Genomic DNA, 57450 nt, shown 5'->3' on the forward strand with positions numbered 1-57450 from the left:
CGATTTCACCCCCGCCGCCGGTGGCGATGTAATTGACCTTGTTGACCGGGACATCCAGTTTGCCAGCCAGCTCGGCGATACCGATGTGGTCGATCGACCCCTTGGAACCACCGCCAAAGGTGACGCCGGTGGGCTTTTCCTTGAAGTCCTTGATCAGGTCATCGAGGGTCTTGTATGGCGAATCCTTGCGCACGGCAATCACGTTGTACTCGGTGAACAGCCGGGCAATGGGCGTCACATCCTTCAGGCTGATCTGCGGTTTGTTCTGTTCGATCCCCGCGACCATGATCGCGCCGACCACCAGCAATGCGTTCGGGTCACCCTTGGTGCTGTTGGCAAATTGCGCCAGCCCCAGGGTCCCGCCCGCCCCGCCCTTGTTCTCGAAGGTCGCGGACTTGGCCGTATTGGCCTCGACCATGGCCTTGCCCAGCACCCGGGCGGTCTGGTCGTAACCACCGCCCACCGAACCCGGGGCCATGAATTTCACGGTATCCAACGCGAAGGCTGGTGCGACAAGCACGGCAGCGGTCAAACCGGCGGCCATGCAGCGACTGAAACGACGGATCAAGGCGGACATGGGATCTCCTGATTGCATTGTTTTTATCGGTGCCGCTTGCCCATCGAGGTGTGCGATGGACCGGGGCCTGCAAACAAGCTTAGGCCATGGATTCATGGGTTGACTTGTTTTGCTGAAACCACCCGCCAAAGGCGCCGCCCCCCCCTTGTAGGAGCCCCCTGTGGGAGCGAGCTTGCTCGCGATGACGGAGTGTCAGTCGACATTTTCGGTGTCTGACACACCGCCATCGCGAGCAAGCTCGCCCCCACAGGTTCTCGGTGTTCCATTGCGACAAAACAATGCTCCAGGGTACGTGTCATGGCCTAACCTCATTGGCTAAGTGACCAACAATCCGTCGAGCTCGCCGATGCGCAATGTCTTGAAGTCAATGATTTACGTCGCCTTCGCGGTTCTGGTGGCAAGCCCGGGATGGCTGTTGGCGGGGGATATGGCCGACGCTCCTGCTCTTGCCCCCGCCCCTGCCCCCGCAGCCCCGATCATCAGCATCTCCGACAGCGAATTGCTGGGGGTGCAAAACCAGCTCAACAGCCTCAAGCAGCAGGTTTCCCAGGCCAGCAATTACACCCAGCTGGAAAGCTCACAGGACCAGGTGCAAGTACTGATTCAGGAGATTGAACGCCTGTCCACATCACTGCTGCCTGGCCAGGCGCAATTGCAGGCGCAACTGAACGTGCTGGGCCCCGTGCCGCTTGACGAGAACGCACAGGTGACAACTGCAATTACCACCCAACGAGACGCCCTCGGTGAGCAAAAAAACAAGATCGACAGCCAACTCAAAACCCTGGCCGCGCTTAAAATAAGTGCCGCCGAGCTGATCACCCAGATTGCCAGCATTCGGCGCAGCTTGCTGGAAGCGGAAGTGACCCAGCAGACCAGCAGTATCCTGAGCCCGAGATTCTGGTCGCCATTGTTCGCTCTTCCGATCGAGGACCGCCAACGTTTCAGCGTCCTCATCGAGCAACTCGAGGCCACGCACCGGGCCGCCTGGCAACCCGGACAACGCGGGATCACGGCCATCCTGTTGATCCTGGCCCTGCTCATATGGACCGTGGGTCGAGACCTCGCCGGCCGGGTTCTGGCGTGGCTGTGCTTTCATCGAATGCCTGCAGGCCGACTGCGGCGCAGCTCCCTTGCGCTGGCGTCGGTGATGGCGACGGTGCTGACCGCTGGCATCGCCCTGCAACTGCTGCATTTTGCCGGGACCCGGCAACTGCCCTACCCCCCCCTGCTGGCCGACCTGGCGCAATATCTGGAAAAGCTGGCCTATACCTGCGTACTGATCACCGGATTGAGCCGCGCACTGTTGTCCACCAAACATCCTTCCTGGCGCCTGCCCGATATTGCCGATCCGGTGGCGCTGGCGATGGAGCCCTATCCGAGGTTGCTGGCCAGCCTGCTGCTGGTGCTGGTAACCCTGGTGCAGATGAGCAATGTCACCGGCATGAGCGCCGAAGTGGTGTTGTTCGGTCGGGGCATCGTGGCATTGGTCGCGGCACTGGTGATCGGTGCGCTGCTGTTGCGCGTCAGCAAGACGCGCAGAGACCTGATCGTTGCCGGAGAAGCCCCCGAAGGCGTCACCACCTTCGCCGGTCTGATTTACACCTTCACGGGCGCTGCCGTGGTGGTGTCCCTGTTCGCCCTGTTGATCGGCTACGTGACGATGGCCCGGTTCATCACCTATGAAATGGTCTGGATATTCATCATCTGCGCCGGTTTCTACCTGCTCACACAGGTCTATCAGGACACCTGCGACTACGTTTTTTCGCCCCGGCAACCCACCGGCAAGACCATCAAACAGCTGCTGGGCATCGGCAATCCGCGCCTGGAACAGATCTGCACCGTGTTATCCGGAGCCGGCCGCGCCATCCTGATACTGATTGGCCTCATTGCGCTGTTTGTCGGCGGGATCGGTACGACACTCGGGCAACTGTTCACCGGCACTGTGGCCGTACTTGGCGGTGAAGGGCTGCGCAAGCTGAACATCGTCCCGGACAATTTGATGCATGCCCTCCTGACACTGATGATCGGTGTCTACCTGATTCGCACCCTGCGCCGCTGGCTGGATCGCGAATTCCTGCCGAAAACCGAGATGGACCCGGGCATGTGCGCCTCGCTCAGCACCCTGTTTGCCAACATCGGCTACGTGTCCGTCGTCCTGCTCACGCTGGCGTCGCTGGGGATCAAGTGGACCAACCTGGCCTGGATTGTCAGTGCTTTGTCGGTGGGTATCGGCTTTGGCCTTCAGGAGATCGTGAAGAACTTCATCTCCGGCCTGATCCTGCTGACCGAGCGCCCGGTGAAAGTCGGCGACCTGATCAGCATCAGCGGCGTCGAAGGCGACATCCGCCGGATCAACGTACGGGCCACGGAAATACAACTGGCCGACCGCTCGATCATGATCGTGCCCAACTCCCACCTGATTTCGCAGAACCTGCGCAACGTCACCCTCGGCGGCAGCGCCCAGGGCGTGGTGATACTCGAGCTGATGTTCCCGTTGGATATCGATCCGGAGCTGGTGCAAAACCTGCTGATGGACACCTACACCGAGCATGAATCCATTCTGGATAAACCAGCGCCGTTTTTACGCTTCAGTCAGCTGAAACCCGAAGGAATCACATTGACCATCACCGGCTATGTCGGCAGCCCACGCACGGTCGGCGCGATCAAGAGCCAGCTGCTGTTTGAAATTCTCAAGCGGTTGGGGGCCGCCGGGATTGAACTGGCGAAACCGCCTGCAGCGTGATGTGGGGGCGAGCCTGCTCGCGATGGTCGCCAACGATAACGCGAACTAACTGACAGACCGCATTATCTTGACGTTTTTCGCGAGCAAGCTCGCTCCTACAGGTTGATCAATGTGCGATACACACCGACTTGAGCTCGGTGTAAGCCTCGATCACCGCACGACCGAACTCACGGCCCATGCCCGATTGCTTGACGCCACCGAACGGCATCGCCGGGTCGAGCAGCACGTGGGCGTTGACCCAGACCGTACCGGCTTCGATGCGAGGCACCAGGTTCATCGCTTTGCCCAGGTCATTGGTCCACAGGCTGGCCGCCAGGCCGTAGCGGTTGTCGTTGGCCAGTTCGATCACGGCGTCTTCGTCGTCGAACGGCATCACGCCCAGTACCGGGCCGAACACTTCTTCGCGGGCCACGGCCATGCTGTGGTCGATGTCCGCCAGAATGGTTGGCTGCACGAAGAAACCATCACCCTCCAGCAACTCACCGCCAGTCACCACCCGCGCACCTTGCTGGCGGGCCAGTTCGATGTGCTTGAGCACGCTTTGTTGTTGCTTGCGCGATACCAGCGGGTTGATTGCCGCGTCGCAATTCATGCCGGCGCCAATCGGCATCGAAGAGACGGCGGCAGCCAGGGCTTCGACGAATTGGTCGTGGATCGAACGGTGCACGTAGAAGCGCGAGGCCGCGGCGCAGACCTGGCCGTTGTTCAGCAAGCCGCCGAGGATCGCGCCTTGCACGGCTTTTTCGATGTCGGCATCGGCGAGCACGATCATCGGGTTCTTGCCGCCCAGTTCCAGGGAGAAGCGCGTCATGTTCTCCATGCACGCCACGCCGACACTCTTGCCCACGGCGGTGGAACCGGTGAACGACACTTTGCTCACCAAAGGATGCTGGGTCAGCACGCCGCCAACGGAGGCGCCGCCACCGGTAACCACGTTGAATACGCCAGCCGGGATGCCGGCTTCCAGCGCCAGTTCAGCCAGGCGCATGGCGGTCAGCGGGGTTTCCATGGCTGGCTTGATGATCACCGTGCAACCGGTGGCCAGGGCTGGCATCAGCTTCCAGGCGGCGATCAGCAGCGGGAAGTTCCACGGCACGATGCCGACCACCACGCCCACCGGCTCACGTTTGGTGAAGGCGGTGAACTTCGCACCGGGTGGCAACGGGATCGACACGTCGAAGGTCTGGCCTTCGATCTTGGTCGCCCAGCCGGACATGTAGCGCATGAACTCCACCGTGGCGTTGAGGTCCAGGGCGCGGGCCATGTTGATCGATTTGCCCTGGCTCAGGGTTTCCAACTGAGCCAGTTCTTCGGCGTGTTCTTCGACCAGGCGGGTGAAGTTCAGCAGGATGCGTTCACGGTCCGCCGGGCGCAGGCTCGACCACACGCCGGACTTGAACGCCTTGTGGGACGACTGCACGGCGCGCTCGACGAGTTCCAGCGGTGCATCCAGGGTTTCGCACAGGGTTTGCCCGGTGGCCGGATTGACCACGGCGATGCTGTCGCCCTCGGCAAGCACCCACTGGCCGTCAATGAAGCAGCCGTGACGACGTTCGAGGAATGCAGCAACCTGGGGCAGGATTTCAACGTTGCTCATAATTCACCTTTCATTCAGACGATGTGTTCAGGCGCAAATCCGGCCTGATCAGTGTTGTTCTTTGAGGAAGCACGCGACCGCCTGGCGGTCGTCGGCGGAAGCCAGGCCCATGTAGGGCATGTAGGTACCCGGCACGAAAGCCTGGGGCTGGGTGATCAATTGCGTGATGTTCTCGGCCTGCCAGTCGACGTCTTTGTCGCGCATGGCCTGGGAGTAGCTGAAGCCCGCCAGCGAGCCGGACTTGCGTCCATACACACCGAACAGGTTCGGCCCCATCATGCCGGTCGTGCCCTTGGTCACCGCGTGGCAGACGCTGCACTCAGTGGCAAACACTTCGGCACCACGGCGCGTGTCCGGGGCGCACTCGGCGGCGGACACCGCCTGAACCAGGGTGAAAGACAGCAAACCGATCACGGGCACACGCAGCGAAGTGAACATAGGAAAACGACCTTGAAAATCCACGCGCCCGCCAGCAGGCGAACGCCAACACTAAAAATGCCGAGGCAACGGTGCTTCGGCAGGTTGGTAGGGATTGTCGGTGGTCGCCGGCACGCAGGTTTTGCCCTGCGTGCCAGTTGTGTTGGCGGTTGTGCCAGATTGCGTATTAGAAACAGCACGTGCAGGTATGCGACATCAGGAGCTCGTTTTAGCTGAGCTGAGAAGGCGGTGACCTCGTTATTTTTTTTGAGTAGAAGGCGCCGTGAACACGGGTGCAACCGCCGCGCGGATAAAAGCTTCATCCAGAGTGCTTGCACCGTAAGAGTCCAAGAACTCTTTACCGGAGCTGAACGGTACAAACCGTCGCATGCTGATCATATAAAAGTTGTCACAGTTGCTCACAACCTCCTCGATGTTATGTGAAGACACTAGAATTGCCGTTCCCTCAGCAGCAGCTCCACGCAAACACTTCCAAATGTAGTGTCTGAACTCAGGATCAACTCCAGCGGTGGGTTCATCCAGTATCACCAGATCCGCCTCTACAGCCAGCAATGATAGAGTAAAGAACCAACGCTTTTCGCCATAGCTGCAAACAGAAGACTTTTTGCTCCAGATTTCCTTATATCGCTCAATTATTTCCGGGCTCCAGACAGCGAGCTTTTTCAAAGCATGCTCTTGCGACATTCGGATCGGAGAGCAAAGTAATGTAGTCATTTTAAAGATATCGAACATACGCAGCACGGGGGGCGTCATGATCGTCTGTGATAAATAAAGCTGCCTGACAAACCTATTGACAAGCTGCCCTTCTTTCGCCTTTTTCAAGCCGCATACAATATCGAAAAACGTAGTCTTTCCAGAGCCGTTTGGACCCAGCAGACCGGTAATAGAGCCTGGAATCACACTGATAGATGCGTCATTGAATATTGTTTTTTCAGAATACTCAAAACAAAGCGAACTAGCTTTTATAATACCCATCAATACCGACTCCACACTGGATTTATGCGCAAAAATCGCAAGGACAACAAAAATACAGTAATAAAAGAAAAGAAAACCCCCAATATCAAAACCGGGTGCCTTTCAACCCCCCCAATCATTATTTGATTTGCAATATACAAAGGATTCAACCTTTTGATAATATCCAATACAGGATGCAAATCGCGAACACTTAGAACACCCAACACAAGCATTCCAAATGACGTCACGGAGAAAATTGTATTGGCATTCTGAAAACTAACAGGCAACAAGCTCAACAGAACTCCAGGCACACAAAACAATACATAGCAGATATAAAACCGAGAAAAAACCAATAAAAACTCAGCCACATCAAAGCCTCCAAAAGAAAAACATGTCAACACATAGAAAGCGGCACAGTAAATCGAAGAAATAAGTGAGCAAGCAAAAAACTGCGCCAACATAAATATCAGCTTGGCTTCGGATGTATATACAAACGATCTAATGAATCCACTTTCCCTTCTACCTACGATGTAAAAGGAGAAGCCAAAAAAAGCGACACTTGAAGAAATATAAGCATGAAACCAAGAAGTGCTTTCTAAATAGCTCATACCCGAAGGAGAAAGCTCTCCTCTGGAGTATGCCAGCAAATAATAGGTCGCTACCGGCGAAACAATAATCCAAAAAAGCGCAACAGGTTCTTTTAGCTGTTCCTTCACAAACAACCACGTAAGCTCGAAAGATCTTGATATTGTAAAAGCTGTCATGAGTCACCCTTTCATGGAAATGGAACCATAATTTTCTTCCGTTCAGAAAATATCTGCCCCATAAATCTCTCAGAGTATTTATTGCGGAAATTTATCCCCCTAGAGTTATTCATATGCAAAAATAAATCGGGAGAAACAAACTTACAGAAAAAATACAAGCCGCTCTGCATCACAAGAGAATTAACGTAGAGATAACCATCAATCCGCTGAGACTTGAGCGCAGCCAAAAGTCCAGACAAGTTAAACTCAAGCGAAGACTCTGATGTGTCGGAACCACGGAAATTTACCGAAGTTATCTCCTTGTATGTTCCATAGGTGTTACAGCTTAAAAAATACTTCAAATATGAATCTTTAACCTCTTCGACGTCACCCTCAGTAGCTCGAAACAAATCAATGAATCTGTAGGTTTGCCACAGCTCATAGATTGATTTCTCAAGTGCGCTGCTTAGCGTTTCCGCATACGACATTCCGGCGCAATACCTAACGTGACGCTTATTATCCTTTTGACCGTAAACAGCCAACAAACATACACCTGGGTAATCATAATCTGTTATATCGATAACCGTAATCTCACCTGACTTGCATAGTGCGTCGTATAACGTTTGAGCGCGACCTTCACTCAGGGCTATTTTGATGTCAGTTTCAAGAACCAGCTGAGTGCATTCCTTTGTGAGCCAAAATTTTGCTAGAAACTGCCTTTCCAAATATTCCTTTATCGACCCAAAAGCTGCATCCTCAAATCGGTAGTGAAAACTGCAACCGCATGTATCTCGCAGCGGATATATTGAATTTTCACTTTCAATTTTATTATAGTTAAGAGAAACACATGCGGTAGGTATGTGACAGCAAGAAAAATCCGATACACGCAACACCTCCGTCAAATTATATGAATGTTTGGCAAGCTGCGCGGATTTCAAATTACTCTCATTAGTTTGAGAAAAAGCATAAATAAACTTCCCAGCTTCAAATCTCGACAATGTATGAGTGATACCCCCTACTACGTCGGGCTTAACCTCCATATAGAAATGCCGTCTTTCAAAGTACTCACCTAGCGCCGCTTTTATAGAGGAGGAACCGTTCCCTATTCCAGATCCTCCGTTTAACCAAGGGTCTTCTACTTCAACAGAAGACGGAAGAGACAGTAAGCAGGCTGGCTGACAAATCAATGCACCAGGTAACGTTGAGTAGTGACTAGAATTATATAGAATCACATTGCTCACCAATGAAGTGCACACACATAGGAAAGAAAAGAGTTGGATTAAGACCTATTGCCTTACACAGCATCGTGTCTGTGTACGCGGACCACAACCTGCATCGCAATCCAAGCTTTTTGGCTTGCAATTCGATCAGCATGTAAATTGATCCAACCTCCATAAGCGCAAGTCTGTACCCTCGATATCTGTACTTAAATAGTGTTTTAGGTATGTAGACGGCATAAACTATCGCTATACGAGGTGTGCCAATACTGCCTGGAGATGACAAAATTGCCCTCTTAAAATCATCGATATTTTGTGTACCCTGCATTACTTCAAACCTCCTCGACCGCGGTAGTAAATGCAAGATCTTTTCAGAACATGGCCAACTTTCCTCATCATCCATCAGAGAACAAATAAACATCTCAACTGGATATAATGCACCACCGCTTGGATATCCACGCTTATAACTATTTTTTCTTGGGGAAAGCACAGGAGACATAAGCTTTTCTAGCTTCGAAAAAACTATATTTGTGCTGGAGAAGGTTTCACATGATTCATCACGACAAACATCCGAATCCAAATTCAATTCAGAGCGAACAGGGAATTCCAAATTTAGATCCGGGTAAAGCCGCAGTTCGTTCCCGGTTAACTGAGTAAGCTGCTCATTGCTGACATTATGAAGACGAGTTGCATGCTTGAATGCATCATGGATCGTATAATTCCCCTTTACGTGAAAGTCCAAGGTTTCCGCATGAACAGTTGAACTCATGAACTTCAGATAATAGTCATGGGGTATATACTTCATCCCTGCACCCTCAAACAGTCGCACATATACCAATGAGAGGCCGAGACATCCCTCACGAAGTTACCATTAAAATCAACATAGGAGTCTTGAAGTACATTATCCTGATAACGATATTCACTACCAGGTTTCGTTAGCAGCTTTATTTTCTTTGCAATCGCCCCAACAACCAATGATCGCTGCAGGATATTTAGCGAATCGGTAGGAACGGCTATATGCTTATTTTTGCAAAAATTAAGCAGCCTTGACCAAGTATTCCTGCCACTATGATATTCCTCATAGTTTATCAGCCTGTCTATGCTGCAAAAATGACATGGATTTCCGACTTTCGGCAAGTACGGCTGACTGATACAGAACGAATTACCCGAGCGATAACAAACACTGATCGCACTGTCCGGCGCAGCATTTACAACATCGAAGTATATTTTCTTTATAAAATCATAATCATAATTCATGCAAGCGATTACGATGTAGCATTTCTTACTTAAAACAATGTCCTTAAGCGAGTCTGAGATATCACTTATTTCTAACGGGGTATCGATCTCACTTCTTAACAATGCCTCTAGTTCGGTGGTTTTGTCCCAGTCATGGGCCACAATTGTTTTCTCAAAGTAAATCTCACCAGGGTCTTCTTTAATGGAGAGCGCTTTTTCTAAAAAATCATAGGCGGCTTCTGGATTTAATCCATGCTCCGACAATATCTCCAAAAACTCAGCCTTTGAAATATTCTTATAACTTTTTAACTTAGTCAGAGCCGCCACCAAAGATGGCGAACTGATCTTCGAAACACCTTTCCTTGAAACTACTAAATTATCAGAGTGAAAATTAAGTATTTCGTAGCTTTGTATATTTAACATCATCCAGTTCCTTTATATGGCTTTTCTGGCTAACACCAGAAAAGCCATACTTGATGAATTGTCAGTCGTTGTCGGACGATACCTGAGGAGTTACTGCGTTCCCTCCACTCCCACCGCCTCCGCCGCTCCCGCCACTACAACCGCCGCCACCCCCACATCCGCCGCTACCTCCACATCCGCCTTGACCGCCAGACCCTCCAGCCATGTGTGGGCATGAGCCGTATTCAAACTCATCGCCAAGATAAAGAACGTCTCCAAAGTTTTCGCTGTTCATCATTGTTTACTCGCTATTAGAGAAAATGCCACCAAAGTTAGTGACCCTTCTATATTTAGTAACTTTCAGAACTTGACGCAAGAGGCCATTTTTTTGTGCGTAGGAATTTTCACTCAACATCTAAGGAAAATTCGTGCGAGATTTCCGGATCGTTTTTCGTTCACTCTCCGTTTAAAAAATGGCATCGCACTGGCAGATATCTATAAGTACTTAAAAGCCAAAACCAAAGTTGACTCAAAACTGAAACAAGCCGAAAGACACTGAACTCAGAGATCTGTAGGACAGAGTAAGAAATGTCTTTCTTTTTCAAAGGATATTTTTTGAAGTTTGATTTTAAATTTTAAAAAATACGACGAACGGTAACCTTGATGATCGTATGCCGTTCTGTGGTGAGCTTCTAACTGGCGACGATGGTGTCCACTAGGTTGTTGGCTGTGGTGTTTGGGGATGCACTGCTCAGTCCGTGCAGTAGGAAAAGGAACGCACCCGCCTACAGAGCTTCAAGCGTTGCGGAGCTACCGTAGGCTCGAGCCGTGTTCGGACGATCATTTAGCTTATTTTTTGAAAGCAAGATCAAAAGATCGCAGCCTGCGGCAGCTCCTACCGGGAAATGGTCACGCTCAATTCATGTAGCGCTTGCGATACTCACCCGGCGAAACACCAAAGCGGGCCTTGAACGCCGTGGAAAAATAGCTCGAATCGTTAAAGCCCCATTCATAGCCCAGCGCACACAATTTGCCCTCACCCCGGGCATGGCGCAGTTGTTCGGCGCAAAGGTCCAGGCGGCGGTTTTTCATGTATTGCGCGACCACCAGGCCGTGTCGGGAAAACAGCCGGTACAGGCCGCGCACGGAGACGCCCACCTGGGTCGCCAGCCATTCGGGGCACAGCGCCTCGTCACCAATGTGTTCATCGATAACGCGCAAGGCCTTGCGGAAGGTGCGAGCCTGGGGTGAGTCGTCCAACTCGCTCGCCCCCAGCGCCGGGCGCAGCAGGCTGATCACCGCGTCCAGCGTCGCTTCGCTTTCCGCGTGATTGAGGCCTTGCTCCGTTGAACCGAGGATCAGGCGCTGGGCCAGCCCCGCCATCGGCGCCGAAGCCGGAATGCGCTGCGCGGGTTTGACCGTGGTGTAACGCAGGTGCTGTTCGACTCGCTCCCGGGGCAGTATCAATGACAACTGACGGGCGTTGTTGCGGTACACAAAGTTGCTCGGACGCCTGGAGTCGATCAGCGTGATATCCCCTGGCAACAGGGTGATGCAACTGCCCTGCTGCTCCATCACGGCTTCGCCGGCCAGCTGGAACGCCGCGTAGAAATGCGAGCCTTCGCCCTGATCGATCTCATGCTGGGTGCGGAACAGTCGGGCCTGGGCCACGTCGACAAAACTCATCTTGAACTCACCGCTGCGGTACTCATCGATAGAGCCCGCAAACTGCGCCCCCAACACATTGGCACCAAAGCGCCCGCAGACCTGATTGACCTTGTCGAGCCATTGATCAAAGCGCTCGACCTGTTGTGCATTGCTCATCGCAGCCTCATCCATCGCATTAGTCGCTGCGAGGCGCCCTGCACTTTTCGTTCCTGTCGCTCGCCACCGAGAAATACCGCGGTGGCCATGCCGATCCGTGCGCGATTACTGCGCAGCGCCTGGTCTCGTGCACCAGGAACCGGCGTCGTGGCAACGCGCCATGCAATCTGGCATGCACAACCAACTAATTGGCAAACAGGGAAAAGGGCAAACAATAGCCGCGCCTTAGTATCCGGACAGACCGCAAACCTGCGCTCAAGAACAAGAACGGATGCCACACCATGCTCAAGTCCCCCTTGCTTCGTCTCTCGACGCTCGCGCTGATGATCAGTGCCGGCAATGCCGGTGCCTATGAACTCTACGCCGATGACGACAGCCATCTGAACGCTACCCTCGAAGCCGTGTTCGGCATTTTCCACAGCCAGGAAAACTACGCCCTGTCCGGTCGCCTGAATGAAGGCAGCTCGTCGTGGCGCGAGGGCTACATCAAATACGGCTTGAGCTTCGATCAAGGCCTGGGCGGTGTGGGCACCGCGTACGGCGCGGCGAACATGCTCAGCTCCGGCACCTGGGGCGATGGCGATGCCGCCGGCTTCTCCGATGGTTCGGAACGCACCACCAAGTTCGAAGACGCCTACCTCGGCTGGCGCTCGGCCGATCTGTTCGGCGCGCTGGGTAGTGACGGCGTCGACCTGTCCTTCGGTCGTCAGAACATTGTGGTCGGTGACGGTTTCCTGATCGACGGCGACGCGCTGAACATGGGCAAAGGCCTGGCCGACGGCGAATTCAACCGGGGCGGTGCCTACTACCTGGCGGCACGCAAGGCCTTCGACGAAACCGCCGTATTGCGCCTGGGCGGCAAGGAAGGCTGGCGCAGCGACCTGATGTGGCTCAAATCCGACAACCGCGCCCAGGCCAAGACCGAAATGTACGTCGGCACCCTGGAGCACGTGGCCGAGGCCGGCACAGTCGGCCTGACCTTCATCAAGACCACCGATATCGATGAACAGTACGCCTCGCCGATCCAGCTCGAACGCGACGGCATGAAGACCTACAGCCTGCGTGCGGCGGGCAACGCCGGGGTGAAAGACCTGTTCCTGTCCGGTGAATACGCCAAGCAGGACAAACCCAACACCTCCAGCGAAGACGCCTGGTACCTGGAAGCCGGCTGGACCTTCTCCGACGCGGTCTGGACGCCTAGCGCCAGCTACCGCTACAGCCGCTTCTCGGAAGGCTACGACACCCTGTTCTACGGTTTCAGCCGTGGCTACGGCACCTGGTTCCAGGGTGAAGTGGCGGGCAACTACGCCGGGCCGTTCAACAGCAACTCGCGCATCCAGAACGTCACGCTGAAAGTCTCGCCACTGGAGAACCTCACCGTCGGCGCGATGTACTTCAACTTCGACACCATCGACCGCAACCTGGGCAACACCGATGGCCACGAAGTCGACCTGTACGCCGAATGGCACGTCAACGACCACCTGACCGTGATGCCACTGGTGGGCATCTACCAACCGGACAAGAGCGCCGAAGACGGTGGTACCCAACTGGGTAACAACGACAAGAACGTCTACGCCCAGGTGGTGTTCGCCACCGGCTTCTAATCTCGGTCGCGGGCAGTGGCCACGCCATTGCCCGCGTGGAAAAAGGTATTTCCAATGCACAGAACATTCCTGACGATCCAGAGCAAGATCGCCCTGCTCGCCGGTCTCTGTCTGCTGTTGGTCGTCGGCTTGTTGATGGGTTTGTCGCTCTATCAGACCCACAAGAGCAGCCGGCAAGTGACCGAGGCCAGCGGCGACATGCTCGCCAATGCGGCCAGGGAACACATGCAGGCCCTGGGCAAAGTACAGGCCATGCAAGTGCAACGCACCTTCATGCAGACCCACGAATATGGCCAGGGGTTATCGCGCTACTTGTTGTACCTGCGACAGTTGCAGCATCAGGGCAGCCTGACTCGCCCGCAACTGCGCCAGGAACTCAGCACCCAGCTTCACCAAGCCTTGATCGACAAGCCCGACCTGCTCGGGCTTTATGTCATTTTCGAACCCGGTGCACTCGATGGCGCCGACGCCGGTTTCGCCAACCAGGCGGAACTTGGCAGTAATGAAACCGGGCGCTTTGCGCTCTATTGGGTGCAGAGCAAACCCGGCGAACTGCAAGCGGTCATCGGCGACGAAGGCCTGCTTGCCAACACCGAGCCGGGGCCGAGCGGCGCACCGTACAACGCCTTCTACACCTGTGCCCGCGACACCGGCCAGGCCTGTGTGCTGGAACCCTACTTCGATGAAGCCTCCGGCAGCCGCAAACTGGTGACCAGCGTTGCCTTTCCGCTGCTGGAAAACGGCAAGGTCATTGCCGTGGTGGGACTGGATATCAACCTTGCCGCCTTGCAACACAACAGCGAAGCCAGCGCCCGTGAACTGTTCGATGGCAACGGCCAGATCAGCATCGTCAGCCCCCGTGGGGTGATTTCTGCCAACAGCCAGGACGTCGGTCGCCTCGGTCAGCCGATGGACAATGCCGAAGTGATGGACAGCCTGCGTCAGGGCCAGCCAAAAGTGTTTGTCGACGCCCGGCAAATCAAGGTGCTTGAACCGCTGGCGCCGATTGCCGGAGCCGCGCCATGGGGCGTGTTGGTCGGTGTGCCGCAGAACGTGTTGCTGGCACCGGTCACCACGCTGCAGAACGAACTCGATGCCCAGGGCGTGCAAAGCACCGCGCTGGAGCTGTTGCTCGGTGGCGGCTCGGCCCTGCTCGGCCTGTTGTTGATCTGGTACACCGCGCAACGCATCACCCGGCCACTGCAAGCGCTGACCCGGGTCATGGAAGACATCTCCCTGGGCGAAGGCGACCTGACCCGTCGCCTGCAAGTGCAATCGCGAGATGAAATCGGCCAACTGGCGACCGCCTTCAACCGCTTTATCGAGCGCATCCACCATTCGATCCGCGAGGTGTCATCGGCGGCGTTGGGGGTGAACGAAGGCGCTCGGCGGGTACTGGATGCTTCAAACTCGTCGATGAGCAATTTCGACGATCAATCCACCCGCACCAACAGCGTGGCGGCGGCAATCAACCAGCTCGGCGCCGCCGCACAGGAAATCGCCCATAACGCCTCCGATGCCTCGCAACAGGCTTCGTCTGCACGCCAGCAAGCCGAGGATGGGCGCCAGGTGGTGCAGCGCACGATCGAGGTGATGAACGAACTGTCCGGCAAGATCAGTGCATCGTGCGCCAACATCGAAGTGCTCAACGACAAGACCGTGAACATCGGGCAGATCCTCGAAGTGATCAAGGGCATCTCCCAACAAACCAACCTGCTGGCGCTCAACGCAGCGATTGAAGCGGCGCGGGCGGGTGAGGCGGGTCGTGGGTTTGCGGTGGTGGCGGACGAAGTGCGCAGCCTGGCCGGACGCACCCAGGCCTCGGCGCTGGAGATCCAGCAGATGATCGAAGAGCTGCAAGTGGGCGCGCGGGAATCGGTCACCACCATGACCGAGAGCCAGCGCCACAGCGAAGAAAGCGTCACCATCGCCAACCTCGCCGGCTCCCGCCTGGGCAGCGTGACCCAGCGCATCGGCGAGATCGACAACGTCAACCAGTCCGTCGCCGCCGCCACCGAAGAACAGACCGCGGTGGTCGAGGCCCTGAATGTCGACATCACCCAGATCAACACCCTGAACCGGCAAGGCGTGGAAAACTTGCAATCGACATTGCGGGCTTGTACCGAGCTGGAGCAGCAGGCCGGGCGGTTGAATCAGTTGGTGGGGAGTTTTCGGATCTGAGATTTGGGTTGCCTGATATGCCGCCATCGCGAGCAAGCTCGCTCCCACACTGGATTTTTGCCATACACAAACTTTGTGGTCACCCGAGATCCCTGTGGGAGCGAGCTTGCTCGCGATGAGGCCACCACATCCAACACCATCGTTGACTGACACTCCGCCATCGCGAGCAAGCTCGCTCCCACATTTGGATTTCTGCCGTGCACAAAATCCGTGTACACCGCAGATCCCTTGTGGGAGCGAGTTTGCTCGCGATGAGGCCACCACATCCAACACCATCGTTGACTGACACTCCGCCATCGCGAGCAAGCTCGCTCCCACATTTGGATTTCTGCCGTGCACAAAATCCGTGTACAGCCCAGATCCCCTGTGGGAGCGAGCTTGCTCGCGATGAGGCCATCACATCCAACACCACCGTTGACTGACACTCCACCATCGCGAGCAAGCTCGCTCCCACAGAGATCAAGGCAAGCCCGCACAAATCTGGCACCCACAACCAACCACATGGCATGCGCGCAAACATGTCGCCGCGCCCCCCGGGCGTAGTATCGAACCCGACCTCAGGGCACAACCCGCTCCTGGGCGCCCTGCAATGCAACGCTGAACCCCTCCATTTCTCACTAACAACAATAAATCGACCCTCGGGTCGCGGGAGATTTCTGTGCTCAAGAAAAGTGCGCTGGGCTGGCCAAAGATTGCCGGCCTCGGAATTGCGTTGGTGGTGGCCGGGCAGTTTTCCGGCTGGAACTTCGGGCTGGCGGCCGGTGGCTGGCTGAACATGCTGATCGCCACGTTGTTGATGGCCCTGCTCTGCGGTGGCCTGGCGTTATGCGTGGCGGAAATGTCCACCGCGCTGCCCAGTGCTGGCGGTGTATTCGTCTATGCGCAAAGTGCGTTCGGGCCGTTCGTGGGTTACCTCGTTGGCGTGGCCTGTGCCCTGGCTTTGACCATCGGCACCGGTGCAGCCGCGACCTTTATCTGCGCCTATACCGAATCAATTTTCGGCCTCGGTGGCTGGCCGGTGAAGATCGCCCTGTTCGCCGTGATCATCGGCATCCACATGCGCGGTGTCGGTGAGGCCATGGGCCTGACGTTCATTGCCGGCGTGATCGCCGTCGTCGCCCTGCTCACGTTTGGCGTGGCCATGGCGCCCCATGTCGAGTTGGCCAATTTGCTGAAGTTGCCCGCCAGCGTCGCAACACCGGTCAGCCTTGGCGGTATCTTCGCCTGCGTGCCATTCGCCATCTGGCTGTTCATCACCGTTGAGCAAACCGGCTCGGCCGCCGAGGAGGCGCACAATCCCGGTCGCACCATGCCCCGCGGCATTCTGGCGGCCATTGGCACGTTGCTGGTGACCGCGCTGGTGGTGCTGGTATGCGCACCGGGTGCCGGTGGTGTCGAGCTCGTCGGTTCGGCAGGTGATCCGCTGTATGCCGCGATGTCCAGCAACAGCGCCTTCGGTGAAGGTTCATGGCTGGCCAGGGTGATTGGCTGCGGCGCGGTGTTCGGCCTGATCGCGACCTTCTTCTCGCTGGTCTACGCCGCGTCCCGGCAACTGTTCGCCATGGCCCGCGACGGCTTGTTCCCGCATTGGCTGGGCAAGACCGGCAAGCGCGGCACGCCCTACCCGGCGCTGCTGCTGATCGGTGCCATCGGCCTGCCGCTGTCCGAAGTGGACCCGGCCACGGTGATGCTCGCGGTCGTGCTGCTGCTCAACGTTTGCTACCTGTTCATTTTCGGCGCGTACCTGCACATCAAACGCAACCAACCGGACCTGCCACGGCCGTTCACCCTGGTCGGCGGCAAACTGGTTGCCTGGCTCGGCCTGGCCCTGACGCTGGTGGTGATCGCCGCGTGCTTCCAGCTCGACATGCTGATGCTGTTCGCCCTGGCGGTGACCTTCACCCTGTGCATTTTCAATTACCTGTTGCGCAACCGTCGCGCCACCGTCATCGAGGTTCCAGACCATGCCTGAAGACACTCTTTTGCAACGCCGCCATCGCGTGCTCGGCAGCGCCTCGCCGCTGTTCTACGACAAGCCCTTGCACCTGGTGCGTGGCGAAGGCGTCTGGCTGTTCGACGTTGACGGTCGCCGCTACCTCGACGTCTACAACAACGTGCCCTGCGTCGGTCACTGTAACCCCCATGTGACCGAGGCCATGCACCGCCAGGCCACCACGCTGAACATCCACACCCGCTACCTGGATGAACAGGTGGTGTGCTACGCCGAGCGCCTGACCGCGACCTTCGCCGCGCCGCTGGACACCGTCATGTTCACCTGCACCGGCAGCGAGGCCAATGAACTGGCGCTGCGCCTGGCGCGCTTTGCCAGTGGCGGCACCGGCATCATCGTCAGCGACTACAACTACCACGGCAACTCGGCATCGCTGGCCGAAGTCACCACTGCCCTGCCCTCGCCGGAACCCTTCGCCGCCCATGCCCGGGCCGTGCCGATTCCGTGCCTGTACCACGCACCGGCCGGCACCACCGAAGCGCAACTGGCCGAGCAGTACGCGGCCAACATCGCGGCGGCGATTGCCTCGATGCAAGCCCAGGGCATTCGCCCCGCCGCGCTGCTGATCGACACCCTGTTCGCCAACGAAGGGCTGCCACGGGTACCGGCCAGCTTCGTCAACAAGGCGGCAGCGCTGATCCGTGCAGCAGGCGGATTGTTCATCGCCGATGAAGTGCAGTCCGGTTTCGGTCGTACCGGCGATCACCTGTGGGGCCATCAGGCCCACGGCGTGGTGCCGGATATCGTCACCCTTGGTAAACCGATGGGTAACGGCTATCCACTGGCCGGGTTGATCACCCACAAGGCGCTGGTCGAATCCTTCGGTCGCCACGCCATGTACTTCAACACCTTCGGCGGCTCGCCGGTCGCGGCAGCGGTTGGCATGGCGGTGCTGGATGTGATCGAAGAACAGCAACTGCTGCAAAACGCACAAAACGTCGGTGCCTATGTGCAACAACGCCTGCAGGTGTTGGCCGGCAAGCACTCGATCATCGGCGACGTGCGCGGCAAGGGTCTGTTCTTCGCCATGGAGCTGGTACGTGACCACGCCAGCAAGGAACCGGCTGGATTGGAGGCGCGCAAGGTGGTCAACGACATGCGCGAGAACGGCGTGCTGATCAGCAAGATCGGCGCTGGCGACAACATTCTCAAGCTACGGCCGCCGCTGGTATTCAGCCGCGACCACGCTGACTTGTTCGTCGACACACTGGACAGCGCCCTGAGCGCGATTTGAGGCCCTGCCATGACTGAATTCCACACCCTGCCCCATGACCAGCAAGTAACCCGTCTGCACGAACTGGCGCGCCATGCCCTGCAACAGTGGGAAGGCGAATTCGCCGACATTGAACTGGTGAAGTTTCGCGAGAACGCAGTGTTCTCGGCCCGCCGCCACGACGGTCAGCGCGTCGCCCTGCGCATCCATCGCAATGGTTATCACTGCGAGGCCGCACTGCGTTCCGAGCTGCAATGGATGGAAGCCCTGGCCAGCACAGGTATTACCGTGCCGCAGATTATCCGCGCACAGAATGAAAGCCATCTGATCGAAGTCACCCACCAGGCCATCGGCGAGGCGCGTCACATCGACATGCTCGCCTGGCTGCCCGGTGCCACCGCCGGTACTTCCGAGGCGGGTGTGCAGGCCGATACGGAGATCGATTTCCTGTTCAATGAGGCGGGGGCGATTGCCGCGCGTATCCACCTGCATTCGGCGGATTGGCAGCAACCGGACGAGTTTGTCCGGCATGCCTGGGATGAAGAAGGCCTGATCGGCGCCAATCCGTTCTGGGGGCGTTTCTGGGAGCTGGAGCAGCTCAGCGACGGGCAGCGGGATCTGCTGCAACAGGCCCGGCGCAGGGCGCGCAAGGACTTGCGTCAGTACGGGCGGCACCTGGGTAACTTCGGCATGATTCACGCGGATCTGGTGCCAGAGAACCTGCTGATCGAGGGCCCGCAACTGCGCCTGATCGACTTCGACGATGCCGGGTTCGGCTGGCACATGTTCGAGTTGGCCACTGCCTTGTACTTCTGCCTGGATGACCCGCGATTTGATCAGATCAAGACGGCGCTGCTCGACGGCTACAACGCGGTCAAGCCGCTGACCGAGGCGGATCGCAAGACACTGGCGTTGTTCCTGATGCTGCGTGGCACCACGTACCTGGGCTGGGTTCACACCCGCCAGGGCACGCCGACAGCGATTGAAATGGCGCCGATGCTGATTGAGCGGGCTTGCTTGTTGGCTCGGGAGTATTTGCAGGCCTGATACATCGAAATCGCGAGCAGGTCGGATCGCCGCACCGTCGCTCCCACACTGGATTCCAGTGAACTCAGAACTTGTGTTCGACGACGATCCACTGTGGGAGCGAGCTTGCTCGCGATGGGGTCATCACATCCAGCATCATTGCTGACAGATACTCCGCTATCGCGAGCAAGCTCGCTCCCACAGTGTTTAGTGGTTAACCGGGCCGATCGACCTGATCCAGCGCCCGATTCACCGCCAACTCCCCCAGCATGATGACTTGCGCGATGCCGAGCAGGGTGTTGCGGTGCGTGCCTTCCAGAAAACCCGCCAGGTCATTGGCCATGACACTCGCCGAGGCCAGCGATTCGCAGGCGTGGGCCAGCAGGGTTTCGGTGTTGATGTCGGGGTTGATGGTGAACAGTGTGGAGGGTTTGTGCGAGGTGGCCATGATGTGAGCGGCCGGGTTGGGGCAAGAGTCGGTATTCGGTGGATCAGGGGTAACCTTCAACATCCTTCGGTCTCCAGAACTGGAGCCGTCACCGATTCGCTGCTAAACGAGGGGTGGCGGCTGTACGCAGGTTAGCAGACCGGGGAGACGCGAAACCGGCGCGCCCGAGGGCGCCCTGCGCACAGCTGCCATCAAGTGCAGGGATGGGGAATACCTGACTGTCTGGACTGCCAATGCGTCTCATGTCACCACGGGCTGCTAAACCCGATCACTGGGAATCAGTGACGCGGACCAAGTTACCGATGGCCTCCAGGGCGCACAAGCCGGCGGATTCTGGCTTAGCTGTAGGCAATGAAGCAAGGCGTTGTGGCTTGCAGGAAGTTACTCCTACAGCCGTTAAACATGCATTCCAAACTGGCACCGCCATCGCGAGCAAGCTCGCTCCCACAGTTGATCTCAGTCGTACACAAACTTTGTGTTCACTACAGATTCCTGTGGGAGCGAGCTTGCTCGCGAAGAACGATAACGCGGTCTCAATCAAGCCGCGCTGGCATGCTCAACGCGATGAAACAACCGGTTGAAATACACCAGGCTATCGCGTGGCTCGCGCACGCCCACCTTCGTCAGCTCCACGAACATCACCGAATGCGACCCCACTTCCTTGCACTCGCTGATCCGCCCTTCGAGCTGCACCAGGGCATCGCGCAGCACCGGCACATCGGCGGCGCCGTCGTCCCACAGGTCCCAGGCAAAACGCTCGGCCATCGGCACCTGGGTCATGCCGGCAAAATGACGGGCCAGTTCTTCCTGCTCGCCACACAGCACGTTGACGCACAGATGGCCGTTGGTGCGGAACACGTCGTGGGTGGCGCTATTGCGGTTGACGCACACCAGCACGGTTGGCGGCGAGTCGGTCACCGAGCACACGGCGCTGGCGGTGATGCCGCAACGACCGCCGGGGCCGTTGGTGGTGATGATGTTCACCGCGGCAGGCAGCTGCGCCATGGCGTTGCGAAAGTCGATTTGCTGCTGGCTCAGGTCGGCCATGTCGATGCCCCTTCCTTCAGGAGGACCGCTATCTGGCGGCCCGTAGGTGATGGAACAAGACTAAGGCTGCGGGCGCGCCGCAACCATTCTGACGATCCCCATGGCAGGGTTGGGTTTCCGCTAGTCGACTAGGTGGTTTCTTTATCGCAAGGGCCGGCCACAGTGGGTATTCTGCATACAGGCTCCAGAACGATGAGCCGATGCGTGCCGCGCGTTCGCGTGCGAAAACAATAATTAGAAAACTTTCGTGGCAGCCCCGATGGAAATCCGTAAACCGATTGTTTATATCGTTGACGACGACAAGGACCTGCGAACCTCACTGGCCTGGTTGCTGGAGTCGGTGAGCGTGCAGGCGCAGTGCTTTGCCGGCGCCGAAGAGTTCCTCAGCCAGTACGACCCCAAGCAGCCCGCCTGCCTGGTGCTCGACGTGCGCATGCCGGAGACCAGCGGTTTCCAGTTGCAGGAAATCCTCAACCAGCGCGGCAGCACCCTGCCGACCATTTTCGTCTCGGCCCATGGCGATATTCCGATGTCGGTCACGGCGATGAAGAACGGCGCGCTGGATTTCGTCGAGAAGCCCTACAACCCGCAGCAGATGATCGACCGCATCCAGGCCGCGCTGAAGACCGCCGTACACGCCCAGGCCGATCAGCAGCAGCGTCAGAACCTGCAAGGCAAACTGGCACTGCTGACCAGCCGTGAGCGGGAAGTGTTGATGCTGGTGATCGATGGCAAGGCCAGCAAGGTGATTGCCCGGGAGCTGAACATCAGCGTGAAGACCGTTGACGTGCACCGCACCAAGATCAAGGAAAAGATGGGGGTGTCCAGCATCGCCATGCTGGTGCGCGAGGTGCTGCATTTACCGGTGGATGAGCCGGTGCGGCACTGAGTGATTTGCAGCGGTCATGAGGCCGCCATCGCGAGCAAGCTCGCTCCCACAGGTTGATCCCGGTCGTACACAGACTTTGTGTTCACCGCAGATCCACTGTGGGAGCGAGCTTGCTCGCGATGGGGTCGGCACATCCAACATCGAATTCAGCAGCTATAGCGCTTGCGATAAGCCCCCGGCGACACACCAAAGCGCGATTTGAACGCCGACGAGAAGTAGCTCGAATCCGAGAAGCCCCACGCATAACACAACGCCGAAAGCTTCTGCTCGACATCCGCCCGGCGCAGGTTTTCCGCGCAGAAGTCCAGGCGGCGGTGCTTGATGTATTGCGCCACCACCAGGCCGCGCTTGGAGAACATCCGGTACAGGCCGCGCACGGAAATCCCGACTTCACGGGCGATCAGCTCGGGGCACAATTCTTCGTCGCTGAGGTGGGCGTCGATGAAGGCGATGATCTTGCGGAACTGCCGCTCATGGGCGTCAGCACCGCCGTCCCGGGCGCTGATGCCCGGCAGCAACAGGCTGGCCAGGGCATCGAGCACGGCCTCGCTTTCCTGCATGTCCAGCCCCTCCTGCTGGCGGGTGTCCAGCACCAGCTTGTTGGCCATCGCCGCCAGGGGGCTGCCGGCCGCGATGCGCGTGGCGCAGTTGACGGCATTTAAGTGCGAACCCCGCTCGACCACCTGGCGCGGAAGAATCAGCGACAGCTGTCGGCAATCGTCGTTGTAGATCATGTCGCTCGGGCGGCTGGCGTCGATCAGGGCGATGTCGCCACAGCCCAGTTGCGCGCGGTTGTCGCCCTGCTCCAGTTGCGAGCTGCCGCGCATCTGGAACACCGCGTAGTAGTGGCCGTCGCTGCTGGTGCTGACGTCCTTGCTGGTGCGGTACAAATGCACGTGCGCCATGTCGACCACACTCAGGTTGATCGCACCGCTGCGAAATTCCGCCAGTTCGCCGTAGAAATCGGTGTCCAGCGCCCGGGCATCGAAACGCCCACAGGCCTGGTTCACCTGGCTCAACCAACTTTCGAACGCCTCGTTGCGCACCGTCGATGCTGTAATCATGTCCGCAAAGCCTCACGTTTTTGTTGTTATTTTTCGACCGCTTCATCGAGCGGTTCGTCAAAACGGTTGTTTCTGTAGCCATCTCCTCCTTCGACGGCCGCCGGGCGCCCATTCAACAGGCTCCGGCCCAAGCTTTCCAGTCGACCTACGGGTTAAATGTCCAATACCAGACGAGCGGAAAGCGCCCGTGATACACACGCGCAAATCTGCTTGTTGGACGCCTTTTCCTTGTTCGACAGGCAGTTGTCGCGGTGCTCCGGCACGCCGTCCAGTACCTCGACGATGCAGGTGCCGCAGATGCCTTCGCGGCACTCGGTGTCGATGTCGCAACCGTGGGCCTGCAACACGTCGACCAGGCTGGCGTTGGCCGGCACCTGTAGCACCACGCCGGAACTGGCCAGCTCCACTTCGAACGTGCCGGCCGGAGCGCTGTTGGCGGCCGGGTCTGCGGCAAAGTGTTCAAGGTGAATCGAATCGTCAGAGCGACTGCGGGACGCCACTTCCACCACTTTGTTCATGAAAGGTGCCGGGCCGCAGGTATAGACGTGAGCGGCGCTGCCGGCACGCGCCAGGCATTCGCTCAACGCGCCGTCCAGATCCGCCGGCTCCACGCCGTAATGAAATTCCACGTGGTCGGCGAATTTTGTCGCCAACAGCTCTGTAAACGCCGCGTACTGCGCCGAACGGGCGAAGTAATGCAAACGATACGGCTGGCCGCTTTCCGCCAGTCGATAAGCCATGCTCAACAGCGGCGTCACGCCGATACCGGCGGCGAACAGCACGTGTTCGCGGGCACTGTCATCGAGACGGAACAGGTTGCGCGGCGCGCCCATTTCCAGCTCCATGCCCTCTTCCACTTGCTCGTGCAGCGCCAGCGAACCACCGCGCGACTGCGCTTCTTTCTTCACCGCCACCAGATACGCACGGCGATCCTGCGGCGGGCTGCACAGCGAATACTGGCGGGTCACCCCGGTCGGACCGGTCAGGTCGACGTGGGCACCCGGTTCATAGGTGTCGAGCGGCTGGCCGTCACTGCGCACGAGGCGAAAGGAACGGATATCCAGCGCTTCGTCGACGATCCTTTCGATCTTCACCTTCATCATTGCATCACCTGAATACTGTTGTTTTGGTTTACTGCCCCTTGTAGGAGCGAGCCTGCTCGCGATGAACCTGAGAACAACACGGGGTGTCAGGTTTCCAGCGTCATCGTTGACGATCATCGCGAGCGAGCTCGCTCCTACAGGGTGGGGGCATTTTTCTGCTGCTCAGCGCATGAACAAACCGCCATTGATGTCCCAGCACGCACCCGTTACCGAGGCGGCGTTCTCGGCGATCAGCAGCAACACGCTGTCGGCGATGAACGTTGGGTCACCGAGGGTGCCGGCCGGGATCATTTTCAGGATCTGTTCCAGACGCTCCGGAGCCACGGTTTCGCGTACCACCGGCAAGTCCAGCGGACCTGGCGAGATGCTGTTGACCGTCACGCCCTGGGGTGCCAGTTCACGGGCGAAGACTTTGGTCAGGGTCGCCACGCCGCCCTTGGCCGCCGCGTAATGCGCGCCGGTGGCGGTGCCGCCGTTCTGCCCGGCCAGGGACGCAATGTTGACGATGCGACCGAAGCCGCGCTCGGCAAAGTGCGCGCCGAATACCTGGCAGGCCACGAAGGTGCCCCGCAGGTTGATCGCCATCGACTCGTCGAATTCTTCTGGTGTGATGTCCATCAACGCGGCGACTTTCGACACACCGGCGTTGTTCACCAGAATGTCGGTGCCGCCCCAGCGCTCGGCGAGCACATCGCGGGCACGTTGAAAGTCGGCCTTGCTGCGCACATCCAGTTCAATGGCCACGGCGCTGGCGCCGCTGCCATCGAGTTCCAAAGCCAGTTGCTGCACGCCATCGAGGCGCACATCCGCCAGGCCGACGCGATAACCGGCTGCGTGCAGACGGCGGGCGATGCATTCGCCCAGTCCGCGCGAGGCACCCGTTACGAGGGCTACTCGACTCATGATGTTGCCCTCACAAAAGGAAGCCGAGCGCGCTCAGGCTGTCGGTGGAGTTGATCAGGCGCACCACTTTTCGCTCCAGGGTCGGCACGCCGTCGGTGAAGCGGATACGGTGGTTCAGGTCGGCCACGAACGGCGTGTGCACGCCGCGCTTGTAGGCGTACAGCAACTGCGCCGAATTGACTTCGACGATGTCGCCGGCCGCTTCCACCAGGCGGAAACGCGAGATCGTGCGGATGGTTTTCGCTGCGTCCACCGCCGACGGCGAGTAGCCGGCGGTCAGGCGTTCGATACGCAGGTCACGCATGCGTGCATCGTCGTAGGCGTAGTTGAGGGTCGCTTCGAAATCTTCGGTGTCCGGGTCGATCGGCACGATGTACTTGCCGCTTGCGCTCCACAAGGTTGCCCATTCGGCGTAGTTCTTGTGGTCGAGCAGTTCGGCTTCGCGCCAGATGAATTCGATGGCCTGGGCCAACGGGCCGGAAAAACCGTTCAGGGTGTCGTGATTGCTCATTGGCTCATCATCCTTTTCCACATGTCGTAGGCACCGCGCATGCCGCCTTCGTCGGTGGCGTGGCTGACCTTGTCGCCGTTTTCAGCGGTGATTTCGCGGTTCAGGCCGCGGTTGACCAGAATTGGGGCATCGACGCCGGCGTACGAGCCGCGCTGCACGCGGTCCCAGGCTTCGGCATCGTCAGGGCTGCCGAAACCGAACGGGCCCTGGAAGTGTTCGTGGATGCGCATGCGTTCGCGGTTGGCGATTTCCGGGCCGCCGTCCATGCCGAGGGCCACGTGGCGGATCTCGGTTTCGGTGACCGACACCGGGCGCAGCACGCGGAAGAACGACATCGACATCGCCACGTTGGGGAACAGGTTCAGGTTGAAACCGGCGCCGTGCAGCGAGCGCACGATGCGACGGACCTGATCGGCCGGCAGGGTCTTCGACAGTTCTTCGGTCACATGGGCGAAGCGCTCCTGCAACTGCTCGGTGCCGTCGTCGTGATCGAGGTCGACGTGCTCCGGCACCATCACCATCACGCTGTGGCCGTTGCCCAGGGAGTGGGTCACGGCTTGTTCGTCGGTCATGAACGAGAGCATTTCCGAAGTTTCTTCATCCACCGACGACATGAACGACTTGTGCACGATCGGGAAGTGATAGCCGTCGGTGGTGTTTTCCAGCTGGATCTTCCAGTTGCCCTTGAAGCTGAACTTGTGTTCGCCCTGGGTCTTGATCGGGTAGCCGGCGCCCTGCTTCATGAACAGGTCCATCCAGTGTTTCGCGCCGCCGAGGAAGTCTTCCAGCGGTTCGATCTCGTCGTTGTAGCTGGCGAACACCATGCCGGCGTAGCTCTCGACGCGCAGGCTGGTCAGCGGCAATTCCGACTTTTCCAGAATGCCTTCGTAGCCGTCCGGATACGGCAGCGCACGCAGCTTGCCATCCAGGCCATAGGACCAGCTGTGGTATGGGCAGGTGAAACCGGTGGCGTTGCCCTTGTGCTTCTCGCACACAGTGGCGCCACGGTGCCGGCAACGGTTTTCCAGCACGTTGATGTTGTTCTTCTTGTCGCGCACCACAATCACCGGGCGGCGGCCGATGGTGGCGGTCTTGAAGTCGCCGCTATTGCGCACTTCGCTTTCGTGGGCAACCCACACCCAGGTGCGGTAGAAAATCTTGTCCAGCTCGGCTTCGAACAGCGCCGGGTCGTTGTACAGCGAGACGTCGACGCGGTCATGTTGGACCAGGTCTTCGGGGCTTTTCGACGTTGCAATCAGCTGATATTCATGAGTGCTCATGCGGTTCTCCTCATGGCTTCTTTTTATGATTGAGTGGTAGAGGCTTGCAGCTGCGCACCAAAGGCGCAGACCAGTTCGTCCTGTCCTTTGCGGCCAACGATTTGCAGGCCGACTTTCAGCCCGCCGCAATCGAGTTCCACCGGCACCGTCAGCGCGGGGTGACCACTGAGGTTGAAAGGCCGCACCAGCGGGGTCATGCCGGCCACGGCTTTGCTGCCGGCGCGGGCTTCGCTGAGGGTTGGCGGCAAGGTTGGCAGTGTCGGCAACAGCAATACGGCGAAGTCTTCCAGTGCTGCATCCACCTGTTGGGTGAACCGCGTGCGCACGGCGCAGGCATCGGCCAGCTCTTCGCGCGTGGTGCGACTGGCCGCCAGCAAGCGTGTTTCCACATCGGCGCCGATCAGGCCCTTGCCGGTCAAGTGGCCGAACGCCGCCCAGTTTTCGAAATTGATCACCGTCAGGCCGGCGGCAAACGCTGCTTCGAATTCGCTCAGGTGCAGGTTGCTGCGACGCCATCCGGCGCGGTCGGCGGCTGCACCCAGGCTGGCTTGCAGGTGCGAATCACAGGCCACCTCGAGAAAGCCGACCCTGGCGCCGTCGCCTGGCAGCCCTTGAGCGGTAAAGCCCGGGCAGATCACCTGCATCGCGGCGATCAGGTCGTCCATGCTTTTGGCGAACGGCCCGACGCAATCGAGGCTCGATTCCAGTGGATGCGCACCGACACGGCTGACGCGACCATAAGTCGGCTTGAGCCCGGCAATCCCGCAGCACGCTGCCGGCACCCGCACCGAACCACCGGTGTCGGTGCCGATGGCGATGTCCGCCAGGCCTGCCGCGACCGCCGAAGCCGAACCGCTGGACGAGCCGCCAGGCACACGGTCCGGCGCTTGCGGATTGATCGGAGTGCCGGTCCAGTCGTTGATGCCGGTCACGCCGAACGCCAGTTCATGCAGGTTGGTCTTGCCGACGATCTGCCAGCCAGCGTCGAGGATCGCATCGACCACCTCGGCGTTTTGCGTCGCCGCCGGTGCATCGGCGAATGCACGGCTGCCTGAGCGGGTCGGATGGCCGGCGATGTCGATGGAGTCCTTGATGGCGACGCGCTTGCCGTTGCCACCGAGGAGGAATTCGCTGATGAACGTACTCATGCGCCCGCTCCCAAGGTGAAGAGCTCCGTATTGAACAGCCGTTGCGTGCGGAAATGCGCGATCAGCCAGACGCCGTCGACACAGCGAAAATCGATGTTCAGGCGCGTGCCGAACAACTCATTGCGGCCATCGGCGTAGGTGGAAATCTGCTGCATGATCCACTGCCCGTGCGCCGCCTTGCCGTCGACCACGATCGACTCGCTGGTGAGGTAGTGCAGGTTCAGCTTGAAGTGGTCGGACGGCGGCAGATAACCGCCGACAAACGCCGCCACCGCCTCTCGCCCCTGGTGCTGACCGAAGGTCTGCGCGGTCTGGGTGCCGAGGCCTTCCCAGATCGCATCCTCGGTGAACAACTGCGCCAACTGGTCGAGATGAATCGCCGCCCGCGGCACATCGCACAGGTCCATGTAGCGCGCCATCAGGCGACGCACTGCGCTTTCCCCTTCGAGCGTCGCCAGACGCTGCAGCAAGGCCTCGTTCATGGCTTACACCTTGGCCGCGTCAGGAATGGTCAGCGGACGACCGATGCGCGCTTCGATCTTGGCGTAGCGCCACAGGCTGTATTGGCCGACCGGTGTGGTGCGGAACAGGTTGCAGGCGTCGATCACCGACTGGTGGCAGTCGACGTCGGCCATGATGTATACGGTCCAGGGCGAGGTGGTGGACGGGCCGACCATCAGGCGGTCGTCATCCATCGCGCCGAGCACGGTGATGCCGGGCATCGCGCCGAGGTCGCCCATCATTTGGCTGAAGCCTTTCCACACGCTCAGGCCTTCCCCGGTGGGCAGGTCGAAAAAGTTCTGGGTGATGCCGATGCAGAAGACGACGCGCAATGGCTCTTGGGTGGTTTGCGACATGGGTGTGGTTCCTTGAAAAAGTAATGGGGATTCAGATGTAGCCCGGGAACGGCGGTACGCCGAGGAACACCGAGCCGGCGCCGTCGTACAGGCCTTCGCTGAGGAAGGCGTGCTGGGTCACCACCATCGAGTCGCGCAGATAGCGTTGCAGCGGATGGCGCAGGTAAATGGCGGTGGTGCCGGCCAGGCTGTAGGCGCTCTGCACCACCTCGGCACCGGCCTGGGACACATGAATGGCCGACAGGCGCAACAGGCTGGTCTGCTCCGGCGTGACCGGGTTGCCGGCCAGGATCGAGTTCCACACCTGCTCGGTGGCGTTGTAGAAGAAACCGCGCGCGGCGCTGAGCTTGGCTTCAGCCTTGGCGATCTCGATGCGCACGTAAGCGCGGTCGGACAATTTCGGCGCGCCGGTGATGCCACTGCCGCCAGCCATGCGGCTGATTTCGTCCAGCGCGGCACGGGCCAGTCCGAGGTTGACCACCGCCAGCACTTGCGCGGCGTAGGCGATCGATGGATAGCGGAACAGCGGCTCGTCGATGGTCGAGGCACCGCCGCGGATGAACGTCCAGCGCTCGTCAACGCGTTTATCGGTCACTCGCAGGTCATGGCTGCCGGTGCCTTTGAGGCCGACCACTTCCCAGTTCTCGACGATGTCTACCTGCTCCGGGCGGAACACCGCGGTGCGCGGCTTGCCGCCAGCGGCGCCGATACCAACGCCCAACAGGTCTGCGCCTTTGCAGCCGCTGGCGAATTTCCAGGTGCCGCTGACCTGATAGCCGCCTTCTACGGCCTCGGCCGGTTGCAAGGGGAACAGGCCGCCAGCGAACACCAGGTCAGGGCTTTCGGCGTAGAGTTCAGCCAGGGTTTCCCGTGGTAAAGCAGCCAGGTAGACACCGGCGCTGCCGAAGCTGGCCACCCAGCCCGCCGAGCCGTCGGCTTCAGAGATGCGTTCGATCATTTGCAGAAACAGGTGCGGTGCCAGGGCGTCGCCACCGAAGCATTTCGGCGTGGCGGCACGGTAGATGCCCACTTGTTTGAAGCGCTCGATCATGTCCCGTGGCACGTGGGAGCCAGCGTCGAATTCTTCGCGGCGCCGGCGCACTTCATCCAGTACCTGCGCAAAGGCCTGGCTGTCGACGACATTCTCGTCAACGCCGATCGATGCGTCTTGTTGCGCAACCGCTGAACGCAGCATGGGCATTCTCCGTTTTGTTTATTGTTAGTGGGGTGACACGCATGCCCCGTTGTAGGAGCGAGCCTGCTCGCGATGGTCGTCAACGATGACGCTGGAAACCTGGCACCCCGTGGCGCTCTCAGGTTCATCGCGAGCAGGCTCGTTCCTACAGGGAATCGGCGTGGTCACCCTTGCATTGCGGTCCAGTGTAAAAACCGCATCCGGCCGCCACTATTGGTGCGTGCAGCCCCCTCGCTAAAGAAAACCCCTAGACCCACACCGGTAACCTCTGAGCGCATCCCGCTGTGCGAGCAGGTATAAAACGCCATACTGCAAATCTCTGCCGCCAGGGGCCGTGCGATGTACCAGCCAAAACCGAACGACTTTTATGCGCTGATCGAAGCCATGCCGCTGTGCATCATTCTTCATGACGCGCACACCAAGGAAATTCTCTGGGCCAACGCCGCTGCCCTGGCGGCGTTGGGCTTTACCCTGGAAGAACTGACGCCGCTGAAGGCCTCCGACATGACCCGCGATGCGCCGAAATACCGGCGTTCCATAGGTTTGCGCTGGCTCGAAAGGGCCGCGCGCACCGGGCAACGGACCATCGAGTGGTGCTATCGCTCCAAGCAAGGGGTGGAGATTCTTTCCGAGGCGGTGGCGACCCTGGTGCACCTGGACGGTCGCGATGTGTTGATGGTGCAGTTCCGTGACATTTCCAAAGAGGACAAGGTCAAGCGCGACCTCAAGCGTTTCGAGAGCCGGCTCAAGGCCTTCATGCAGGACCTGGCCGAAGGTGTGGCGGTGCTCGGCCCCGAGGGCGATATAGGTTTTATCAGCGACTCCGGCGCGCACCTGCTCGACAGCGAAGTGCACCAGCTGATGGGCGAGAACTTCCTGGCCTGGTGCGACGACGCTTCGCGTCAGCGCTTGTTGCAACAGTTCGCCCATGAGACGCCGGAACACGCGCCGTTCAACGTGCACTACAAGGTGCAGCGCCGGAACGGCGAATGGCGCTGGCATGACGCAACCTGCCGCTACATCGAGATCGAGGACGATCTGGTCGGCCATCTGCTGCTGTTCCGCGACGTGACCGAGCAGGTGCAGGCCGAAGAAGCGCGGCGAGTCAGCGAGCAGAAGCTCGAGTACCTGGCGCGCTACAACGCCATGGGCGAAATGGCCGTGGCCATCGCCCACGAGCTGAGCCAGCCATTGGCGGCGACCCGCAACTTTATTGAGGGCGCAGTGATTCGCCTGGGCAACACGGGTGAAACCGATCAAGGCGTCACCTGGGGCTTGCAGAGCGCCGTGCGGCAAATCGAGCATGCCTCGGTGATCATCAAGAGCGTGCGCGACTACGTGGTCAAGCTGGAGCAGACTGAAGAGCTGGTCGACCTTAATGAGCTGCTGCGCGAAACCCGCTACTTCATCAGCCTGCGGGCCGATCCGAGCCTGGTGCGCGTGGAAGTAGTCACCGCGCCGGAACCGCTGCAGGTCAGTTGCGAGAAAGTCCTGATCGGCCAGGTGATCCTCAACCTGGCCTTCAACGCCATTGAAGAAATGGCCGACCTGCCCACTGAACGACGCCTGTTGCGTATCCACGCCAGTCGCGAGAACGATGTGGCCCTGGTGCGCATCGAAGACTGTGGTCGCGGCATCCAGGCCCAGGCGCAGGAAAAGCTGTTCGACGGCTTTTTCTCGTCCAAGGTCAGTGGCAATGGCATTGGCCTGGCGCTGTGCAAGAACATCATCGGCAGGCATCGTGGCGATATCTGGGCGCAAAACCTGGAGCCGTGCGGCGCGGTGTTTACCTTCTCCCTTCCCCTCGCCAATCCCGCCTGACCTGCACCACTACTGTGGTCTGACATACACAAATCCTGTGGCGAGGGGGCTTGCCCCCGTTCGGTTGCACAGCAGCCGCAAAACCTGCTGGCACGGTGTGACTGGCAAATGCTGGGGCCGCTTCGCGACCCAACGGGGGCAAGCCCCCTCGCCACAAATGCAGCTTCGCCCTTCCCACCTCTGACGCCAGTCAACCCCCCGCCTTATCAGATTGTGCAGCCAGTTTCATGACACTGGCACAGACACACAAACACTTGGCAGGCAGGGCAATTCTCCCGATCTCGGGGCACGGCAGAATCAAAGGGTAAAAATCTGCCAAAGCACCCGCGATCCGCGTTACCAACAATTCAGGAAGTTCCCCTTATGCGAACAAACAGGATCTCCGTACAGTCAGCGCTAGGCCTGAGCCTGCTTGTACTCGGTTTGAACAGTGCCCACGCGGACCTGCCCGCCGGTACGATTGGGCAGACCGTTCTGGCGTTTCCACCCGAAGCTCACCGCGCGTTTGTCATCGACGTCGAGTTCGACAGCTTTGTGGCTGGCCGCGTGACTGTGGTCGACCCGGACCAGAAGCGCATCCTCGGCATGGTGCCGACCGGTTTTGCCGCGCCGTCGACCCTCAGTCACGACAAAAAAACCATCTACAGCGCGGACATCTGGTATTCCCGCGGCACCCGTGGCACCCGCACCGACGTGCTCACCGCCTGGGACAGCTCGACCCTGTCGCCGGCCTGGGAAGTGCTGATTCCGAACAAGCGCGCCGAATCGCTGACCCAGCGTTATGCGCTCAAGCCGAGCGGCGACGACAAGTTCGTCTACGTCTACAACTTCACCCCGTCGACTTCGGTGACCGTGGTCGATACCCAGACCAAGGCGGTTGCCACGGAAATCGCCATCCCCGGTTGCGTGCTCAACTACCCGGTCGGTAACCGCCGCTTCGCCTCGCTGTGCGGCGACGGCAGCCTGCAAGTGGTGACCCTCAACGATCAGGGCCAGGAAACCGCGCGCAGCCGCACGCCGTTCTTTGATCCGAACGCGGAAAAACTGGTAGAGCGCGCCGTCAACGTCGGCGACACCTACTACTTCACCACCACGACCGGCACCGTGCGCCCGGTGGATTTCGCCGGTGATGCGCCGAAGGTCTTGCCATCCTGGTCGCTGGTTTCCGACGAAGACAAGAAGGCCGGCTGGGCGCCGGGTGGCTGGCAGATGATGGCCGTGGCGCCGAAGCTGGACCGCCTGTACGTGCTGATGCACGACGCCCACGAACCGATGAAGTGGGAAGACCCGAGCCCACTGATCTGGGCGTTTGACCTCAAGACCCACAAGAAAGTGGCGACTCTGGAAGCCCCGGTTCCGGTGTGGAGCATGCAGGCAACCGGCGACGACAAGCCGTTGTTGCTCGGCACCGACGTGGAAGGCGGTTTGCAGATTTTCGATCTGAAGACCAACAAGCTCACCGGCAGCATGCCGAAAGTCGCCAAAACCGCGACTCAGGTCCTGAGCTACTAAGAGGTTCGGCCATGCACACAGACCCGATCTTCATCATTGCCAGCGCCATCGCCATCGCGGTGTTGCTGGCCAGCGCCGCGACCCACAAGTTGCGCGCGCCGGCCCGCTTCGCCCGGCAACTGGCGGACTATCAACTGCTGCCCGAGGCGCTGGTGCGCCCGACGGCACGGTGGGTGCCGCTGTTGGAACTGGGCATTGCCTTTGCCCTGTTGGTGCCGGTCAGCCGTGGTTACGCCGCGTTGAGCGCCGCCAGCCTGTTGGCCCTGTACGCCGCCGCCATCGGCATCAACCTGTGGCGCGGTCGCGCGGACATCGACTGCGGTTGCGCCGGTCCCGACCAGGCACAGCCGCTGCGTCCGGTGCTACTGGCACGTAACAGCGCACTGATAGCGCTGGCGCTGCTGGCCAGCATGGCGCCGGTTGCCCGCGACCTCAACCTGTTCGATGGCTTCGTGACCCTGGCTGCCGCCGCGGTTGCGCTGCTCATCTACGCCGCCGCCGATGGGCTGCTGGCGAACTCCCCTCTTCTGCTCAAATTGATTGGTAGGTAATCGAAATGGAAGGCTTGATTGTTTCCAACGTTCTGCTCTGGGTGCTGCTGGTGGCCGTGGCGTTTGTCGTCATGGGCCTGGTGCGGCAGATCGGCGTGCTGCACGGTCGTCTCGCCCCGGCTGGCGCGCTGATGGTCGACAAAGGGGTGGCGGTCAATGAACCCGCGCCGCAAGTCACCGCCAGCGACCGTCACGGTCGTCCGGTGAACTTCGGTTACGCCGGCGAGAAATCGCAACTGCTGTTCTTCCTCTCGCCGACCTGCCCGATCTGCAAGTCGCTGCTGCCAGCGATCAAATCCATCGCCAAGGAGCAATCGGACCGCCTCGATGTGGTGTTCGTCAGCGATGGCGACATGGACGCCCAGCAAGCGCTGATCCGCGAACACAAACTTGAAGACGCCACCTACGTGGTCGGTCCGGAAGTGGGCATGACCTACCAGATCGGCAAGCTGCCGTACGCCGCGCTGATCGACAAGGCCGGCACCCTGCGTGCCAAGGGTCTGGTCAACTCCCGCGAGCACCTGGACAGCCTGTTCGAAGTCGAGCATTTGAAGCACGCCACGTTGCAGCAATACCTCAATGCCCAACCGCACACCCACGATCACGACCACAGCCATAGCCACTGATAAGGCAGGGAGACCTTTATGAAACTGCTGGATCTGTTGTTTGAGCGTTCGTCCCGCCGTGTCGCCGACACCACTTCGCGCCGCAAACTGCTGGCACGCATGGGTTCGCTGATGGTGGCCGGTGCCGCCCTGCCCCTGTTGCTGCCGCTGGACCGCACCAGCAAGGCCCTGGCCGCGGAGCCTGCGCAGGCCGGCGACCCGGGCGATCCGAACAGCTGCGACTACTGGCGCTACTGCTCCATCGACGGGTTTCTGTGCAGCTGCTGCGGTGGGTCGGTGACGTCCTGCCCACCAGGCACCGAAGCCTCGCAAGTGACCTGGATCGGCACCTGCCGCAACCCGGCCGACGGCAAGGACTACATCATTTCGTACAACGACTGCTGCGGTAAGCAAAGCTGCGCCCAGTGCGCCTGTACCCGTAACGACAGTGAAGAACCGGCCTACCGCCCGTTCAACAACAACGATGTGAACTGGTGCCTGGCCGCCAAATCGCACATCTACCACTGCACCGTTTCGGTCATCCGCGGCGTCGCCGTTTAAAGAACGCGCTTTGCGTCGGTTGCTCGCGCAATCGGCGCTTTTTTTCTGTGGCTGCTTTTCTTTTTTTACTGCTTTGTGTGTGTGTACCTGTAGGAGCGAGCTTGCTCGCGAAGGACGTCAACGATAACGCGGGCTATCTGGTTTAACGCGTCGCCCTTTAGTTCTTCGCGAGCAAGCTCGCTCCTACAACAGGTGCCAAACCGGTCATCAGCGGAGTTGGATTACATGCGTAGTTTGATATTGCTCGGTCTCGTCTGCGCCCTGAGCGCCCCGCTCGCTTTCGCCCGGGCCATTCCCAATCCGGCGCAGAGCCATGCGCCGGGCAACGAAGATGTTCAAACCCCGATTGCCCAGGCCGGTTACAGCGTCGGCGTGAACTACCAGCTGCAATGCGCCGGTTGCCACCTGGGCGACGGCACGGGTTCGGCCGCCAACGACACGCCACGGATGAAAGGTTTCGTCGGTAACTTCCTGAAAGTGCCCGGTGGCCGCGAATTCCTCGTGCGAGTGCCGGGCATGTCGCAGTCAGCGCTGAACAACGCACAACTGGCGGACCTGCTCAACTGGCTGTTGCGCGAAGACGGCATGGCGGGTAGCAGCATGCCGGCCGATTATCAGCCTTACACCGCCGAAGAAGTCATGGCGTTGCGCGCCAAGACCATGCTCAACCTGCCCGACACCCGTGGTGAGTTGATCAAGGCCATGCGTGCCCAAGGCATCGCGATCGATGACGGGATGAATTACTGAGAACAATTTGCCCCGCCCCGCTTCAACATCAACCGCCCGGACGATGGACGCGTTGACGGCAAATAAGTAACGTAACCGGTGCTGTTTTCGAACCTGGAAAATCGAAAAGGGAGTTTGCATCGTGACCGAAGAGACAAAAACCAAAGGGCCGGCTTCGTACTTCCCGTCCATTGAAAAGAAGTACGGGCAGCCGATCAGCCATTGGCTGGACCTGCTCAAGTCTGTCAGCGACAAGAAACACATGGAGATGGTGGCCTGGCTCAAAACCGAACACGGAATGGGTCATGGTCACGCCAATGCGCTGGTTGCCTATCATCTGGCAGCCACCAAAAGCGCCTAGCCACGGGTCCATCCTTTGCTGTGCTATCGGTGGTGCCGGGTAAAACCGGCTCCACCGTAAATCTTCTGTTGCCCTATCCTTTCATCCAACCCATCACGCCGGACATCGACCATGTCAGCCCCCGAATCCACCCTCCTCGACAGCTGGCACCACAATGCCCGGGCCTGGATCGACGCCATTCGCAGCGGCACCATCGAAAGCCGCCTCAAGGTCACCGACCAGGCCATCCTGCTGGCGGTGCTGGGTCGCCAGCCCGAGCGTGTGCTCGACCTGGGTTGCGGTGAAGGCTGGTTGTTGCGTGCGCTGGCAGACCGGGCCATCGATGCGGTCGGTGTGGATGGCGATGCGACGCTAGTGGAGGCGGCGCGGACGGCGGGCACTGCGCGGGTGCATTTGGCGAGCTATGAACAACTGGCTGAAGCGAAAGTCGACATCGGCCGCGACTACAACCTGATCTGCGCCAACTTCGCCCTGCTGCATCAGGACATCATCCCCCTGCTCGCCGCCATGAACACCCTGCTCGCCCCGGGTGGCGCGCTGCTGATCCAGACACTGCACCCGTGGGCGGCTGCGGCGGGCGACTACCAGGATGGCTGGCGGGAAGAGAACTTCTCTGGCTTCAAGGGGCAGTGGCAGCCCATGCCATGGTATTTCCGCACCCTGTCCAGTTGGCTGAATGCACTGGACATGGCCGGCTTTGTATTGGCTGGCTTGCAGGAGCCACAGCACCCGCAAAGCCCCGTGCCGCAGTCATTGCTGTTGGTGGCCGAGCCACGGCGCTGAGTGGCTTAAATATCGCACACGGTTCCTACCCCGCCGAACATCCCTGTGGGAGAGGGCTTGCCCGCGAAGAGGCCGGCACATTCAACATCAATGTCGCCTGACACTCCGCCATCGCGAGCAAGCTCGCTCCCACAGGTTCAGTGGCTGTACGCAAAATCTGCGAACCACCCAAATCACTGTGGGAGCGGGCTTGCTCGCGAAGAGGCCGGCACATTCAACATCGATTTCGCCTGTCATGCCGTCATCGCGAGCAAGCTCGCTCCTACAGGTTCAGTGGCTGTACGCAACATCTGCGAATCACCCAAATCCCTGTGGGCTTGCCCGCGAAGAGGCCGGCACATTCAACATCGATTTCGCCTGACATTCCGCCATCGCGAGCAAGCTCGCTCCTACAGGTTCAGTGGCTGCACGCAACATCTGCGAACCACACAAATCACTGTGGGAGCGAGCTTGCTCGCGATGAGGCCGGCACATTCAACATCGATTTCGCCTGACATTCCGCCATCGCGAGCAAGCTCGCTCCCACAGGTTCAGTGGCTGTACGCAACATCTGCGAACCACACAAATCATTGTGGGAGCGAGCTTGCTCGCGAAGAGACCGGCACATTCAACATCGATTTCGCCTGTCATGCCGTCATCGCGAGCAAGCTCGCTCCCACAGGTTCAGCGGCTGTACGCAAAATCTGCGAACCACCCCAATCACTGTGGGAGCGAGCTTGCTCGCGAAGAGGCCACAGTTTCAGTGGTGCACCCAATACAGCGTCAGGCCCACTCTTTACGCAGCTGACGCGCAGCGTTGACCATGTGCACCAGCGCCGCTTCGGTTTCCGGCCAACCGCGGGTCTTCAGGCCGCAGTCCGGGTTGACCCACAGGCGGTCGGCGGGAATACGCTTGGCGGCCTTGCGCAGCAGGTTGGCCATTTCCGAGGAGTCCGGCACCCTTGGCGAGTGGATGTCATACACGCCCGGACCGATTTCGTTCGGGTACGCGAAGGCTTCGAACGCGTCCAGCAGTTCCATGTCCGAGCGCGAGGTTTCGATGGTGATCACGTCGGCATCCATGGCGGCGATGGACTCGATCACATCGTTGAACTCGCTGTAGCACATGTGGGTGTGGATCTGGGTTTCGTCGCGCACACCGGAGGCGCACAGGCGGAACACTTCGGTCGCCCAGTCCAGATAGTGCTGCCACTGCGCCTGGCGCAACGGCAGGCCTTCGCGGAATGCGGCTTCGTCGATCTGCACGATCTTGATCCCGGCGGCTTCCAGGTCCACCACTTCATCACGGATCGCCAGGGCCAATTGACGAGCCTGCACTTCGCGGGTCACGTCTTCGCGGGGGAACGACCACATCAGCATGGTCACGGGACCGGTCAGCATGCCCTTCATCACCTTGTCGGTGAGGCCCTGGGCATAGCGGATCCACTCCACGGTCATGGCTTTCGGACGGCTCAGGTCACCGAAGATCACCGCCGGTTTCACGCAACGCGAGCCGTAGCTCTGGACCCAGCCGAAACGGGTGAACACATAGCCGTCCAGTTGCTCGGCGAAGTATTCGACCATGTCGTTACGCTCGGCTTCACCGTGCACCAGCACGTCCAGGCCCAGGTTTTCCTGCACTTGCACGGCGTGACGGATCTCACTGTGCATCGCTTCGGTGTATTCGGCTTCGGTCAGCTTGCCTTGCTTGTACGACTGGCGAGCCAGACGGATCGACGCGGTTTGCGGGAACGAACCGATGGTGGTGGTCGGGAACAGCGGCAGGTTCAGGCCGGCGCGCTGTTTCTCGATGCGCCGGGCAAACAGCGAATGACGCTGGCTGTCCTTGACAGTGATGGCGGCCACACGCGCCTGCACGGCCGGTTTGTGGATGCGTGGCGACGCAGCACGGCTGGCCTGCACGGCGCGGCTTTGGGTCAGCGCTTCAAGCACCTTCGGCGCTTCCGGCTCGTTGACGGCCTGAGCCAGCACCGCGACTTCTTCACACTTCTGCACCGCAAACGCCAGCCAGCTTTTCAGTTCGGCATCGAGCTTGTCTTCACGCCCCAGATCAACCGGGCTGTGCAGCAACGAACAGGATGGCGCAACCCACAGGCGATCACCCAGACGCTCATGAGCATGTTGCAGGGTGGCCAAAGCGTTTTCCAGGTCGCAGCGCCAGACGTTACGGCCGTTGACCAGGCCCAGCGACAGCACTTTGTAGGCCGGCAGGCGATCGAGGATGGTCGGGTACTGCTCAGGAGCGCGCACCAGATCGATGTGCAGGCCGTCCACCGGCAGGTTGGCGGCCAGGCCCAGGTTTTCTTCCAGCCCACCGAAGTACGTGGCGACCAGTTTCTTCAACGGGTCACGCTGAATCAGGTTGTAGGCCCGCTCAAAGGCGTTTTTCCAGTCCTGCGGCAGGTCGAGCACCAGGATCGGCTCGTCGATTTGCACCCACTCGACGCCCTGTGCCGCCAGGCGCTGGAAGATCTGGCCGTATAACGGCAACAGACGATCCAGCAGCTCAAGCTTGTCGAATTCGACGCCCTTGGCCTTGCCCAGCCACAGGTAAGTCAGTGGGCCGATGATCACCGGCTTGACGTTGTGCCCCAGTGCGCGAGCTTCCTCGACTTCTTCGAACAACTGGTCCCAGCCGAGCTGGAACTGCTGATCGGCGCTGAACTCAGGGACAAGGTAGTGATAGTTGGTGTCGAACCACTTGGTCATTTCCTGGGCATGCGCGCCGCCGCAGCAGCTGTCGCTCACACCGCGCGCCATGCCGAACAGGGTTTGCAGGCTGGCCTTGCCATCGTGCGGGCGGAATCGCTCAGGGATCACACCGAACATCAACGAGTGGGTCAGGACCTGGTCGTACCAGGCGAAGTCACCGACCGGCAGCAGCTCGATACCGGCCTTTTTCTGCAAGTCCCAGTGGGTCTTGCGCAGGTCGCGGCCCACGGTGCGCAGACCGGCTTCGTCGAGTTCGCCCTTCCAGAACGCCTCTTGAGCCTTTTTCAGTTCGCGGTCGCGACCAATGCGCGGAAAACCAAGGGAATGGGCCACAGCCATGTCAAATAACTCCAATGCGTTCGATGGGAGCCATTGTCGACAGTGTCAGCGAGTGAGACAAACTCATTTTAATCGTGATGATCACAAGTTCTTCTCATGATCCGAAGCACTGCGCATCTGGTGCTGGATGGACATCTGGTTCAAGGCGCTCGCCCGTGGCGTGTGCGTAAGCCGCGCGTCAATGGCATCATCACCCGCTACGAAAGTTTCGATACCCGCCCCCCTCTGATCGGCTAAGGAATAGTCCCGATGCGTATCAAAACACTGCTGGCCTGTGTCACGGCGCTCTACCCGGACGCCAAAGTGCAGACCGCCGGGATCAGCCCATGACGGCCATTTTTCGGCCGCGTCCGACGTTGATCTTTTTGCTGCTGTTGCTGGTGCTGGTGTTCTGGCTGTCCCTGGCCCTCGGACCGGTCAGCCTGCCCCTGGGCGATACCTTGCTGGGCGGGATGCGTCTGCTCGGGTTGCCACTTGACGGTGGTGACACGCAGCAGGCGGAGTTGATCCTCGGGCAGATTCGCCTGCCGCGCAGCTTGCTCGGCATCGCCGTGGGGTCGGTACTGGCGTTGTCCGGCGTGGCGATGCAGGGGTTGTTCCGCAATCCCTTGGCCGATCCGGGTCTGGTCGGTGTGTCCGGCGGTGCTGCGCTCGGTGCCGCCCTTGCCATCGTCGGCGGCAGCCTGCTCGGTGGCTTGCCGCCTGTGATAGAACCCTACTTGCTATCGGTGTGCGCCTTTGCCGGTGGCCTGATCGTCACGGCGGTGGTGTATCGCTTCGGTCGCCGCAACGGGCAAACCGACGTTGCCACCATGCTCTTGGCGGGTGTGGCGATGACGGCCATGGCCGGTGCCGGGGTCGGGCTGTTCACCTACCTGGCCGACGATGCCACCTTGCGCACCCTGACGTTCTGGAACCTGGGCAGCCTCAACGGTGCCAGCTACCCGCGCTTGTGGCCGTTGCTGATCGTCACCCTGGGCGTGGCGTTGTGGTTGCCCCGCAGGGCGGCGGCGCTCAATGCATTGCTGCTGGGTGAATCGGAGGCCCGTCACCTGGGTTTTGACATCGAGCGGATCAAGCTTGAGCTGGTGTTGTGCACGGCGCTCGGCGTCGGCGCGGCAGTCGCGGCGGCCGGGCTGATCGGTTTCATCGGCCTGGTGGTGCCGCACCTGATGCGCCTGCTGGTCGGCCCGGATCACCGGGTGTTGCTGCCCGCGTCGTTGCTGGCCGGTGCCAGCCTGCTGTTGCTGGCCGATCTGGCGGCGCGTTTGTTGTTGGCGCCAGCCGAATTGCCAATCGGTATTGTGACTGCACTGATCGGCGCTCCGTTCTTTCTTTATCTGCTGGTGCGAGGACGCTCCTGATGCTGCGGGCAAACAACCTGCTGGTACGCCGTGGCAAGCGCACGGTGCTGACCAACATCGATATCGAGTTGCGCCCCGGGGAAGTGCTGGGTGTGCTGGGGCCGAACGGCGCCGGCAAAAGCACCCTGCTCGCCGCTTTGTGTGGTGAGCTGGCGACCAGTGAAGGCAGGGTCAGCCTCGACGAGCGTCCACTCGCCGACTGGCCGGGACAGGAACGGGCCAAGCGCCTGGCCGTGCTGCCGCAGAGTTCGAGCCTGAGCTTTGCGTTTTCGGTCAATGAAATCGTCGGCATGGGTCGCTTGCCTCACGCCAGCGGCCGCGTGCGCGATGCCGAAATCGTCGCCGAGTCGCTCAAAGCCGCCGATGCGCTTCATCTTGCCGGACGCAGCTACCTGGCCCTGTCCGGCGGTGAACGCCAGCGCGTGCATCTGGCGCGGGTGCTCGCTCAGCTCTGGCCGGGTGCCGAGGGGCAAACCCTGCTGCTCGATGAACCGACGTCGATGCTCGATCCGCTGCATCAGCACACCATTTTGCAAGCCGTGCGTGACTTCGCCGAGCGCGGGGTTGCCGTGCTGGTGATTCTGCACGACCTCAATCTGGCTGCCCGTTACTGCGATCAACTACTGTTGTTGCATCAGGGCCTGCCCCACGCCTACGGTCCACCGGCAGACGTGCTGACCACCGAAACGCTGGCGGCGGTGTATGGACTACAAGTGCTGATTCACCAGCACCCGGAACGCGGCCACCCGCTGATCATCGCGCGCTGATGCCGCTCCCTCTTCTGTCATCGAGGGGGCACCTGTCCAATAAGGAAAACCGATGCGCTTTCTGTTGCTCTGTGCATTCAGCCTGTTGGCTGCCTGCCAAATCCATCAGGTCACACCACTGCCGGCGCCGATCGCCCCGCACGGCCGTGATCACGCCGACCTCGGAGTCATCCGTGAACTCGCCACGGGCCGTACGCTGACGCCGCAAGAACTTGTCCAACGCCTGGCCGTTGTGCCTCGGGTATTGGTCGGTGAACAGCACGACAACCCGGACCACCACGCCCTGCAATTGTGGCTGCTGCGCGAACTGGCGACACAACGCCCCCAGGGCAGCCTGCTGATGGAGATGCTCAACCCCGATCAACAGGCCAGGGTCGATGCCGCGCAAGCCGTGACCCGCGCGGGCCAGCCACCGGCCGATGCGTTCACGGCGCTGGCCTGGCAGGCCAATTGGGACTGGAGTGTTTATGGCGCACTCGTCACCTACGCGCTGCGGCAACCGTATCCGCTGCTGGCGGCGAACCTGGACCGCGCGCAGATCATGCAAATCTACAAACAGCGCCCGGTACTTACGGGGCAAGCGTCCACCACCCAACAGGTGCGGGCGACCTTGCTGGATGACATCCGCCAATCCCATTGCGGCCTGCTGCCCGAAGCGCAGATGCCGGCAATGCTCGCCGTGCAACAACAGCGTGACCGGCGCATGGCCCAGCGCCTGATAGCCGCACCGACGCCGGCGTTGCTGCTGGCCGGTGCCTTCCACGTGCGCAAGGATCTGGGGGTGCCACTGCACCTGAAAGACCTCGGTGCCGGTGAAGGGAATGCGGTGCTGATCCTGGCCGAAGCGGGCAAGACCGTGACCGCCGAGAATGCGGATTACGTGTGGTACACCGCCGCGCAACCGGAACAGGATCATTGCGCGCAATTGCGTCGCTAAACCCGACCGAAACATTGTGGCGAGGGGGCTTGCCTGTGGTGAGGGGGCTTGCCTGTGGCGAGGGGGCTTGCCCCCGTTGGGTCGCGCAGCGACCCTGAACCCTGCAATCGCGGTTACTCAGACAAACCGCATTGCCTGGATTGGGACTACTTCGTAGTCCAACGGGGGCGAGCCCCCTCGCCACAGGTGTCGGCCTGCCGGCGCGACACTATGTCACGCCTGTACGCCGGTCCAATGGTCGTATCTGCCCCTCCGACACCGGCACAGTTTGTTAACATCCCCGCGATTTTTTCGTCTGTACAGTCATCACGCTGTCATTTCAGCCTGTTCAACAGGATGCTTTTTTTCATGAGTACTTTGTATACCCGCCGGACTGTCCTGCAAGGCATGGGCCTGTTGAGCCTGGGCCTGCTCGCCGGTTGCGACGACAGCAGCAAGCTGTCGTTCAACTACGGCAAGGACCTCAGCGACAAGATCATGGGGCGTAACTTCAAGCTCAAGAACCCTGAAGGCGAAACCAGGATGCTAGGCAGCTATCGCGGCCTGATGCCGATGGTATTCTTCGGTTTCACCCAGTGCCCGGCCGTGTGCCCGACCACCCTGGCCCGCGCCGCGCAGGCCAAGAAGCTGATGGGGCGCGATGGCGAAAGGCTACAGGTTATCTTCATCACCCTGGACCCTGAACGCGACACGCCAGAGTTGCTGGACCAGTACGTCAAGGCGTTCGACCCGAGTTTCGAAGCCCTGTACGGCACGCTTGAAGAAACCGCCGCCACCGCCAAGGAATTCGGCGTGTTCTTTGAGAAGGTCCCGAGCGGCGATACCTATACCCTCTCCCATACCGCGACCAGTTTTGTCTTCGACTCCCGGGGCAATCTGCGCCTGGGGCTGTCCGCGTCCCTGACGGCCAAAGAGTGCGCAGAAGACCTGCTCACCGTGATGGAGGTTTGCTGAAATGAATGCCCCGCAAGCTAAAAAACGCTTCGTGCAAAGTTGCAAGCAACTGGCACTGGGCTTGTCCCTGGTCGGCTTGGCCTTTCAGGTATCGGCACAAACCCGGGTCGACGACGCCTGGGTCCGCGCCACCGTGGCCGGCCAGCCGTCGAGCGGCGCCTTCATGACCGTCACCGCCAGCAGCGACAGCAAGTTGTTGAGCGTGCAAACGCCGGTTGCCAAGCTAGTGCAGATTCATGAAATGAGCATGAAAGACGACGTGATGAAAATGCAGCAGGTGCCGTCCGTTGCGCTGCCAGCCGGCAAGCCGGTGAGCTTCAATCCCAACGGCTATCACATCATGCTGATGAATCTCACAGGTCAGATCAACGAAGGCGACAAGGTGCCACTGACCCTGACCGTGGAAGACGCCAAGGGCGAGAAAGAGTCGATTCAGATTGAAGCCGTTGCCAAGGCGATTAACACCATGGATCACAGCAAGATGATGCATGATCACAGCAAGATGAATTGATTGCTCCGTCAGTTAAAACACAGAGCCTGTGGGAGCGAGCTCGCTCGCGATGAGGCAGGAACATTCGACATCGATGTCGCCTGACACTCCGCCATCGCGAGCAAGCTCGCTCCCACAGTTTGATCTTCAGTGAATACGAGTCCTTTTCACGTCAACTCAAACAAGCTTGAGCACCACGTTGATATTGTTGCGCGTGGCTTTCGAGTACGGGCAGTACTGGTGCCCGGTGTCGACGATTTTTTGTGCGGTTTCACGGTCCAGCCCCGGCAGGCTGACATTGAGCCGCGCCTGCAGCAGATAGCCGCCTTCATTGGTGCCCAAATCAACCTCGGCATCGACGGCCACATCCTTGGGCAACGCCACTTTCATTTCCCTGGCTGCAACTTGCATGGCGCCGATGAAACAGGCGGACCACCCGGCAGCGAACAGTTGCTCCGGATTGGTTCCACCGCCACCCGCGCCCGGGGACGACAGCTTCACATCGAGGATTCCGTCGGAGCTGCGGGACGCGCCGTCACGCCCGCCGGTGGTGTGGGTTTGGGCGGTGTACAACACTTTATCGATCTGGCTCATGATGACCTCCTGATTGAGTTGTAAAAAACCGGTTTTCACCCCATCGGGTCGCTGGGATGGTCAATCAATATAGTCGTCGCAGCCCCGCCTCGCGGTCGATCCGACCAGCGCCCCCTTCTACTTTATTTACGCGCCAACTTGTACCTGACGCAGTCCTCATAAAAGCTCTGGCGTACAGCAGTCGGCTTGAATCGCGACGGACTGTCATAAGTTTGCTCTGTAATGCCAAGTGCCATCATGCGCATCCAGGATTTTGCAAACTTGTAGACCTGGATTTTTTGGCGTGCGGCGTACAGAGAAACGCCTGAAAGCTTGAGCTCCTGTGCCCTTGCGGCGGTTCCCGCCCCCCAACTGCACATGTATTGATCATGGGTGGCCAGTTCTTTGGCTTGAGCCGAATGGGCTACACCCGCGATAACTAACGGCATTAACGAGATCCATGTCTTGCGCATCTTGACCTGTTTAACTAGCTGAAAATGAACTAATTTTGCTGAGGATTTTTAAACTTGGGGGCCAGCATCGTGCCTTTTTTGCAAATTAGTGCGAAAACGAGATGTGTGACGTTATTTCTTGCGAGTTTTCAATCCTTTGCTATAGCTAAGACTCTCAATCGCCAACTAAGTGAGGCAACGGAATGTCAGTCGCAAAGAAAATGAGTGTGGGGCAACTGACAATGTTGACCGCGGTCAACATGTTGGGCTCAGGCATTGTGCTGCTACCGACGAAACTCGCGGAAGTCGGTGCAATTTCGATCCTCTCCTGGCTGATAACGGCCACCGGCTCCCTCGCTCTGGCGTACGCCTTTGCGCGATGCGGGATGCTCAGCCGCAAGACCGGCGGCATGGGCGGTTATGCCGAATACACCTTCGGTAAAGCAGGTAACTACATCACCAACTACACCTACGGCCTCTCGCTGTTGATAGCCAACGTGGCGATCAGTATTACAGCGGTCGGTTATATCCAGGTGTTGTTCGGGATAGAACTCGACTCACTGCAAGTAGGCCTGGCCACTATTGCCCTGTTGTGGATCACCACCTTCGCCAACTTTGGCGGCGCCAGCATTACCGGCCGTATCGGCGCGGTGACGGTCTGGGGTGTGATTGCACCGGTGGTGCTGGTCTCAACGGTGGGCTGGTTCTGGTTCGACAGCAGCGTATACGCCGCTGGCTGGAACCCCCACGACAAAGGCTGGTTCGAAGCGGCAGGCGCCTCGGTGGCAATTACCCTGTGGGCCTTCCTTGGCCTTGAATCGGCTTGCGCCAACACCGACGCGGTGGAAAACCCTGAGCGCAACGTACCGATTGCCGTGCTGGGCGGCACCCTGGGTGCAGCGGTGATCTACATCGTCTCCACCAACGTCATCTTCGGTATCGTCGGCAACGAAGAACTGGCCGCGTCCACTGCGCCGTTCGGCCTGGTGTTCGCCAAGATGTTCACCCCGATGGTCGGCGACATCGTGATGGCGGCCATGGTGCTCGCCTGCATCGGTTCGCTGCTGGGTTGGCAGTTCACCATCGCCCAGGTGTACAAAAGCTCGGCGGACACCGGTTACTTCCTGCCGATCTTTGCCAAGGGCAACAAAGCGGGAACGCCGATTGTCGGCATGCTGGTGCTGCTGGCGGCACAGACCGCGCTGGCCCTGCTCACCATCAGCCCCGACTTGAGCAAGCAGTTCGACACCCTGGTCAACCTCGCGGTGGTCACTAACCTTGTGCCGTACATCCTGTCCATGGCCGCGCTGATGACCATGCAGAAAGTCTCCAACGTGCCGGAAGGCAAGGCACTGGCCACCAACGTCATCGCCCTGATCGCGGCGGCCTACAGCTACCTGGCGCTGTACAGCTCCGGTGAACAGGCGCTGATGCTGGGCGGCGTGGCCACGATCGTTGGTTACACCCTGTTCGGCTTCGTCAACAACCGCCTGATCCGCCTCGAAGCGCTCAACAACAGCGTACCGACACAAACCGTCAGCGCGCAGCACCTCACTGCCGAGCCAGTGCCGGTCAACAACCTGAATTAACTCTGGAGGATCAATCATGACGGAATATAAACACTCGCTGGGCATGCTGGCGCTATTGGTCAGCAGTCCGCCGGACAAGCGAACAGTGTTTGGCCGCGCCCTGGATCAACTGGTCCACGACGTAGAGGGACGTGGCGTCAGCGTACTGGCCTCGGAAAGCCTCACCGATGCCGCCTCGATCCTGCGCTCGGACCCTGCCATTCAATGCGTGCTCATCCGGTGGGAAATGGACACCAGCGAAGGCCACGCCGACTGCACCAAATTGCTGGTCAAGCTGCGCGAGCGCAACACGCGAGTGCCGGTGTTCCTGATCAGCGACCGCACCACCGCGTCGAGCATTCCGTTGCTGGTCATGCAACACGCCGACGACTTCATCTGGCTGCCCGAGGACACCTCCCGGTTCCTCAGCGGGCGCATCCTGGCGGCCATCGAACGCTATCGCCAGGCCGCCCTGCCGCCGATGTTCGGCGCGCTGGTGAAGTTTGCCCGCAACTATGAATACTCGTGGCACACCCCAGGCCATGCCGGCGGCACGGCTTTCCTGAAGAGCACCGCAGGCCGGGCCTTCTACGAGTTCTTCGGGGAGAACCTGCTGCGTTCCGACCTGTCGATCTCGGTGGGCGAACTCGGTTCGCTGCTCGATCACAGTGGCCCTATCGGCCAGGGTGAACGCTATGCCGCCAAGGTCTTCGGCGCCCACCGCACGTATTACGTGACCAACGGCTCGTCGATGTCCAACCGCGTCATCCTCATGGCCAGCGTCACGCGCAACCAGATCGCCCTGTGCGACCGCAATTGCCACAAGTCCGCCGAGCACGCGATGACCCTGTCCGGGGCGATTCCGACCTACCTGGTGCCGACCCGCAACCGCTACGGCATCATCGGCCCGATCCTGCCGCAGACCCTGAGCGCCGAAGGCGTGAAAGCCGCGATCGCCAACAACCCGCTGGTCAAGCAAGGCATCGACCCGACGCCAGTGCACGCCATTGTCACCAACTCCACCTACGACGGCCTGACCTACAACGTCACCCGCGTCGAAGAACTGCTGGGCGAAAGCGTGGACCGTCTGCACTTCGACGAAGCCTGGTACGGTTATGCGCGCTTCAACCCGCTGTACAGCGGACGCCATGCCATGCACGGCAACCCGGCCGATCACGACAAGTCCAAGCCGACCGTGTTCGCCACCCAGTCGACCCACAAATTGCTGGCTGCCCTGTCCCAGGCCTCGATGATCCACGTGCGTGACGGGCGTAACCCGATCGAACATGCGCGTTTCAACGAGTCGTACATGATGCACGCCTCGACCTCGCCAAATTACGCGATCATGGCGTCCTGCGACGTCAGCTCGGCGATGATGGAAGCACCGAGCGGGCAGATCCTCACCAACGAGTCGATTGAAGAAGCCATCAGCTTCCGCCAGGTTCTCTCGCGCATGCACAACGAGATGGTGGGCAAGAACGACTGGTTCTTCACCTGCTGGCAGCCGCCGACCGTACAGGTTGGCGCAGCGGCCGTGCCGTTCCATGAGGTCGACCCGGCTACGCTGAAAACCGATCCGAACTGCTGGGTCCTGCACCCGAACGCGGTATGGCACGGCTTCGGCGACATCGAAGACGGCTACTGCATGCTCGACCCGATCAAGGTCTCGGTGCTCAGCCCGGGCATGGGCGACGACGGCAGCCTGCTCGCCTCCGGTATCCCCGCTTGCGTGGTCACGGCGTACTTGGGCCGTCAGGGTATCGTGGTCGAGAAAACCACCGATTTCACCATCCTGTTCCTGTTCTCCATCGGCATCACCAAAGGCAAGTGGGGCACGCTGCTCAACGCCCTGCTCGACTTCAAGCGTGACTACGACGACAACGCCGAGCTCGAGCTGTGCCTGCCCGACCTGTACAACGCCAACCAGCATCGCTATGCCGGCATGGGCCTGAAGGATCTGGCCGACGAAATCTTCGCCGCCATGAAGAAACACAAGACCACCGCCAACATGTCCCAGGCCTTCGGCACCCTGCCAAAAGCCGAGTTCAGCCCGGTGGAGGCCTACGAAAAACTGGTGCGTAACGACATCGAACTGGTGACGCTCAACGAGGCCGCCGGACGCCTTGCCGCGACCGGTATCGTGCCGTATCCACCAGGCATCCCGCTGCTCATGCCGGGTGAGAACGCAGGGCCTGCGGACGGTCCGTTGCTGGCGTATCTCAAGGCACTGGAAGCCTTCGACAAATCCTTCCCCGGCTTCACCCATGACACCCACGGGATCGAAGTCGAAGATGGCGTTTACCGGATGCTGGTACTGAAATGAGTTAGCCAGGTTCACCGCAACCCCTGTAGGAGCGAGCTTGCTCGCGATGGAGTGTCAGCTACGTTGATGTCGACTGACACACCTTCGCGAGCAAGCTCGCTCCTACATTGCATTGTAAAACCCCCGAAATCCCTATGGGCAAACTCGATCACAGCGCTCTATGATTGATCCCCATGACCACCACCGCTGCGATCCGCTCACCCTGCCCGCCCGGCGCCTGCGACTGCGGGCGTGACCCGTTGCTGGAAACACCAGGGGCGGACCTGCGCATTCTGTTTCTGACCCGCAATGAAGAAAAACGCCTGATCGAACGCCTGGAGAACCTGCAGAGCCTGAGCGATCTGGAGCACCTGCAACGGCGCATGCTCGAACAATTGGGCATCCGCGTGGACATCGCACCCGGTTTCAACGAAGTGCGCACCATGCGCGGCATCGGTATCCAGATTGGCGAACTGCCGGGGCTGTGCCGCAAGACCCGCGCCAACATCCCCGCCGCCATTCGCCGGGCCATGGAAAAGCGCCCGGAGATCGCCTACGAACTGCTCAATGCCAACGACCTGTTGCGTGACGCCTGATGAAGCTTCTTCTCGAACTCCCCCTCACCGACGAGATTCTCACCTCGTTCGCCCTGGCCATCGGGGCCGACCTGCAGGGCTACCGCAACCACATTTACCGGGTGCTGAATTTCCATGGAGCCCTCAGTGGTGCCGATGGCCTGCCCCCGGCCGCCGTCCAAATCGCGGCGGCGTTTCATGACCTGGGCATCTGGACCGATGACACCCTCGACTACCTGCCGCCGTCCATTGCCCTGGCCACCGAGTACCTCGACAACCAGCAACGAGCGGAACTGAAGGATGAAGTCAGCGCATTGATACTTGAGCATCACAAACTGCGCCGGTATCGCGGCGCCTATGCTGCCAGCGTCGAACCCTTCCGCCAGGCCGATCTGGTGGATGTGTCCCTGGGCCTGGTGCGTTTCGGCTTGCCCCGCAGCTTCATCAAAACCGTGCAGGCGACCTTTCCCGATCACGGCTTTCACTCGATGCTGATGAAGCTTTCAGCCCGTCAATTCATTCGCTCGCCGCTGCGCCCGCTGCCCATGTTTCGCTGGTGAAACACGCATCCGTTACCCCCTCGAACAGGCACCTGAACAAGATCAGCGGTCGTACATGAATCACGAGGCGCTGCTATGCCTTCCATGGGAGATTTTGCCGCAAGCCAGCCAGGATGGAACTGCAAACCCAAGCGCGGCCACGGCCCCGGCGCCAGCCAGGTGCGCGCATAAAAACCGGTGCCAATCCGTAACAGGAGGTAGCCGATGTTATTCATCGTCAGTTGGACAATCAGCCCGGACAACCGTGATGCCGCAATCGCACGTTTCCTCAAGACCGGTGGCGCACCGCCCGAAGGCGTCACCATGCACGGACGCTGGCACGCCGTAGGGAGCTCGGCCGGCTTCGGCATTGCCGAGGCGAGTGATCTGGTGCCGATTCAAAAATGGGTGCTGGAGTGGAACGACCTGATGAGCATGGACGTGCATGCCGCATTGACCGATGAGCAAATTGCACCATTGCTGGCTGCCACTGCCGACCGGTAATGGCGATTGAGGCGGCGAGTAGCGCTCGCCGCCTCAATTTAGCGGGTGTTTTTGAGCGAACACTCTTTCGGCGCAATGCTCCTGAATCAGTGCTTTCTGACTATCCATTACTGGATATTTCGCAATTCAAACCTACGCTCTTCGCGGGGGTTACGAAATTCAACGACGGTTGGGGGCTCGTCTCGATGTACTCACGCGAGTGCGCAGGAGCTCGAAATGAATCGGACAACCTTATCCACGCTGTTTGCGGCCCCCCTATTGCTGTCTGTGATGGCGTTTCCCGGCCTGACCCTGGCCGCCGACAAAGCTCCCAACATCCTGGTGATCATGGGCGACGATGTGGGCTGGTCGAATATCGGCGTCTACAACCAAGGCATGATGGCCGGCAGAACCCCCAACCTTGATCAGCTAGCGAACGAAGGCATGCGTTTCACTGACTATTACGCCGAGGCCAGTTGCACCGCCGGGCGCGCCAACTTCATTACCGGCGAACTGCCGATTCGGACAGGCATGACCACCGTCGGCCAGGCCGGCTCGCCCGTGGGTATTCCCGCCGAAGCCGTCACCATCGCGACCGCACTCAAGGCCATGGGTTATGCCACCGGCCAGTTCGGCAAGAACCACTTGGGCGACCTGAACCAGTTCCTGCCCACCGTCCATGGTTTCGATGAGTTCTTCGGCTACCTCTATCACCTCGACGCCATGGAAGATCCCGCACACCCCAATTATCCGAAGGAGCTGCTAGACAGCGTCGGCCCACGCAACATGGTCCACAGCTGGGCCTCCACCACTGATGACACGACCGTGATGCCGCGCTGGGGCAAGGTCGGCAAGCAGAAAATCGAAGACGCCGGAACGCTCTATCCGGAGCGGATGAAAACCGTCGACGAGGAGATTCGCGACAAGGCCTTCTCGTTCATCGACAAGGCCAAGCAGGACAACAAACCGTTCTTCGTCTGGCTCAACCCGACCCGCATGCACATCGTCACGCACCTGTCCGACAAGTACGAGGCCATGCGCAACTCGCAGAATGGCTGGTCGGAACAGGAAGCCGGTATGGCGCAGCTCGATGACATTGTGGGCGACGTCCTGGCGAAGCTGAAAAAAGACGGCATGGACGACAACACCATCGTGATTTTCACCACCGACAATGGTGCGGAAAACTTCACCTGGCCCGATGGCGGCACGACTCCGTTCGCCATGGGCAAAGGCACGGTCATGGAGGGTGGCTTCCGGGTACCGGCAATCATTCGCTGGCCAGGCAAGGTGCCGGCCAACCAGATTGCCAACGGCATCATGTCCGGCATGGACTGGTTCCCGACCCTGGTCGCGGCGGCAGGTAACCCGAACATCACGGCGGAACTGCTCAAAGGCAAACAATTGGGCGACACCACCTACAAAGTTCACCTGGACGGCTATGATCAAACGCCAATGATCACCGGAAAAGGTCCGTCGAACCGGCATGAAGTTTTCTACTTCGGAGAGAGCTCCTTGGGTGCGGTGCGCATAGACGACTACAAATATCGCTTCATTGACCAACCGGGTGGCTGGATGGGGGCTAAAGTTGCTGTGGATGTGCCGATCCTGACCAATCTTCGACTCGACCCGTTCGAGCGCATGGGCTGGCCGGAAAATCAGGCCGCGCAGGGTTCGCAACAATACTTCGACTGGTTCAAATTCCAGTTCTGGCGCTTCGTGTTCGTCCAGCAGCAGGTGGCCAAACTGGCAGAAACAGCGATCGAGTTCCCACCAATGCAAAAAGGCGCGAGTTTCAACCTCGACTCGGTTAAAGCCAAGATCGCCGCGGCTCGGGCAGAGATGGCCAAGTAACAGCCGAATCCACGGGTGGCGAGTTCAGTCCACCCGTATTCGAAATGGACAATTGCTGAGGGATTTCCATGCCGACGAAAACAGCTACCCTGCCCGCCTCTGCGCTACTTGCCCTGTGCTGCCAGCAAGCCTGGGCCGGCGGCATCATGCTCTATGAAATCGGCACCGATAACGCCGGCCTGGCCAACGCCGGTGCCGCCGCCCGTGCCCAAGGCCCCTCGACCATCGCCAGCAACCCCGCGGGCATGAGCTATCTGCCAGGCACGCAAATCACCGCCGGCTTGCAGGTTCTGTACGGCGACCTGAGCTTCGACCGCGACTCCGGCACCAACACCCCGGGCAGCGGCAGTGGCAACGCCCTCGATCCGATTCCCGGTGGCAGCTTCTTCATCAGCCATGAACTCGACGAGCACTGGAGCGTCGGGTTCGGCCAGTACGGCGACTTCGGCCTGGCGGTCAATTACGACAACGACTGGTCCGGCCGCTACTTTGCGCAGAACTCCAGTCTGCTCGGCCTGTCGCTGGTACCGAGCGTGGCTTATCGCTTCAATGAGCAGTGGTCGGTCGGCCTGGGCATCAAGGCCATGTACGGCATGTTAAAGGCAGATACCGCCATCGACCGCTCCCCTTTCGGCTTCACTGACCGCTCTGACGGCCAATACAAGTACCGGGACAACACCTGGGGCTATGGCGCCAACGTGGGCGTGATCTACGCCCCACAACCCGGCACGCGCATCGGCCTGACCTACACCAGCCAGGTCGACCTGGACTTCAAGGACCGGCTGGACGTCAAGGGCGACGGCCGCCTGCTCGAGCGCGTCAACAACACCGATACCGAACTGGACATGAAGGTGCCGCAAACCGTCACCCTGAGCCTTTTCCAGCAACTGGACCGGCAATGGGCGTTGCTCGCCTCGGCCAACTGGCAGGACTGGTCCGAGTTCGGTGACATCGCCGTAGAGGTCGACACCACGGCGTTTGGAGCGCAATCGACAACAGTCGACGCCGGCTTCAAGGACACCTGGCACCTCTCCCTTGGCGCGCAATACCAGGCCACCGAGCAGTGGTTGTGGAACGTCGGTGTGGCCTACGACAGCAGCGCCGTCTCGGACAGCAACCGCAGCGTGGTCGTGCCGATGAGTGAATCCTGGCGCATTGCGACAGGAGCCACCTATGCTCTGAACGAGAACACCGATGTCAACGTCAGTTGGGCCATGGTCTGGCTCGGCGACATGCCGGTGGACCAGGCGAAGGCCGTATCGGGCAATCGAATCTCCGGTCAATTCGACAATGCCTGGATTCAGGCTATAAACGGAAACATGACCTGGCGATTCTGATGTCTTGTAAACGAAAGAATGACGATTTAAACCAAGGAGTAAACACCACTATGAATCTGTCCCGAAAACTGCTCGTCGGCGCTACGCTGGCCAGTCTGTTGCTAGGCGGCTGCACCTCGAAAGTGACTGAGAAGGAGCAATATTCAGGCTTCCTGTCCAACTACAACAACCTGCAGGAAGTCGAAACGCCGAGCGGCGGCACCGCGATGCGTTGGGTCAGCCCTGCGTGGAACCCGAATGCCTATGACACCGTGGTGTTCAACAAACTGGAGCTCTACCCGGCCCCCAAACCCGATGAGCGTGTCAACCAGCAGACACTGACCGACATTCAGAACTACATGACCAGCAAGGCCAAGGCTACGCTGGGCCAGAAATACCGCGTAGTGACCAACACCTCTTCCGCACCGGCGGGTTCGCGCCCCCTGATCATGCGCGCGGCGATTACCGGGGTGAACGCCGAGAACGAAGGCATGAAGTGGTATGAAGTGGTGCCCATCGCGGCCGTAGTCGGGGCAACCCAGGCAGCCACCGGTCACCGTGACCAGGAAACCACCCTGTTCATCGAAGCCGAGTTCGTCGACGCCAAGAGCAACCAGACCGTAGCCAAAGTGGTGCGCAAGGTGTTCGGCACCGAACTGAAAAACGAAAGCCAGAAGATTACCGCCAAGGACTTCAAGGCGGCGATCGACAAACTGGGTACCGACTTCCAGGCATTCCTCAAGTAAGAACAGGTTGCTCGCGTAGGAGCTGCCGCGGGCTGCGATCCTTTGATCTTCAGGTTATTGAAACCATGAAAAGGTCGCAGCCTTCAGCAGCTCCTATCGGCACAGTTCACTTTTTCATCCCCACCCGCCGGCGCATCTCGGCAGTGATCGCTTGCCGGGTTTTGGGCATGTCCACGCCGAGCTTCTCCCCCTGCAACTCGAACTTGAGTCGACCCTTGGCCCAGGCTTTGGCGAGACCATCCTGGGGAGTCCAGATGCCCCGGTCCCAGACGATCACCTCGCCCACGCGGTAATGCCCCTCGGGTATGCTTCGCGCCAGGACGTTGAATGCAAACGTCTTCTAACCAGGCAGAGCACACGAGTGGCGCAGTAATTCAATCGGCGTTGAAAATGCCCGGACAGACGGGCCATGGGCGCGCCACCCGGCTGGCGCTTCGGGGCCTATACTTCGCCGGTGCAGTCTCATCCCCCGGAGAGCAGCCATGCGCAGGGTTCACATCATCGAAGCCGGAAATCCCCCGGGGCCGGTCAACGTCGTGGGTGAAACGATCACCGTCCTGGCCGGCGGGGATCTGAGCAAACCGTTCGAGATGCACATCCAGAAAGGCATACAAGGAGGCGGGCCACCGCCACACTTTCATCCCTGGGACGAAGCGTTTTACGTCGTTGAAGGTCAGGTGGAAGTGACCGTCGAAGGCAAAGCCACCACCGTCCTGGCCGGTGGCTACGTGCATATCCCCAGCGGTTCGATTCATGCCTACAAGAACGTCAGCCCCACTGCGACAATGATCGGTGTGGTGTCCGATCCACGCGGTGGGCAGTTCTTTACGGCGCTGGATCAACTCAAGGTACCCGAGGACCTGCCGCGGATCTTGCAGATAGCCGAAAGCTTCGGGGTGACGTTTCTGCTGCCCAAGGCGATTTAGGCCGCACCGCCCTTGGCCTGCTGCTCCAGGTGGACTTGCAACTGCGGGTCGATCTGCAACGCTGCGGCCAGTTCATCCAGATAGTTGCGCTCGGCGTCCTGCTGGTCGTCCACCAGCATGACGCTGGCCAGGTACATCTCCGAGGCCATGCCGGGGTCGGTGGCCGACTGCGCGATGTCATAGGCATCCAGTGGCTTGGCGACCTCGTCGTCCAGCCATTGCTGCAATTGCGGATCGTCGGTGTGACGGCCGATTTCAGTGCTGATCATCTGCTTCTCGGCGTCATCGATGCGACCATCGGCCTTGGCCGCGGCAATCAATGCCCGCAGGATCGCATGGCTGTGTTCCTCGGCCTCCGGGCCGGCCAGCAAGTCCACGGTCCGTGGCGCTTCCTGCGGCGCCGAGGCCTGACTGCGCTGCCAGGCCTGGTACGCCTGGAACGCCATCATGCCCAGGGACGCCAGCGCCGCATAATTGGTGCCGCCAGCGGAGCGACTTTGCGGTGCACCGCCCATCGGCGAACCGCCGCCAAGCAAACCACCGAGCAAACCGCCCAACCCTGCGCCACCGCCGCCAGCACTGGTACCGGCACCCCCGCCCAACAAACCGCCGAGCAATCCACCCAGGTCGCCGAGCCCGCCCTGGGCCGATGCGCCACCGCCACCCTGTCGCGCCATCGAGCCCTGGCCGGCACGCAGTAATTGTTCGAGCAGATCGCTGGTGTTCATGACGTTTGTCCTCTTGAAGGGCGTTTATCCAGTCAGGCAACGATAGCCCCCGCAGGCGAATGTGCCAGCACCGTTGGGCTGACCCGCCCGCGCTTTCCCGGATTCGTCCGGGGTATTTTCTTGCGGCGCAGCTAAGATTCATGAGTGGTGAACCTTATTCCCGGATACCCGGTCGATACCTGCAACCCGACCCGGTTTGCCACCACCCCGTACACGAGGTGACAACTGGCTTGCTTCATTCACTGGAGAACGCCCCTGTGATTTCAACCCTGTACATCGCCAGGCTCAAAGCATGGGGCGCCCATGGTTTTACCGCCACTGGCGTGGTCACCGCTTTCCTCGCCACCCTGTCCCTGCTGGAAAACCAGCCGACCCATTGCCTGCTGTGGCTGGGTGTCGCCCTGATCGTTGACGGACTGGACGGTGCGCTGGCACGCAAGGTCAACGTGCAGTCGGTATTACCGAGCTTCGATGGCTCGATCCTCGACCTGGTGATCGACTACCTGACGTACGTGTTTATCCCGGCACTGTTTATCTATCGCTATATCCCGTTGCCGGACTACACCTTGCTGCTGAGCGTGTCGCTGATTCTGGTGTCGTCGCTGTTCTGCTTCTGCAACGTCAACATGAAGAGCAAGGACAACTACTTCCAGGGCTTCCCCGCCGCCTGGAACGTGGTTGCCCTGTGCCTTTACAT

Annotated in this window: 53 protein-coding genes and 3 pseudogenes (2 of these 56 running past the window's edge); 32 read left to right on the forward strand and 24 right to left on the reverse strand. The window is 59.8% G+C overall.

The features are described 5' to 3' along the window. Positions 1-577 carry the 5' portion of a tripartite tricarboxylate transporter substrate binding protein gene (locus J4D25_RS04255; protein WP_057715393.1) on the reverse strand. Its footprint begins 389 nt before the window's first position, so 577 of the gene's 966 nt are visible here — the first part of the coding sequence; it begins with the start codon at positions 575-577; its stop codon lies off the left edge, out of view. 346 nt (positions 578-923) lie between these two features. Here J4D25_RS04255 and J4D25_RS04260 point away from each other — a divergent pair, with 346 nt between their 5' ends. Beyond that, on the forward strand, positions 924-3320 hold the full coding sequence (locus J4D25_RS04260) for a DUF3772 domain-containing protein (RefSeq protein ID WP_057715394.1): 2397 nt from the start codon (positions 924-926) through the stop codon (positions 3318-3320). Positions 3321-3426: 106 nt separating this feature from the next. Here J4D25_RS04260 and J4D25_RS04265 read toward each other — a convergent pair whose 3' ends face one another. From J4D25_RS04265 to feaR (J4D25_RS04295), 7 genes are all read right to left on the reverse strand, one after another. Continuing rightward, entirely contained in the window at positions 3427-4917 is a 1491-nt protein-coding gene (locus tag J4D25_RS04265) for an aldehyde dehydrogenase family protein (RefSeq protein ID WP_057715395.1), read from the reverse strand. 48 nt (positions 4918-4965) lie between these two features. Continuing rightward, positions 4966-5355 (reverse strand): cytochrome c family protein, encoded by a 390-nt coding sequence (locus tag J4D25_RS04270; RefSeq protein ID WP_057715396.1) that lies wholly within the window; start codon positions 5353-5355, stop codon positions 4966-4968. Positions 5356-5592: 237 nt separating this feature from the next. Next, positions 5593-6330, reverse strand: a complete 738-nt coding sequence (locus J4D25_RS04275) for an ATP-binding cassette domain-containing protein (RefSeq protein WP_057715397.1) — start codon at positions 6328-6330, stop codon at positions 5593-5595. Continuing rightward, positions 6330-7073: an ABC transporter permease gene (locus J4D25_RS04280; protein ID WP_079246769.1), complete on the reverse strand. Its 744-nt coding sequence runs from the start codon at positions 7071-7073 to the stop codon at positions 6330-6332. Before J4D25_RS04280 ends, J4D25_RS04275 begins: the two co-directional genes overlap by 1 nt. 11 nt (positions 7074-7084) lie before the next feature. Next, on the reverse strand, positions 7085-8293 hold the full coding sequence (locus J4D25_RS04285; protein WP_373423029.1) for a YcaO-like family protein: 1209 nt from the start codon (positions 8291-8293) through the stop codon (positions 7085-7087). Positions 8294-9070: 777 nt separating this feature from the next. Next, positions 9071-9928 carry an McbB family protein gene (locus tag J4D25_RS04290; protein ID WP_157858929.1) on the reverse strand — a complete coding sequence of 286 codons (858 nt, stop codon included), beginning with the start codon at positions 9926-9928 and terminating at the stop codon, positions 9071-9073. Positions 9929-10822: 894 nt separating this feature from the next. Further along, positions 10823-11731 carry a transcriptional regulator FeaR gene (gene feaR, locus J4D25_RS04295; protein ID WP_057715398.1) on the reverse strand — a complete coding sequence of 303 codons (909 nt, stop codon included), beginning with the start codon at positions 11729-11731 and terminating at the stop codon, positions 10823-10825. A gap of 281 nt (positions 11732-12012) precedes the next feature. Here feaR (J4D25_RS04295) and J4D25_RS04300 point away from each other — a divergent pair, with 281 nt between their 5' ends. The 6 genes and pseudogenes from J4D25_RS04300 to J4D25_RS04320 all read left to right on the forward strand — a co-directional run bounded on the left by J4D25_RS04300 (position 12013) and on the right by J4D25_RS04320 (position 19787). Continuing rightward, on the forward strand, positions 12013-13335 hold the full coding sequence (locus J4D25_RS04300) for a hypothetical protein (RefSeq protein ID WP_057715399.1): 1323 nt from the start codon (positions 12013-12015) through the stop codon (positions 13333-13335). Positions 13336-13608: 273 nt separating this feature from the next. After that, a pseudogene (locus J4D25_RS27245) lies at positions 13609-14115 on the forward strand (cache domain-containing protein); the annotation flags it as partial. Between the two features lie 363 nt (positions 14116-14478). Beyond that, positions 14479-15516 (forward strand): annotated as a pseudogene (locus J4D25_RS27250) (methyl-accepting chemotaxis protein); the annotation flags it as partial. A gap of 658 nt (positions 15517-16174) precedes the next feature. Then, positions 16175-17488, forward strand: coding sequence for an amino acid permease (locus J4D25_RS04310; RefSeq protein ID WP_057715401.1), 1314 nt, complete (start codon positions 16175-16177; stop codon positions 17486-17488). Next, a complete protein-coding gene (locus tag J4D25_RS04315) occupies positions 17481-18761 on the forward strand; it encodes an aspartate aminotransferase family protein (protein WP_057715402.1) in 1281 nt (426 codons plus the stop codon). Before J4D25_RS04310 ends, J4D25_RS04315 begins: the two co-directional genes overlap by 8 nt. A gap of 9 nt (positions 18762-18770) precedes the next feature. Further along, positions 18771-19787 (forward strand): phosphotransferase enzyme family protein, encoded by a 1017-nt coding sequence (locus tag J4D25_RS04320; RefSeq protein WP_057715403.1) that lies wholly within the window; start codon positions 18771-18773, stop codon positions 19785-19787. Between the two features lie 193 nt (positions 19788-19980). Here the strand turns inward: J4D25_RS04320 and J4D25_RS04325 are convergent, their stop codons facing one another. Then, positions 19981-20277 (reverse strand): DUF6124 family protein, encoded by a 297-nt coding sequence (locus tag J4D25_RS04325; RefSeq protein ID WP_057715404.1) that lies wholly within the window; start codon positions 20275-20277, stop codon positions 19981-19983. Between the two features lie 474 nt (positions 20278-20751). Beyond that, positions 20752-21261: a 4-hydroxyphenylacetate 3-monooxygenase, reductase component gene (hpaC, locus tag J4D25_RS04330; RefSeq protein ID WP_057715405.1), complete on the reverse strand. Its 510-nt coding sequence runs from the start codon at positions 21259-21261 to the stop codon at positions 20752-20754. 259 nt (positions 21262-21520) lie between these two features. Between hpaC and J4D25_RS04335 the strand changes: the two genes are divergently transcribed. Next, positions 21521-22150 carry a response regulator transcription factor gene (locus J4D25_RS04335; RefSeq protein WP_053161157.1) on the forward strand — a complete coding sequence of 210 codons (630 nt, stop codon included), beginning with the start codon at positions 21521-21523 and terminating at the stop codon, positions 22148-22150. 146 nt (positions 22151-22296) lie between these two features. Here J4D25_RS04335 and feaR (J4D25_RS04340) read toward each other — a convergent pair whose 3' ends face one another. From feaR (J4D25_RS04340) to J4D25_RS04380, 9 genes are all read right to left on the reverse strand, one after another. Further along, positions 22297-23214 carry a transcriptional regulator FeaR gene (gene feaR, locus J4D25_RS04340; protein WP_057715406.1) on the reverse strand — a complete coding sequence of 306 codons (918 nt, stop codon included), beginning with the start codon at positions 23212-23214 and terminating at the stop codon, positions 22297-22299. A 152-nt stretch (positions 23215-23366) separates the two neighbouring features. Further along, a complete protein-coding gene (locus J4D25_RS04345) occupies positions 23367-24317 on the reverse strand; it encodes a PDR/VanB family oxidoreductase (RefSeq protein WP_057715407.1) in 951 nt (316 codons plus the stop codon). 162 nt (positions 24318-24479) lie between these two features. Then, positions 24480-25220, reverse strand: a complete 741-nt coding sequence (locus J4D25_RS04350) for an SDR family NAD(P)-dependent oxidoreductase (protein WP_057715408.1) — start codon at positions 25218-25220, stop codon at positions 24480-24482. A 10-nt stretch (positions 25221-25230) separates the two neighbouring features. Continuing rightward, complete coding sequence (locus tag J4D25_RS04355) at positions 25231-25731, reverse strand: aromatic-ring-hydroxylating dioxygenase subunit beta (RefSeq protein ID WP_057715409.1); 501 nt, start codon at positions 25729-25731, stop codon at positions 25231-25233. Next, entirely contained in the window at positions 25728-27011 is a 1284-nt protein-coding gene (locus tag J4D25_RS04360) for a Rieske 2Fe-2S domain-containing protein (RefSeq protein ID WP_057715410.1), read from the reverse strand. The genes J4D25_RS04355 and J4D25_RS04360 overlap by 4 nt, the downstream gene beginning before the upstream one ends. Before the next feature lie 23 nt (positions 27012-27034). Further along, positions 27035-28159, reverse strand: coding sequence for an amidase (locus J4D25_RS04365; protein WP_057715411.1), 1125 nt, complete (start codon positions 28157-28159; stop codon positions 27035-27037). Continuing rightward, positions 28156-28641, reverse strand: a complete 486-nt coding sequence (locus J4D25_RS04370) for a nuclear transport factor 2 family protein (RefSeq protein WP_057715412.1) — start codon at positions 28639-28641, stop codon at positions 28156-28158. Before J4D25_RS04370 ends, J4D25_RS04365 begins: the two co-directional genes overlap by 4 nt. A gap of 3 nt (positions 28642-28644) precedes the next feature. Beyond that, positions 28645-29016, reverse strand: a complete 372-nt coding sequence (locus tag J4D25_RS04375) for a hypothetical protein (protein WP_057715413.1) — start codon at positions 29014-29016, stop codon at positions 28645-28647. Between the two features lie 31 nt (positions 29017-29047). Continuing rightward, a complete protein-coding gene (locus J4D25_RS04380) occupies positions 29048-30211 on the reverse strand; it encodes an acyl-CoA dehydrogenase family protein (RefSeq protein WP_057715414.1) in 1164 nt (387 codons plus the stop codon). Positions 30212-30550: 339 nt separating this feature from the next. Here J4D25_RS04380 and J4D25_RS04385 point away from each other — a divergent pair, with 339 nt between their 5' ends. The 8 genes from J4D25_RS04385 (at position 30551) to J4D25_RS04420 (ending at position 37131) form a co-directional block, all read left to right on the forward strand. Continuing rightward, positions 30551-32032, forward strand: coding sequence for a sensor histidine kinase (locus J4D25_RS04385; protein WP_057715415.1), 1482 nt, complete (start codon positions 30551-30553; stop codon positions 32030-32032). Positions 32033-32395: 363 nt separating this feature from the next. After that, positions 32396-33544, forward strand: coding sequence for an amine dehydrogenase large subunit (locus J4D25_RS04390; protein ID WP_057715416.1), 1149 nt, complete (start codon positions 32396-32398; stop codon positions 33542-33544). A gap of 11 nt (positions 33545-33555) precedes the next feature. Next, positions 33556-34095 (forward strand): MauE/DoxX family redox-associated membrane protein, encoded by a 540-nt coding sequence (locus J4D25_RS04395; RefSeq protein ID WP_057715417.1) that lies wholly within the window; start codon positions 33556-33558, stop codon positions 34093-34095. 5 nt (positions 34096-34100) lie between these two features. Then, on the forward strand, positions 34101-34721 hold the full coding sequence (gene mauD, locus J4D25_RS04400) for a methylamine dehydrogenase accessory protein MauD (protein WP_057715418.1): 621 nt from the start codon (positions 34101-34103) through the stop codon (positions 34719-34721). Between the two features lie 18 nt (positions 34722-34739). After that, the gene (locus J4D25_RS04405) at positions 34740-35261 is read left to right on the forward strand and encodes a methylamine dehydrogenase light chain (RefSeq protein ID WP_008050506.1); all 522 of its coding nucleotides are present in this window, start codon (positions 34740-34742) and stop codon (positions 35259-35261) included. Between the two features lie 225 nt (positions 35262-35486). Then, a complete protein-coding gene (locus J4D25_RS04410; protein WP_057715419.1) occupies positions 35487-36008 on the forward strand; it encodes a hypothetical protein in 522 nt (173 codons plus the stop codon). 121 nt (positions 36009-36129) lie between these two features. Further along, the gene (locus tag J4D25_RS04415) at positions 36130-36348 is read left to right on the forward strand and encodes a DUF4287 domain-containing protein (RefSeq protein WP_057715420.1); all 219 of its coding nucleotides are present in this window, start codon (positions 36130-36132) and stop codon (positions 36346-36348) included. Between the two features lie 111 nt (positions 36349-36459). Beyond that, positions 36460-37131 (forward strand): bifunctional 2-polyprenyl-6-hydroxyphenol methylase/3-demethylubiquinol 3-O-methyltransferase UbiG, encoded by a 672-nt coding sequence (locus J4D25_RS04420; protein ID WP_057715421.1) that lies wholly within the window; start codon positions 36460-36462, stop codon positions 37129-37131. Between the two features lie 762 nt (positions 37132-37893). Here J4D25_RS04420 and metE read toward each other — a convergent pair. Further along, complete coding sequence (metE, locus tag J4D25_RS04425) at positions 37894-40182, reverse strand: 5-methyltetrahydropteroyltriglutamate--homocysteine S-methyltransferase (RefSeq protein WP_057715422.1); 2289 nt, start codon at positions 40180-40182, stop codon at positions 37894-37896. Positions 40183-40278: 96 nt separating this feature from the next. On the opposite strand from metE, the gene J4D25_RS04430 reads away from it, so the two are divergent. The 6 genes from J4D25_RS04430 (at position 40279) to J4D25_RS04455 (ending at position 44715) form a co-directional block, all read left to right on the forward strand. Then, positions 40279-40419, forward strand: a complete 141-nt coding sequence (locus tag J4D25_RS04430; protein WP_157858930.1) for a hypothetical protein — start codon at positions 40279-40281, stop codon at positions 40417-40419. Positions 40420-40562: 143 nt separating this feature from the next. Further along, positions 40563-41546 (forward strand): iron ABC transporter permease, encoded by a 984-nt coding sequence (locus J4D25_RS04435; RefSeq protein ID WP_191628283.1) that lies wholly within the window; start codon positions 40563-40565, stop codon positions 41544-41546. Next, a complete protein-coding gene (locus J4D25_RS04440; RefSeq protein WP_057715424.1) occupies positions 41546-42313 on the forward strand; it encodes a heme ABC transporter ATP-binding protein in 768 nt (255 codons plus the stop codon). Before J4D25_RS04435 ends, J4D25_RS04440 begins: the two co-directional genes overlap by 1 nt. A 52-nt stretch (positions 42314-42365) precedes the next feature. Beyond that, a complete protein-coding gene (locus tag J4D25_RS04445; protein ID WP_057715425.1) occupies positions 42366-43250 on the forward strand; it encodes a ChaN family lipoprotein in 885 nt (294 codons plus the stop codon). A gap of 348 nt (positions 43251-43598) precedes the next feature. Further along, on the forward strand, positions 43599-44204 hold the full coding sequence (locus tag J4D25_RS04450) for an SCO family protein (RefSeq protein WP_057715426.1): 606 nt from the start codon (positions 43599-43601) through the stop codon (positions 44202-44204). A gap of 1 nt (position 44205) precedes the next feature. Then, a complete protein-coding gene (locus J4D25_RS04455) occupies positions 44206-44715 on the forward strand; it encodes a copper chaperone PCu(A)C (RefSeq protein ID WP_057715427.1) in 510 nt (169 codons plus the stop codon). Positions 44716-44871: 156 nt separating this feature from the next. On the opposite strand, the gene J4D25_RS04460 is transcribed toward J4D25_RS04455, so the two are convergent. Together J4D25_RS04460 and J4D25_RS04465 are read right to left on the reverse strand one after the other, a co-directional pair. Further along, complete coding sequence (locus J4D25_RS04460) at positions 44872-45288, reverse strand: organic hydroperoxide resistance protein (protein WP_046040328.1); 417 nt, start codon at positions 45286-45288, stop codon at positions 44872-44874. 122 nt (positions 45289-45410) lie between these two features. Further along, on the reverse strand, positions 45411-45740 hold the full coding sequence (locus J4D25_RS04465; RefSeq protein ID WP_057715428.1) for a hypothetical protein: 330 nt from the start codon (positions 45738-45740) through the stop codon (positions 45411-45413). Positions 45741-45922: 182 nt separating this feature from the next. Here J4D25_RS04465 and potE point away from each other — a divergent pair, with 182 nt between their 5' ends. The 8 genes from potE to J4D25_RS04505 all read left to right on the forward strand — a co-directional run bounded on the left by potE (position 45923) and on the right by J4D25_RS04505 (position 55099). Beyond that, on the forward strand, positions 45923-47308 hold the full coding sequence (potE, locus tag J4D25_RS04470; RefSeq protein WP_057715429.1) for a putrescine-ornithine antiporter: 1386 nt from the start codon (positions 45923-45925) through the stop codon (positions 47306-47308). Between the two features lie 16 nt (positions 47309-47324). Beyond that, the gene (locus J4D25_RS04475) at positions 47325-49610 is read left to right on the forward strand and encodes an Orn/Lys/Arg decarboxylase N-terminal domain-containing protein (protein WP_057715430.1); all 2286 of its coding nucleotides are present in this window, start codon (positions 47325-47327) and stop codon (positions 49608-49610) included. A gap of 173 nt (positions 49611-49783) precedes the next feature. After that, positions 49784-50185 carry a hypothetical protein gene (locus J4D25_RS04480; protein WP_008050481.1) on the forward strand — a complete coding sequence of 134 codons (402 nt, stop codon included), beginning with the start codon at positions 49784-49786 and terminating at the stop codon, positions 50183-50185. After that, positions 50185-50724 carry a hypothetical protein gene (locus J4D25_RS04485; RefSeq protein WP_057715431.1) on the forward strand — a complete coding sequence of 180 codons (540 nt, stop codon included), beginning with the start codon at positions 50185-50187 and terminating at the stop codon, positions 50722-50724. Before J4D25_RS04480 ends, J4D25_RS04485 begins: the two co-directional genes overlap by 1 nt. Before the next feature lie 204 nt (positions 50725-50928). After that, positions 50929-51207: a DUF3303 domain-containing protein gene (locus J4D25_RS04490; protein ID WP_057715432.1), complete on the forward strand. Its 279-nt coding sequence runs from the start codon at positions 50929-50931 to the stop codon at positions 51205-51207. A 216-nt stretch (positions 51208-51423) separates the two neighbouring features. Further along, positions 51424-53037, forward strand: a complete 1614-nt coding sequence (locus tag J4D25_RS04495; RefSeq protein ID WP_057715433.1) for an arylsulfatase — start codon at positions 51424-51426, stop codon at positions 53035-53037. Positions 53038-53105: 68 nt separating this feature from the next. Next, positions 53106-54374 carry an OmpP1/FadL family transporter gene (locus tag J4D25_RS04500; RefSeq protein ID WP_057715434.1) on the forward strand — a complete coding sequence of 423 codons (1269 nt, stop codon included), beginning with the start codon at positions 53106-53108 and terminating at the stop codon, positions 54372-54374. 50 nt (positions 54375-54424) lie between these two features. Beyond that, positions 54425-55099 (forward strand): DUF3313 domain-containing protein, encoded by a 675-nt coding sequence (locus J4D25_RS04505; RefSeq protein WP_057715435.1) that lies wholly within the window; start codon positions 54425-54427, stop codon positions 55097-55099. Between the two features lie 175 nt (positions 55100-55274). Here J4D25_RS04505 and J4D25_RS04510 read toward each other — a convergent pair. Continuing rightward, positions 55275-55418: pseudogene (locus tag J4D25_RS04510) on the reverse strand (DNA polymerase ligase N-terminal domain-containing protein); the annotation flags it as partial. Between the two features lie 163 nt (positions 55419-55581). Between J4D25_RS04510 and J4D25_RS04515 the strand changes: the two are divergent. Next, positions 55582-56025 carry a cupin domain-containing protein gene (locus J4D25_RS04515; protein ID WP_057715437.1) on the forward strand — a complete coding sequence of 148 codons (444 nt, stop codon included), beginning with the start codon at positions 55582-55584 and terminating at the stop codon, positions 56023-56025. Here J4D25_RS04515 and J4D25_RS04520 read toward each other — a convergent pair. Further along, positions 56022-56753: a tellurite resistance TerB family protein gene (locus J4D25_RS04520; RefSeq protein ID WP_057715438.1), complete on the reverse strand. Its 732-nt coding sequence runs from the start codon at positions 56751-56753 to the stop codon at positions 56022-56024. The two genes, J4D25_RS04515 and J4D25_RS04520, sit on opposite strands and share 4 nt — an antisense overlap. A gap of 257 nt (positions 56754-57010) precedes the next feature. Here J4D25_RS04520 and pcsA point away from each other — a divergent pair, with 257 nt between their 5' ends. Further along, a protein-coding gene (gene pcsA / locus J4D25_RS04525) for a phosphatidylcholine synthase (RefSeq protein ID WP_057715439.1) crosses the window boundary here: on the forward strand, positions 57011-57450 show its 5' portion. Its footprint extends 283 nt past the window's final position; the window shows 440 of its 723 coding nt (coding positions 1-440); its start codon is at positions 57011-57013; the stop codon falls past the right edge of the window.

Source organism: Pseudomonas sp. GW456-L13 (assembly GCF_017350115.1).
Lineage (GTDB): Bacteria > Pseudomonadota > Gammaproteobacteria > Pseudomonadales > Pseudomonadaceae > Aquipseudomonas > Aquipseudomonas jessenii.

Excerpts from the sequence above, each read along its gene's own strand:
- J4D25_RS04260 (WP_057715394.1), top strand. The coding sequence starts at position 924 with ATGCGCAATGTCTTGAAGTCAATGATTTACGTCGCCTTCGCGGTTCTG.
- J4D25_RS04265 (WP_057715395.1), bottom strand. The coding sequence starts at position 4,917 with ATGAGCAACGTTGAAATCCTGCCCCAGGTTGCTGCATTCCTCGAACGT.
- J4D25_RS04270 (WP_057715396.1), bottom strand. The coding sequence starts at position 5,355 with ATGTTCACTTCGCTGCGTGTGCCCGTGATCGGTTTGCTGTCTTTCACC.
- J4D25_RS04275 (WP_057715397.1), bottom strand. The coding sequence starts at position 6,330 with ATGGGTATTATAAAAGCTAGTTCGCTTTGTTTTGAGTATTCTGAAAAA.
- J4D25_RS04280 (WP_079246769.1), bottom strand. The coding sequence starts at position 7,073 with ATGACAGCTTTTACAATATCAAGATCTTTCGAGCTTACGTGGTTGTTT.
- J4D25_RS04290 (WP_157858929.1), bottom strand. The coding sequence starts at position 9,928 with ATGTTAAATATACAAAGCTACGAAATACTTAATTTTCACTCTGATAAT.
- feaR (WP_057715398.1), bottom strand. The coding sequence starts at position 11,731 with ATGAGCAATGCACAACAGGTCGAGCGCTTTGATCAATGGCTCGACAAG.
- J4D25_RS04300 (WP_057715399.1), top strand. The coding sequence starts at position 12,013 with ATGCTCAAGTCCCCCTTGCTTCGTCTCTCGACGCTCGCGCTGATGATC.
- J4D25_RS04315 (WP_057715402.1), top strand. The coding sequence starts at position 17,481 with ATGCCTGAAGACACTCTTTTGCAACGCCGCCATCGCGTGCTCGGCAGC.
- J4D25_RS04320 (WP_057715403.1), top strand. The coding sequence starts at position 18,771 with ATGACTGAATTCCACACCCTGCCCCATGACCAGCAAGTAACCCGTCTG.
- J4D25_RS04325 (WP_057715404.1), bottom strand. The coding sequence starts at position 20,277 with ATGTTGAAGGTTACCCCTGATCCACCGAATACCGACTCTTGCCCCAAC.
- hpaC (WP_057715405.1), bottom strand. The coding sequence starts at position 21,261 with ATGGCCGACCTGAGCCAGCAGCAAATCGACTTTCGCAACGCCATGGCG.
- J4D25_RS04335 (WP_053161157.1), top strand. The coding sequence starts at position 21,521 with ATGGAAATCCGTAAACCGATTGTTTATATCGTTGACGACGACAAGGAC.
- feaR (WP_057715406.1), bottom strand. The coding sequence starts at position 23,214 with ATGATTACAGCATCGACGGTGCGCAACGAGGCGTTCGAAAGTTGGTTG.
- J4D25_RS04345 (WP_057715407.1), bottom strand. The coding sequence starts at position 24,317 with ATGATGAAGGTGAAGATCGAAAGGATCGTCGACGAAGCGCTGGATATC.
- J4D25_RS04350 (WP_057715408.1), bottom strand. The coding sequence starts at position 25,220 with ATGAGTCGAGTAGCCCTCGTAACGGGTGCCTCGCGCGGACTGGGCGAA.
- J4D25_RS04355 (WP_057715409.1), bottom strand. The coding sequence starts at position 25,731 with ATGAGCAATCACGACACCCTGAACGGTTTTTCCGGCCCGTTGGCCCAG.
- J4D25_RS04360 (WP_057715410.1), bottom strand. The coding sequence starts at position 27,011 with ATGAGCACTCATGAATATCAGCTGATTGCAACGTCGAAAAGCCCCGAA.
- J4D25_RS04365 (WP_057715411.1), bottom strand. The coding sequence starts at position 28,159 with ATGAGTACGTTCATCAGCGAATTCCTCCTCGGTGGCAACGGCAAGCGC.
- J4D25_RS04370 (WP_057715412.1), bottom strand. The coding sequence starts at position 28,641 with ATGAACGAGGCCTTGCTGCAGCGTCTGGCGACGCTCGAAGGGGAAAGC.
- J4D25_RS04375 (WP_057715413.1), bottom strand. The coding sequence starts at position 29,016 with ATGTCGCAAACCACCCAAGAGCCATTGCGCGTCGTCTTCTGCATCGGC.
- J4D25_RS04380 (WP_057715414.1), bottom strand. The coding sequence starts at position 30,211 with ATGCTGCGTTCAGCGGTTGCGCAACAAGACGCATCGATCGGCGTTGAC.
- J4D25_RS04385 (WP_057715415.1), top strand. The coding sequence starts at position 30,551 with ATGTACCAGCCAAAACCGAACGACTTTTATGCGCTGATCGAAGCCATG.
- J4D25_RS04390 (WP_057715416.1), top strand. The coding sequence starts at position 32,396 with ATGCGAACAAACAGGATCTCCGTACAGTCAGCGCTAGGCCTGAGCCTG.
- J4D25_RS04395 (WP_057715417.1), top strand. The coding sequence starts at position 33,556 with ATGCACACAGACCCGATCTTCATCATTGCCAGCGCCATCGCCATCGCG.
- mauD (WP_057715418.1), top strand. The coding sequence starts at position 34,101 with ATGGAAGGCTTGATTGTTTCCAACGTTCTGCTCTGGGTGCTGCTGGTG.
- J4D25_RS04405 (WP_008050506.1), top strand. The coding sequence starts at position 34,740 with ATGAAACTGCTGGATCTGTTGTTTGAGCGTTCGTCCCGCCGTGTCGCC.
- J4D25_RS04410 (WP_057715419.1), top strand. The coding sequence starts at position 35,487 with ATGCGTAGTTTGATATTGCTCGGTCTCGTCTGCGCCCTGAGCGCCCCG.
- J4D25_RS04420 (WP_057715421.1), top strand. The coding sequence starts at position 36,460 with ATGTCAGCCCCCGAATCCACCCTCCTCGACAGCTGGCACCACAATGCC.
- metE (WP_057715422.1), bottom strand. The coding sequence starts at position 40,182 with ATGGCTGTGGCCCATTCCCTTGGTTTTCCGCGCATTGGTCGCGACCGC.
- J4D25_RS04430 (WP_157858930.1), top strand. The coding sequence starts at position 40,279 with ATGATCCGAAGCACTGCGCATCTGGTGCTGGATGGACATCTGGTTCAA.
- J4D25_RS04440 (WP_057715424.1), top strand. The coding sequence starts at position 41,546 with ATGCTGCGGGCAAACAACCTGCTGGTACGCCGTGGCAAGCGCACGGTG.
- J4D25_RS04445 (WP_057715425.1), top strand. The coding sequence starts at position 42,366 with ATGCGCTTTCTGTTGCTCTGTGCATTCAGCCTGTTGGCTGCCTGCCAA.
- J4D25_RS04450 (WP_057715426.1), top strand. The coding sequence starts at position 43,599 with ATGAGTACTTTGTATACCCGCCGGACTGTCCTGCAAGGCATGGGCCTG.
- J4D25_RS04455 (WP_057715427.1), top strand. The coding sequence starts at position 44,206 with ATGAATGCCCCGCAAGCTAAAAAACGCTTCGTGCAAAGTTGCAAGCAA.
- J4D25_RS04460 (WP_046040328.1), bottom strand. The coding sequence starts at position 45,288 with ATGAGCCAGATCGATAAAGTGTTGTACACCGCCCAAACCCACACCACC.
- J4D25_RS04465 (WP_057715428.1), bottom strand. The coding sequence starts at position 45,740 with ATGCGCAAGACATGGATCTCGTTAATGCCGTTAGTTATCGCGGGTGTA.
- potE (WP_057715429.1), top strand. The coding sequence starts at position 45,923 with ATGTCAGTCGCAAAGAAAATGAGTGTGGGGCAACTGACAATGTTGACC.
- J4D25_RS04475 (WP_057715430.1), top strand. The coding sequence starts at position 47,325 with ATGACGGAATATAAACACTCGCTGGGCATGCTGGCGCTATTGGTCAGC.
- J4D25_RS04480 (WP_008050481.1), top strand. The coding sequence starts at position 49,784 with ATGACCACCACCGCTGCGATCCGCTCACCCTGCCCGCCCGGCGCCTGC.
- J4D25_RS04485 (WP_057715431.1), top strand. The coding sequence starts at position 50,185 with ATGAAGCTTCTTCTCGAACTCCCCCTCACCGACGAGATTCTCACCTCG.
- J4D25_RS04490 (WP_057715432.1), top strand. The coding sequence starts at position 50,929 with ATGTTATTCATCGTCAGTTGGACAATCAGCCCGGACAACCGTGATGCC.
- J4D25_RS04495 (WP_057715433.1), top strand. The coding sequence starts at position 51,424 with ATGAATCGGACAACCTTATCCACGCTGTTTGCGGCCCCCCTATTGCTG.
- J4D25_RS04500 (WP_057715434.1), top strand. The coding sequence starts at position 53,106 with ATGCCGACGAAAACAGCTACCCTGCCCGCCTCTGCGCTACTTGCCCTG.
- J4D25_RS04505 (WP_057715435.1), top strand. The coding sequence starts at position 54,425 with ATGAATCTGTCCCGAAAACTGCTCGTCGGCGCTACGCTGGCCAGTCTG.
- J4D25_RS04515 (WP_057715437.1), top strand. The coding sequence starts at position 55,582 with ATGCGCAGGGTTCACATCATCGAAGCCGGAAATCCCCCGGGGCCGGTC.
- J4D25_RS04520 (WP_057715438.1), bottom strand. The coding sequence starts at position 56,753 with ATGAACACCAGCGATCTGCTCGAACAATTACTGCGTGCCGGCCAGGGC.